At 65.5% G+C, this 57671-nt stretch carries 47 protein-coding genes and 1 pseudogene (1 of these 48 running past the window's edge); 21 read left to right on the top strand and 27 right to left on the bottom strand.

Annotated features, from left to right (window positions below):
- Both U5809_RS32310 and U5809_RS32305 read left to right on the top strand, forming a co-directional pair.
- Positions 1-646, top strand: partial view of a sigma-54 interaction domain-containing protein gene (locus U5809_RS32310; protein ID WP_322089521.1) — the 3' portion only. 509 nt of this gene lie to the left of the window's left edge; 646 of the gene's 1155 nt are visible here — the last part of the coding sequence; the start codon falls outside the window, past its left edge; the stop codon is at positions 644-646.
- A gap of 226 nt (positions 647-872) precedes the next feature.
- Positions 873-2573, top strand: coding sequence for a dihydroxyacetone kinase family protein (locus U5809_RS32305; protein WP_322089520.1), 1701 nt, complete (start codon positions 873-875; stop codon positions 2571-2573).
- A gap of 43 nt (positions 2574-2616) precedes the next feature.
- Here the strand turns inward: U5809_RS32305 and U5809_RS32300 are convergent, their stop codons facing one another.
- The 5 genes from U5809_RS32300 to U5809_RS32280 all read right to left on the bottom strand — a co-directional run bounded on the left by U5809_RS32300 (position 2617) and on the right by U5809_RS32280 (position 7775).
- The gene (locus U5809_RS32300; protein WP_322089519.1) at positions 2617-3078 is read right to left on the bottom strand and encodes a hypothetical protein; all 462 of its coding nucleotides are present in this window, start codon (positions 3076-3078) and stop codon (positions 2617-2619) included.
- 150 nt (positions 3079-3228) lie between these two features.
- Positions 3229-4557, bottom strand: coding sequence for an MFS transporter (locus U5809_RS32295; protein WP_322089518.1), 1329 nt, complete (start codon positions 4555-4557; stop codon positions 3229-3231).
- Positions 4558-4638: 81 nt separating this feature from the next.
- Positions 4639-5526 carry an oxaloacetate decarboxylase gene (locus U5809_RS32290; protein WP_322089517.1) on the bottom strand — a complete coding sequence of 296 codons (888 nt, stop codon included), beginning with the start codon at positions 5524-5526 and terminating at the stop codon, positions 4639-4641.
- Between the two features lie 8 nt (positions 5527-5534).
- Positions 5535-6425 carry an amidohydrolase family protein gene (locus U5809_RS32285; RefSeq protein ID WP_322089516.1) on the bottom strand — a complete coding sequence of 297 codons (891 nt, stop codon included), beginning with the start codon at positions 6423-6425 and terminating at the stop codon, positions 5535-5537.
- A gap of 60 nt (positions 6426-6485) precedes the next feature.
- Positions 6486-7775, bottom strand: coding sequence for an MFS transporter (locus tag U5809_RS32280; RefSeq protein WP_322089515.1), 1290 nt, complete (start codon positions 7773-7775; stop codon positions 6486-6488).
- A 124-nt stretch (positions 7776-7899) separates the two neighbouring features.
- Between U5809_RS32280 and U5809_RS32275 the strand changes: the two genes are divergently transcribed.
- Positions 7900-8796: a LysR family transcriptional regulator gene (locus U5809_RS32275; protein WP_322089514.1), complete on the top strand. Its 897-nt coding sequence runs from the start codon at positions 7900-7902 to the stop codon at positions 8794-8796.
- A gap of 149 nt (positions 8797-8945) precedes the next feature.
- Here the strand turns inward: U5809_RS32275 and U5809_RS32270 are convergent, their stop codons facing one another.
- From U5809_RS32270 to U5809_RS32255, 4 genes are all read right to left on the bottom strand, one after another.
- Positions 8946-9914: a WD40/YVTN/BNR-like repeat-containing protein gene (locus U5809_RS32270; RefSeq protein ID WP_322089513.1), complete on the bottom strand. Its 969-nt coding sequence runs from the start codon at positions 9912-9914 to the stop codon at positions 8946-8948.
- A gap of 14 nt (positions 9915-9928) precedes the next feature.
- On the bottom strand, positions 9929-12289 hold the full coding sequence (locus U5809_RS32265; RefSeq protein ID WP_322089512.1) for an efflux RND transporter permease subunit: 2361 nt from the start codon (positions 12287-12289) through the stop codon (positions 9929-9931).
- Between the two features lie 66 nt (positions 12290-12355).
- Positions 12356-14200 carry a DUF1302 domain-containing protein gene (locus U5809_RS32260; RefSeq protein ID WP_322089511.1) on the bottom strand — a complete coding sequence of 615 codons (1845 nt, stop codon included), beginning with the start codon at positions 14198-14200 and terminating at the stop codon, positions 12356-12358.
- A gap of 72 nt (positions 14201-14272) precedes the next feature.
- On the bottom strand, positions 14273-15637 hold the full coding sequence (locus tag U5809_RS32255) for a DUF1329 domain-containing protein (RefSeq protein WP_322089510.1): 1365 nt from the start codon (positions 15635-15637) through the stop codon (positions 14273-14275).
- A gap of 765 nt (positions 15638-16402) precedes the next feature.
- Here U5809_RS32255 and U5809_RS32250 point away from each other — a divergent pair.
- Positions 16403-17098: a TetR/AcrR family transcriptional regulator gene (locus tag U5809_RS32250; protein ID WP_322089509.1), complete on the top strand. Its 696-nt coding sequence runs from the start codon at positions 16403-16405 to the stop codon at positions 17096-17098.
- Between the two features lie 49 nt (positions 17099-17147).
- Here U5809_RS32250 and U5809_RS32245 read toward each other — a convergent pair.
- Positions 17148-17300: pseudogene (locus U5809_RS32245) on the bottom strand (MmgE/PrpD family protein); the annotation flags it as partial.
- Positions 17301-17418: 118 nt separating this feature from the next.
- Positions 17419-18279, bottom strand: a complete 861-nt coding sequence (locus tag U5809_RS32240; RefSeq protein WP_322089508.1) for an FAS1-like dehydratase domain-containing protein — start codon at positions 18277-18279, stop codon at positions 17419-17421.
- Positions 18280-18610: 331 nt separating this feature from the next.
- On the opposite strand from U5809_RS32240, the gene U5809_RS32235 reads away from it, so the two are divergent.
- The 5 genes from U5809_RS32235 to U5809_RS32215 are packed head-to-tail and all read left to right on the top strand — an operon-like array spanning position 18611 to position 23935.
- A complete protein-coding gene (locus U5809_RS32235) occupies positions 18611-19090 on the top strand; it encodes a MarR family winged helix-turn-helix transcriptional regulator (protein ID WP_322089507.1) in 480 nt (159 codons plus the stop codon).
- Positions 19087-21210 carry an FUSC family protein gene (locus U5809_RS32230; protein ID WP_322089506.1) on the top strand — a complete coding sequence of 708 codons (2124 nt, stop codon included), beginning with the start codon at positions 19087-19089 and terminating at the stop codon, positions 21208-21210. The genes U5809_RS32235 and U5809_RS32230 overlap by 4 nt, the downstream gene beginning before the upstream one ends.
- A gap of 34 nt (positions 21211-21244) precedes the next feature.
- Positions 21245-21457: a DUF1656 domain-containing protein gene (locus U5809_RS32225; protein WP_059241095.1), complete on the top strand. Its 213-nt coding sequence runs from the start codon at positions 21245-21247 to the stop codon at positions 21455-21457.
- 1 nt (position 21458) lies between these two features.
- On the top strand, positions 21459-22439 hold the full coding sequence (locus tag U5809_RS32220) for an HlyD family secretion protein (RefSeq protein ID WP_322089505.1): 981 nt from the start codon (positions 21459-21461) through the stop codon (positions 22437-22439).
- Entirely contained in the window at positions 22436-23935 is a 1500-nt protein-coding gene (locus U5809_RS32215; RefSeq protein WP_322089504.1) for an efflux transporter outer membrane subunit, read from the top strand. Before U5809_RS32220 ends, U5809_RS32215 begins: the two co-directional genes overlap by 4 nt.
- A 14-nt stretch (positions 23936-23949) precedes the next feature.
- Here the strand turns inward: U5809_RS32215 and U5809_RS32210 are convergent, their stop codons facing one another.
- From U5809_RS32210 to U5809_RS32180, 7 genes are all read right to left on the bottom strand, one after another.
- The gene (locus U5809_RS32210) at positions 23950-25059 is read right to left on the bottom strand and encodes a porin (RefSeq protein WP_322089503.1); all 1110 of its coding nucleotides are present in this window, start codon (positions 25057-25059) and stop codon (positions 23950-23952) included.
- 158 nt (positions 25060-25217) lie between these two features.
- On the bottom strand, positions 25218-26240 hold the full coding sequence (gene dmpG, locus U5809_RS32205; protein WP_322089502.1) for a 4-hydroxy-2-oxovalerate aldolase: 1023 nt from the start codon (positions 26238-26240) through the stop codon (positions 25218-25220).
- 13 nt (positions 26241-26253) lie between these two features.
- A complete protein-coding gene (locus tag U5809_RS32200) occupies positions 26254-27201 on the bottom strand; it encodes an acetaldehyde dehydrogenase (acetylating) (protein ID WP_322089501.1) in 948 nt (315 codons plus the stop codon).
- Between the two features lie 8 nt (positions 27202-27209).
- Positions 27210-27998 carry a fumarylacetoacetate hydrolase family protein gene (locus U5809_RS32195; RefSeq protein WP_322089500.1) on the bottom strand — a complete coding sequence of 263 codons (789 nt, stop codon included), beginning with the start codon at positions 27996-27998 and terminating at the stop codon, positions 27210-27212.
- A gap of 53 nt (positions 27999-28051) precedes the next feature.
- A complete protein-coding gene (locus U5809_RS32190; RefSeq protein WP_322089499.1) occupies positions 28052-28810 on the bottom strand; it encodes an alpha/beta hydrolase in 759 nt (252 codons plus the stop codon).
- Positions 28811-28968: 158 nt separating this feature from the next.
- On the bottom strand, positions 28969-29871 hold the full coding sequence (locus U5809_RS32185) for a VOC family protein (protein ID WP_322089498.1): 903 nt from the start codon (positions 29869-29871) through the stop codon (positions 28969-28971).
- Between the two features lie 11 nt (positions 29872-29882).
- Entirely contained in the window at positions 29883-31451 is a 1569-nt protein-coding gene (locus U5809_RS32180) for a bifunctional 3-(3-hydroxy-phenyl)propionate/3-hydroxycinnamic acid hydroxylase (RefSeq protein WP_322089536.1), read from the bottom strand.
- Positions 31452-31604: 153 nt separating this feature from the next.
- On the opposite strand from U5809_RS32180, the gene U5809_RS32175 reads away from it, so the two are divergent.
- The 3 genes from U5809_RS32175 to U5809_RS32165 all read left to right on the top strand — a co-directional run bounded on the left by U5809_RS32175 (position 31605) and on the right by U5809_RS32165 (position 33624).
- Positions 31605-32297 carry a TetR/AcrR family transcriptional regulator gene (locus U5809_RS32175; protein WP_322089497.1) on the top strand — a complete coding sequence of 231 codons (693 nt, stop codon included), beginning with the start codon at positions 31605-31607 and terminating at the stop codon, positions 32295-32297.
- A 235-nt stretch (positions 32298-32532) separates the two neighbouring features.
- Positions 32533-32958, top strand: coding sequence for a TOBE domain-containing protein (locus tag U5809_RS32170; RefSeq protein WP_322089496.1), 426 nt, complete (start codon positions 32533-32535; stop codon positions 32956-32958).
- Positions 32959-33033: 75 nt separating this feature from the next.
- The gene (locus U5809_RS32165; protein WP_322089495.1) at positions 33034-33624 is read left to right on the top strand and encodes a nitrogen fixation protein NifQ; all 591 of its coding nucleotides are present in this window, start codon (positions 33034-33036) and stop codon (positions 33622-33624) included.
- Positions 33625-33735: 111 nt separating this feature from the next.
- Here the strand turns inward: U5809_RS32165 and U5809_RS32160 are convergent, their stop codons facing one another.
- Positions 33736-34797 (bottom strand): DMT family transporter, encoded by a 1062-nt coding sequence (locus U5809_RS32160; RefSeq protein ID WP_322089494.1) that lies wholly within the window; start codon positions 34795-34797, stop codon positions 33736-33738.
- A gap of 463 nt (positions 34798-35260) precedes the next feature.
- Positions 35261-35941 carry a ProQ/FinO family protein gene (locus tag U5809_RS32155; protein WP_322089493.1) on the bottom strand — a complete coding sequence of 227 codons (681 nt, stop codon included), beginning with the start codon at positions 35939-35941 and terminating at the stop codon, positions 35261-35263.
- Between the two features lie 619 nt (positions 35942-36560).
- On the opposite strand from U5809_RS32155, the gene U5809_RS32150 reads away from it, so the two are divergent.
- The gene (locus U5809_RS32150; protein WP_322089492.1) at positions 36561-37145 is read left to right on the top strand and encodes a DUF2889 domain-containing protein; all 585 of its coding nucleotides are present in this window, start codon (positions 36561-36563) and stop codon (positions 37143-37145) included.
- A 91-nt stretch (positions 37146-37236) separates the two neighbouring features.
- Here U5809_RS32150 and U5809_RS32145 read toward each other — a convergent pair whose 3' ends face one another.
- On the bottom strand, positions 37237-37728 hold the full coding sequence (locus U5809_RS32145; RefSeq protein ID WP_322089491.1) for a flavodoxin family protein: 492 nt from the start codon (positions 37726-37728) through the stop codon (positions 37237-37239).
- Between the two features lie 108 nt (positions 37729-37836).
- Positions 37837-38490, bottom strand: coding sequence for a TetR/AcrR family transcriptional regulator (locus U5809_RS32140; RefSeq protein WP_322089490.1), 654 nt, complete (start codon positions 38488-38490; stop codon positions 37837-37839).
- 83 nt (positions 38491-38573) lie between these two features.
- Between U5809_RS32140 and U5809_RS32135 the strand changes: the two genes are divergently transcribed.
- The 4 genes from U5809_RS32135 to U5809_RS32120 all read left to right on the top strand — a co-directional run bounded on the left by U5809_RS32135 (position 38574) and on the right by U5809_RS32120 (position 44372).
- Entirely contained in the window at positions 38574-39698 is a 1125-nt protein-coding gene (locus tag U5809_RS32135; protein ID WP_322089489.1) for an MBL fold metallo-hydrolase, read from the top strand.
- A gap of 132 nt (positions 39699-39830) precedes the next feature.
- On the top strand, positions 39831-40847 hold the full coding sequence (locus U5809_RS32130; RefSeq protein ID WP_322089488.1) for an AraC family transcriptional regulator: 1017 nt from the start codon (positions 39831-39833) through the stop codon (positions 40845-40847).
- Positions 40848-42652: 1805 nt separating this feature from the next.
- On the top strand, positions 42653-43348 hold the full coding sequence (locus tag U5809_RS32125) for a ParA family protein (protein WP_011350423.1): 696 nt from the start codon (positions 42653-42655) through the stop codon (positions 43346-43348).
- Positions 43341-44372 carry a ParB/RepB/Spo0J family partition protein gene (locus U5809_RS32120; protein WP_322089487.1) on the top strand — a complete coding sequence of 344 codons (1032 nt, stop codon included), beginning with the start codon at positions 43341-43343 and terminating at the stop codon, positions 44370-44372. Before U5809_RS32125 ends, U5809_RS32120 begins: the two co-directional genes overlap by 8 nt.
- Positions 44373-44469: 97 nt before the next feature.
- Here U5809_RS32120 and U5809_RS32115 read toward each other — a convergent pair whose 3' ends face one another.
- Positions 44470-45786 (bottom strand): replication initiation protein, encoded by a 1317-nt coding sequence (locus tag U5809_RS32115; RefSeq protein ID WP_322089486.1) that lies wholly within the window; start codon positions 45784-45786, stop codon positions 44470-44472.
- Positions 45787-48269: 2483 nt separating this feature from the next.
- Between U5809_RS32115 and U5809_RS32110 the strand changes: the two genes are divergently transcribed.
- Positions 48270-48584, top strand: a complete 315-nt coding sequence (locus tag U5809_RS32110) for a DUF4148 domain-containing protein (RefSeq protein WP_175846856.1) — start codon at positions 48270-48272, stop codon at positions 48582-48584.
- A gap of 151 nt (positions 48585-48735) precedes the next feature.
- Here U5809_RS32110 and gcvA read toward each other — a convergent pair whose 3' ends face one another.
- Entirely contained in the window at positions 48736-49641 is a 906-nt protein-coding gene (gcvA, locus tag U5809_RS32105; protein ID WP_322089485.1) for a transcriptional regulator GcvA, read from the bottom strand.
- 140 nt (positions 49642-49781) lie between these two features.
- Here gcvA and U5809_RS32100 point away from each other — a divergent pair, with 140 nt between their 5' ends.
- The 3 genes from U5809_RS32100 (at position 49782) to U5809_RS32090 (ending at position 53559) form a co-directional block, all read left to right on the top strand.
- Complete coding sequence (locus U5809_RS32100; protein WP_322089484.1) at positions 49782-51080, top strand: adenylosuccinate synthase; 1299 nt, start codon at positions 49782-49784, stop codon at positions 51078-51080.
- A 302-nt stretch (positions 51081-51382) separates the two neighbouring features.
- Positions 51383-52333, top strand: coding sequence for a LysR family transcriptional regulator (locus tag U5809_RS32095; protein WP_282512419.1), 951 nt, complete (start codon positions 51383-51385; stop codon positions 52331-52333).
- A 254-nt stretch (positions 52334-52587) separates the two neighbouring features.
- Positions 52588-53559, top strand: coding sequence for a sulfonate ABC transporter substrate-binding protein (locus U5809_RS32090; RefSeq protein ID WP_322089483.1), 972 nt, complete (start codon positions 52588-52590; stop codon positions 53557-53559).
- Between the two features lie 27 nt (positions 53560-53586).
- Here U5809_RS32090 and U5809_RS32085 read toward each other — a convergent pair whose 3' ends face one another.
- The 3 genes from U5809_RS32085 to U5809_RS32075 form a co-directional block, all read right to left on the bottom strand.
- Positions 53587-55005: a M20 family metallopeptidase gene (locus tag U5809_RS32085; protein WP_322089482.1), complete on the bottom strand. Its 1419-nt coding sequence runs from the start codon at positions 55003-55005 to the stop codon at positions 53587-53589.
- A gap of 29 nt (positions 55006-55034) precedes the next feature.
- Complete coding sequence (locus tag U5809_RS32080; protein ID WP_322089481.1) at positions 55035-56090, bottom strand: porin; 1056 nt, start codon at positions 56088-56090, stop codon at positions 55035-55037.
- A 149-nt stretch (positions 56091-56239) separates the two neighbouring features.
- The gene (locus tag U5809_RS32075; RefSeq protein WP_322089480.1) at positions 56240-57556 is read right to left on the bottom strand and encodes an MFS transporter; all 1317 of its coding nucleotides are present in this window, start codon (positions 57554-57556) and stop codon (positions 56240-56242) included.
- Positions 57557-57671: the final 115 nt, after the last annotated feature.

Below are 57671 nucleotides of genomic sequence, written 5' to 3'. Positions count from 1 at the left end.
ACTGCAGGAGCGCGAGGTCGTGCGGCTCGGTTCACGCACGGGCATTCCGGTCGACGTGCGCGTGGTCGCGGCGACCAACGTCGATCTGCAACAGGCGGTGGCGGCCGGGCATTTCCGCGGCGACCTGTACTACCGGCTCAACGTCGTGCAGCTCGCGGTACCGCCGCTGCGCGAGCGGCCGGGCGACATCCTGCCGCTCGCGCGTCACTTCTTCGACGGCTATCGCGCGCGCCTCGAAAACGGGCCGCGCAGCATCGACCCGCGCGCCGAGCGCCGGCTCCTGTCGCATCACTGGTCCGGCAATATCCGCGAACTGGAGAACGTGATCCATCACGCACTGCTCGTGAGCCGCCACGATGTGCTGCGCGACACCGACCTGCACCTTGCGCCGCCATGCGCGCCACCGGCCGTCGTGGATGCGCCGGAGCCGTCCGCCCACACCCAGGCGGCGTTCGAACATGCGCTGCGCGACCTGTTCGACGACGGACACGGCAACCTCTTCGAACACATCGAGGACATGGTGATGCGCGTCGCGTTCGACTTCAGCCACCGCAACCAGATCCGGGCCGCGCAGTTGCTCGGCATCAGCCGCAACGTGCTGCGCGCGCGACTGATCCGCGCGAAGGTCATTGCGGCGCTGAAGTGAGCGCAGCCGAGGGCGCGATCGCGCCGCAATCCGTGCATTGACGTCCGAACCTGATGTATCGTGGCGCGAAGCAAGTGCTTCGTTGCCGCTTCCGCATCCGGTCGCCCGTCACGCAACCGTCCGCGCCCGGCGACCGGGCACCCGCACGATTCTCCCCAATACGAAAGCCGGCCGGCGCCCGTGCAGGCTCGGCCGCGCCCCGTTCACCCGTCCGGAATCCGTCGCCATGAAAAAGCTTGTGAACCGCCCGTCCGATGTCGTGCGAGAAATGCTGGAAGGCATCGCGCGGCAATCGCCGCATCTCGCGATCCTCGGCGACGAGCACGTGCTCGTCCGCCAGCCGCTGCCCGAACCGTCCCAGCGCCCCGTCGCGATCCTGTCCGGCGGCGGCAGCGGCCACGAGCCCGCACACGGCGGCTATGTCGGCGAAGGGATGCTGAGCGCGGCCGTCTGCGGCGAAGTGTTCACGTCGCCGTCCACCGACGCCGTGCTCGCCGCGATCCGCGCGAGCGCCGGCCCCAACGGCGCGCTACTGATCGTGAAGAACTACACGGGCGACCGGCTCAATTTCGGGCTCGCCGCCGAGCTTGCACGCGCCGAAGGCATTCCGGTCGAAACGGTCATCGTCGCCGACGACGTATCGCTGCGCGGCCGTGTCGACCGCGGCCAGCGGCGCGGGATCGCCGGCACCGTGCTGATCCACAAGCTCGCCGGCGCGGCCGCCGCGCGCGGGCTGCCGCTTGCCCGCGTCGCGGCCATCGCGCGCGACGCGGCGGCCGAGCTCGGCACGATGGGCGTCGCGCTCGACGGCTGCACGATCCCGGGCGCCGACAAATCGGGCTTCAGCCTCGGCGATCACGAGATCGAGCTCGGTCTCGGCATTCACGGCGAAAAAGGTGTCGAACGCCGTGCGCCGCTGCCGGCCGACGCGCTGGTCGACACGCTGCTGTCGAGCATCGCCGCCGATCTCGTGCTCGACCGCGGCGAACGCGTCGCGCTGTTCGTCAACGGTCTCGGCGCAACGCCGGACATGGAGCTCGCGATCGTGCTGCGCGCCGCGTACGACAACCTGGCCCGGCGCGGCATCGTCGTCGCGCGTGCGTGGGCCGGCACGTTCCTGTCCGCGCTGAACATGCCCGGCTGCTCGATCTCGGTGCTGCGGCTGAACGACGAACGCGCGTCGCTGCTCGACGCGCCGACCCAGGCGCGTGCGTGGCCGGGCGGCGGCGCAGTGAATGCGCAGATCCGCGTGGCCGCAGCCGCGTCGCAGGATGCACCGCTGCCGCCGCTCGATGCGGCCGGCCGCGCATGGGCCGCGCGTCTGCAGCCGGCGCTGCAGGCAGTTGCACAAACGCTGATCGACCACGAGCAGACGCTGACGGATCTCGATGCGGCGGCCGGCGACGGCGACCTCGGCGCAAGCATGCTGCGCGCCGCGCAAGCGATCCTCGCGTTGCCCGAGACCGCCTACGCCACGCCGGCCGGCGCACTCGCGGCGCTCGGCGCGGCGTTGCGCCGCGCGATCGCCGGCAGCTCCGGGCCGTTCTATGCAACCGCGCTGCTGCGCGCGGCGCGCAGGCTGGCGGATGTCGCCGAGCCGTCGGCGCGCGACTGGGCCGCGGCATTCCGCGCGGCCGTGGATTCGATCAGTGAACTGGGTGGCGCGCATGCCGGCGACCGGACGATGCTCGATGCGCTGATGCCGGCCGTCGACGCATTCAGTCGCGCGCTCGACAGCGATCGCGACACCGCAAGCGCATGGACGGCGGCCGTCGAAGCGGCAGTCGAAGGCGCGGAGGCCACCGCGCGCATGACACCGCGCGCGGGGCGTGCGAGCTATCTCGGCGAGCGCGCGATCGGCACGCCCGATGGCGGCGCGGTAGCCGTGTCTTATTGGTTGGGTGCGTTGCAGCCGCACGTGCGCTGAGCGGCGACTCGCGCGATGCGGGAAGGCGGCCACGCCGCCCGCATCAGCCTGCCTTCATCCGCCCAGGCAACAGCATCGCGCCGACCAGCGCCGCGCCGAAACTCGCGAGCCAGCACCAGTAGCCGATCGCATCGAGATGAACCGGTTCGACGGTGCCCGCTTCGTTCACGACGATCTGGTGCTGCGACAGGAAGCTCAGCCCGAACAGCAGCGCGAGCGCGGCCAGCACGGCCGACTGCACACGCAGGCGCTTCACGGTCAGCAACCACGCGCCGAACACGAGCGGGTTCGCGAGCCACGCAAAGATGCCGCCGAGCACGCCCATCCAGCCCGTCAACAGCACCTGCCAGCCATCGGCCCACGGGTGCGGGTCCGGCGCGCCGACGCGGAACGGCGCGGTGAACATCGCGACGAGATAGCACAGCATGCTGGCGGCGAGCAGCGCGGTGGCCGCGCGGCCCATCGGCTCACGGATGGGCCCGGAGGAAGGCGTCGTCGGGTTCATGGTGTCATCGCGTGCGGGAGATCGTCGCGATTCTGCCATACGCGGGCCGGCCGCCCTTCGGCTCGACGACTTCACCGGTACCGCGCCGCCGGCGCATCGGCCCGCGCCTGCCGGCGCCCGGCCGCGTGCCGCAGGCGGCTTCGCGCCCGCTCAGCGGGACACGGCGGCGGCGGCCGCCGCCCCATTCGCCCGCACGCGCTTCGCCGGATGGGTTTCCGGCATCCGCCAGTACACGAGCAGCGAAATCGCCGCGCAGGCCGCGACGTACCAAAAGAACATCGTCTCGCTGCCGCTCGCCTTCAGCCGCAGTGCGACGAACTCGGTCGTGCCGCCGAGGATCGCCGTCGTCAGCGCATACGGCAGCCCGACCGCCAGCGCACGGATCTGCGGCGGGAACAGCTCGGCCTTGACCAGCATGTGCACCGACGTGAACCCGCTCAGCACGACGAGCCCCGCGAACACCAGCGCGAACGCGGCGAGCGGATCGTGCACGTGTGCGAGCGTCGTGAAGATCGGCACGGACAGCAGCGTGCCGCCGATCCCGAACCACAGCAGCACGGGCCGCCGGCCGACGCGGTCCGACACGAGGCCGAACAGCGGCTGCAGCGGCATGTACAGCAGCAGCGCGGCCGAGCAGATCCAGGTCGCCGCTTCCTTGTGCAGCCCGACCGAGTTGACGAGGTATTTCTGCATGTAGACGGTGTACGTGTAGAACGCGACGGTGCCGCCGATCGTGATGCCGATCGCGAGCAGCAGTTCGCGCCAGTGGGCCGCGAGATCGGCCGACACGCACGTCTTCGCCGCACGCGCGCGGCTGGCCATGAACGCGTCGCTCTCGACGACGTTGCGGCGCATGTACAGCGCGAACAGCGCGAGCACGCCGCCGACGAAGAACGGGATCCGCCAGCCCCAGCGTTCGATGTCGTGCGTGCCGGCGAAGATCCGCTGCATCGCGAGCATCAGGCCGAGCGCGACGAGCTGGCCGGCCACCACGCTCACCTGCAGGAAGCCGACGTAGAAGCCGCGCCGGTTCGGCGGCGCGATCTCGCTCAGGTAGGTTGCGCTGGTGCCGTATTCGCCGCCCATGCTGAGCCCCTGCAGCAACCTTGCGGCAACGAGCAGCACCGGTGCGAGCACGCCGATCGTCGCGTAGCCGGGCGTGACGGCGATCAGCATCGATCCCGCGCACATCGCGAGCACCGACTTCGTCAGCGCGGCCTTGCGCCCGCGTCGGTCCGCATACAGGCCGACGAGCCAGCTTCCCGCCGGCCGTGCGATATACCCGACGGCCGCGATCGCCGCGGTGTTCATCAACTGCACGGTCGGCCGGTCGGCGGGAAAGAACGACGGCGCGAAGTAGATCGAGAAGATGCTGTAGGCGAGAAAGTCGTACCACTCGATCAGGTTGCCGGCCAGCCCGCCGACGATCGAACCGATGCGCGGCGGTTCGCCGGCGGCTTCGGGAGAAGAAGTTGCCACGGTTGTCTCCAGGTTTTTTTTCGTATGTGCCGGGCGGCTGCCGACGCCGCCCGTGCCGCCTGCCGATGCGCGTTATGCGCGTTATGCGCGGTCGGCCGCGTAGCGGGCGTCGAGCGCGTCGAAGCGCGCCTTGTCGACGAGCCGCTGCCGTTCGGCGAACGGCGCGACGAGCGCGGGATTCTCGTCGAGCCGGCCCGTGTCGCGCAGTTCCGTCAGCGCGGCCTGCATCCCGTGCACCGCGCCCTGCAGCGCCGCGTTCGCATACAGCACCACGCCGTAGCCGAGGCGCGCGAGCGCGTCGCGTGAACGCGTCGGCGTCTTGCCGCCGATCACGATGTTGATGAGCTGCGGCGTATCGAACAGCGCCGGCAGACGCTCAACGTCCTCCGGCGACTCCATCGCCTCGATGAACAGCACGTCGGCGCCCGCTTCCGCGTAACGATGGGCGCGCTCGATCGCGTCGTCGATGCCGTGGACCGCGGCCGCATCGGTGCGCGCGACGATCAGCAGGTTCGGATCCACGCGCGCGTCGACGGCCGCTCTCAGCTTGCCGACCATCTCGCCGGCCGCAATCACTTCCTTGCCCGCGAAATGGCCGCACTTCTTCGGCAGCACCTGGTCTTCCAGCTGGATCGCGTCGGCGCCGCTGCGCTCGAGCGTACGCACCGTGTGCAGCACGTTCAGCGCATTGCCGAAGCCGGTATCGGCGTCGACCATCAGCGGCAGCTCGACCGTATCGCGCGCGCGCGCGGTGTGTTCGGCCAGCTCGCCGAGCCCGACGAAGCCGAGATCGGGCAGGCCGAGCGACATGTTGGTGACGCCCGCGCCGCTCAAGTACAGTGCGCCGAAGCCGAGATCGGCTGCGATACGGGCGCTGAGCGCATTGAACGTGCCGGCGACGAGCAGCCCCTGGCGGGCGGCGATGCTGCGCCGGAACCCGGCGCGACGAATTGCGGTGTGATCGGACATGCGGGGCCTCATGAGTCGAAACGAAACAGGGTGCGCGGCGAATCGCGCAGCACGCGCAGGCGCTCGCCGGGATCGGGCAGCCAGCGCGCGAGCGCCGCATAGGTGGCGTCGAAATCGACACGTTCGCGGTGCTGCGTGTGCGGCCAGTCGCTGCCCCACACGAGCCGCTCGGCCGTGAACGCGGTGCGCAGCGCGCGCGCGGCACCGAACGCGTCGATCGCGCCGTCGCCCGCCACGCTGTTGCGATACGCGGCCGACAGCTTGACCCAGACGCGGCCGGTATCCGCCAGCAGCAGCAGGCGCCGGAAACTGGGTGCGCGCTCGGCGAGCGCGGGTGACGGGCGGCCGAAATGATCGATCACCAGCGTGCACGACTGCGCGAGCAGCGGCGCGGTGATGGTGTGCAGATCCTCGATGCCGCGATGGATCTCGACATGCCAGCCCAGCGCGTTGACGCGGGCGAACAGCGCGCGCCACGCCGACGCGCCGAAATCCGGAATCGGCAGCCCGACGAGGTTCAGCCGCATCCCGACCACCCCCGCACGGTCGAGCGCATCGAGATCGCGATCCGCAATCGTGGGGTCGACCACCGCGACACCCCGGAAGCGGCGCGGGTAACGCCGCAGCACGTCGACGAAGAACGTGTTGTCGGTGCCGAGAAAGCTCGGCTGCACCAGCACCGCATGCGTGATGCCGTGTTCGGCGAGATGCGCGACGTACGTGTCGAGCGACGCGTCGTAATCGGGCGCGTGCCGGACAATGGGCGCGAGCGGCAGGCCGCGCGCGAATACATGCGCATGCGCATCGACGGCGGCGACGGCCGGGTCAGCTGCACACCACGCGTCCATCGACCGCGCAGCCGGAATCTGTTCGACGAGGGGAGTCACGAGTCGATCCATGAAGTCTGCAAGAGGCGCCCGGCCGCAGTGCCGGGCGGTTCGGTGGCGACGCGGCGAACGCTACAGCGACACCTCGGCGCGCGGCCGGCTTTCCGCATCCGTGTCACCGCCGGGCGCGACGCCGGACAACCGGTGGCTGCGCGTTTCCGGCAGGAACCACACCGCGATCACGACGAGCCCGTAGGCAATGCCCGCGTCGATGCCGAGCGCCGTGCCGAGCGGCAGCGACTCGCCCATCCGCCCGACCAGCACCGGAAAACCGGCCGACACGATGCGGCCGAAGTTGTAGCAAAAGCCCACGCCGCGCCCGCGCACGTTGCGCGGGTAAAGCTCGTTGAACAGCGTGCCGAGCGTCGCCGGAATGCCGGCCGAAAACAGTCCGAGCGGGAACCCGAGCAGCAGCATCGCGACATCGTTCAGCGGCAGGAACACATACAGGTTCACCATCACCGCGCAGCACGCGGCGAACAGCATCACGTTGCGGCGGCGGCCGATCCGGTCCTGCAGGTACGCACTCAGGAAGCAGCCGCAGATGAACGCGACGATCACGACCGCGAGATACGCGCCGGTGCCGAGCACCGACAGGTGGCGCTCGGTCTTCAGGTAGGTCGGCAACCAGATCGTGATGGCGTGATAGCCGCCGTGTGCGCCGACGCCGATCAGCCCACCGACCACCGTCGCGCGCAGCACCGACCGGTCGAAGATGCCGACGGTCGGCCCTTCGTCGGCATTCGCTTGCGCCGATGCCTGCGCCGCCGTCGCGCGCGGCGGCTCCGGAATCGCACGACGGATATACAGCACCAGCAGCGCGGGCAACGCGCCGATCGCGAACAGCACGCGCCACGCCCACTCGGCCGGCACCCACGCAAACACCAGCATGTACAGCACCACGGCGCCGCCCCAGCCGAACCCCCACGCGCTCTGCACGACGCCCATCGCCTTGCCGCGGTGGCGCGCGCCGACCGTTTCGGCGAGCAGCACGGCGCCCGCGGTCCATTCGCCGCCGAAGCCGAGGCCCTGCAGCGCCTTCAGCACGAGCAACTGCTCGAAGTTCTGCGCGAACGCGCTCAGGAACGTGAAGAGCGAAAACCAGCACACGGTGATCTGCAGCGCGCGTACGCGGCCGTAGCGGTCGGCGATCATGCCGGCCAGCAACCCGCCGAGCGCACCGGACACGAGCGTCGCCCCGCCGATCAGCCCGGCCTGCCCCTTGCCGATGCCCCAGGTCGTGAGCAGCACGGGGATCACGAGGCTGAACATCTGCGTGTCGAGGCCGTCGAGTGCCCAGCCGGCAAAACAGCCGCGCAACGTGCGCCGTTCGGTCGTCGATAGCTCGCGGGTCCAGTTCAATGCGGGTCTCCTCGTGTCGTCATGCCGTCGCGGCGCACGGCGATGCCGTGGCCCGATGTGCATCCTATGAAGCGTGGAGATAATTCGCTACCATGTTTTGAATAATTATTCATAACGCAAGCTTATGGAAATCAGGCACGTCCGCTACTTCCTCGCGATCGTCGATACGGGCAGCTTCACGCGCGCGGCCAACGAGCTCGGCATCGCACAGCCGGCGCTCAGCCAGGCGCTGAACCGGATGGAGAAGGAGTTGGGCGTCCGGCTGTTCGACCGCTCGCGTCGCGGCGCGACGCTGACGCCGGCCGGCCTCGCGATGGTCGACGACCTGCGGCTGAGTCTCGCGCGGCTCGACGCGGCCGCGCACCGGGCCGGCGAGATCGGCGCGCAGCGCGCCGGGCGCCTGACGATCGGCTTCGTCAGCGCCGCGCTGTTCGACACGCTGCCGCGCGCGATCCGCGCGTTACGCGAAAGCGCACCCGACGTCGAGCTCGTGATGCGCGAGATGAGCAATGCCGAACAGGCGATCGCGCTCGAGCGCGGCGAGATCGACATCGGGCTGCTGCACACGCCGGTGGCGGTGAACGGCCGGATGCGCGAGAAGCTGATTCGGCGCGACCCGCTCGTCGCCGTGCTGCCGAAGGATTTCCGGCGCCAGCCCGACGGCACGGTTACGCTGCAGGATCTCTCCGCCGTCGGCCTCGTGTGGTTTCCGCACGATCAGCTGCCGCTGATCCGCGCGGGCATCCTCAGCGCGTTCCGTCAGGCCGGGCATCCGGTGGACATCGTGCTCGACGTGAACCGCACGCTGACCGTCGTCGCGTGCGTCGCTGCCGGATGCGGCGTGTCGCTGCTGCCACGCTCGATCCACGCGTTCGCGTTCGACGGCGTCACATACAGCCCGGTCCGCGACGGCGCCGCGCTGCCGAATTTCGAACTGAGCGCGATCTGGCCCGCGCGGTCGCGTCCGACGCTCGCGGACCGCTTCGCCGCGCTGCTGCCGTCGGACGATACGCGTGCCTGAGCATCCGGCCGGCCGGAGCGACCGCCTGTGTGCGCCGCGCGGAACATCGGCGACGTAAACATCGAGGCTGCGGATGCGCTTGTATCCGCAGCACGCGGCGTGCGGTCCTCGTTGACCACCGACACGCATGCTCTCGTGCGGAAAACGAGTTAAGGCGTGTCGAGCACGCCGGCCTGTGAAAAGAGCACCGGTTTTCCACGTGCATCGACCAGCGCGGCAGTCATCGTTGCGCGGTCCTCGCGCTGCGACACCGAAACCGGGCCGCCCGCCACGCGCTGCGTCAGCACGAGGCCATCGAGTCCGACACCGGTCAGCCCGCCACCCGTCGCGACGAGACCGGTGATCGAGCTGCGCGTGCCGGTGTGCTGCGCGGCCCACGTCGTGCCGCCGTCGCTGCTCTCGTACAGGCTGCCGAGCAGCCCGCCGACCACGATCCGCCCATCGGGCATCGCGACGCCCGACCACAACGTGCCCTTGCCGCCCGTCGGCAGATAAGTCCAGTTCGTGCCCCCATCGATCGACTTGAGCACCATCCCCTGCTCGGACACGATGTAGAGCGCGTGCGCGGGATCGGCAAACACGTGATAGAGATTGCGGTCGGCCTTGCCGCCGCCCGGCGGCTTCGGCAGCGTCGTACGCGCCCACGTCTTGCCGCCGTCATGCGTCTGCAGCATCAGCGACCACAGGCCGACCGCGATGCCGTCCTGCGTGTTCGTGAACAACACCGAGAACAGCGGCTGGTCGATCGACGTATCGAGCCGCTGGGTGACCCACGTGTCGCCACCGTCGTCGGTCGCGAGAATCGTGCCCCACTGGCCGACGGCCCAGCCGTGCTTCGCATCCGCGAACGTCACGGCCGACAGCGTCGCCGACACCGGCACGCGCCGCGCCTGCCGCCAGTGCTTCCCGTCATCGTCGGACAGCAACACGATGCCGTGCTCGCCGACCGCGACGATCCGCGCACCAGCGCGAGTGGCATCCATCAGCATCATGTGCGTCGGCGCGGCCCAAGCGTGAGCCGGACGGCTGGCCCACGCGGCGACCGTGCCGCTACCCTCCTGCGCGAACGCGGTGGCGGCGATGAAGAATCCGATACCTGCAACGAGTGTCTTGATCATGGCTGGAACTCCGGTCAGTGGCTGAACAGGCCCGGCGCACGGGCCGGCTTACGTCGCGGAAACCAGCGCTCGAGCAGCGACGCCAGTGCGGGCAATGCAGTCATCGCCATCACGAGGTTCACGATGAACATGAATGCGAGCAGCTTGCCCATGTCGGCCTGGAACTTCAGTGCCGAGAAGCTCCACGTCGCGACGCCGATCGCCAGCGTGATCGCCGTGAAGATCGTCGCGACACCCACTTCGAGCATCGCGTGCTGCACAGCCTTGACGATGTCCTGACCGCCCGCGAGATGCACCTGCAGCCGGTTGTAGATGTAGAACGCGTAATCGACGCCGATACCCACCGCCAGCACCATCACCGGCAGCGTCGCCACCGTCAGCCCGATCTGCAGCTCCTTCATGAACCAGTAACCGATGAAGGTCGCGACCGACAACGGCAGGCAGCACGCGAGCATCGCGCGCCAGTCGCGGTACGCGAGAAACACGAGGATCAGGATCGCCGCGTACACGTAGAGCATCATCGGCAACTCGCTCTTCTCGACTTCGTCGTTCGTCGCGGCGAGCACGCCCGCATTGCCGGCCGCGAGCCGCACCGTGATGCCGGGGAACGGATGCGCTGCGCGGTACTGCTTCACGTCGTCGAGAATCCGGTTGATCGTCGTCGCCTTGTGGTCCGTGAGGAACAGATGAACGGCCGTCATGCTGCAATCGGCGTTCATGAACCCTTTCGCGCGTCCAACGTCGACCGACACCGCGCCGTAGTTCTCCGCAGCGATCGGCACGACATTCATCTTCGGGTAGTCCTCGTTGTAGCCCTGGTTGTACGCGCGCAGCATCGAGGCATACGACTGCACCGACACGACGCCCGGTTCGGTGCGCATCGCGGCCGAGAAATCGTCCTCGTACAAGCCGACCGCCGCGTTGTCGCACCCCTTGCCGTTCGACTCGATCGCAACCGTCAGCCAGTCGAGCCCCATGTCGTAGTTGCCGGCGATCGACGTCGCGTCGCGATTGAAACGCGCGTCCGCGCGCAGTTCCGGTGCGCCCGGCTGCAGCGTGCCGATCACGCGGTCGCGGCTCTGCCACGCGGCGAGACCGAACACCATGGCTGTCAGCAACACGGTCGCACCCGCGTATTTCGGTTGTGCGACGCGCGCCAGTGGCCGTAGCCATGCCGCGCGGCGTTCGGCGCGCGTCAATGCGCGATCCGCATACGCCTTCGTGAAGTTGAAGCACGAAGCCGCGACGGGCAACAGGATCAGGTTCGTGACGATCTTGTACGCAACGCCGAGCGACGCGGTAATCGCCAGCTCGCGCACCATCGGAATCGGAATCAGCAGCAGCGTGATGAACGATACGAACGCGGTAATCAGCGCCAGCACGCCGGGGATCAGCAACCCGCGGAAACTGTGGCGCGCGGCATCGTAAGAACGCTGTCCGTGCGCGATCTCGCGGACGATGAAGTTCACCTGCTGCACACCGTGCGACACGCCGATCGCGAACACGAGGAACGGCACCAGCACCGCGAGCGGATCGAGCCCGAAGCCAAGCAGCTTCAGCGTGCCGAACTGCCACACGAGCGACGTCAGCGAGCACCCGATCAGCAGCACCGTGAAGCGCACCGAATGGCAGTACCAGTACACCGCGAGTGCCGTCAGCAGCAGCGCAATGCCGCAGAAGCCGAGCACGGCCGTCGCGCCGTGGGCGATATCGCCGATCTGCTTCGCGAAACCGATGATCTGGATCTCGTAGCCGGCATCCTCGAACGGCTTGCGGATCTTCTGTTCGAGCAGGCGATTGAACGCAACGTAGTCGAGCACCTTGCCGGCGCTGTCGCGCTCGTTCAGCTCGGCCGTGATCATCGCGCTGTCCTCGCCGTGCGACACGAGCGTGCCGACGTAACCGCCGAGCGTCGTCGAGCGGCGAATGCCCTGCACGCGCTCGGGTGTCAGCTGGTCGGGCGTAATCGTGCCGGGAATGATCGGCTCCGCGCGAAAGCCTTCATCGGTCACCTCGTTGACGAACGCGTTCGGCGTCCACAGCGAGCGCACGCCGATCCGGTCGACGTTCGGCAGGTACGTGACGGCCTGCGTGACGTCGTACAGCCGCGTGAGCCCCTCCCTCGACCAGATCGACCCGTGCTTCGCCCGTACGACCACGGTGATCCGGTTCGCGCCGAGCAGGTCGTTCCGGTATTGCTGGAACGTGCGGATGTATTCATGCCCGATCGGCATCTGCTTTTCGAAACCGGCATCCATGCGCAGCTGCACGGCGAACACGGCCATGACGACGGTGAACAGCGCGATCGCCGAGAGCACGAGCACGCGATGACCGAAGAAGAGCCTTTCCAGGCGACCGACCAAACGATTGAGCACGACCTTACCCCTTCATGTATTGCGACGGCGCACGGCAAACGATGCGCACCGCCTGCCCCGTCACCATCAGAAATTCCGCGTGACGAACATCCCGACGAAATTGCGGTCCGCATACGGCTGCCCGACCGTCTGGTGTCCGCCGAAGAACGCGGTGAAATTGATGCCGGCCTGCCAGGTCGGCGGGTTCTGGTTGAACAGCACGTAGACGTTCACCGACTTCGCGCCCTGCAGGTAATTCGCGGTGAAGGTCGGCGTATAGCCGTACAGGCCGTCCGAGAACGTCACGCCCGGCGTCACCTGCCAGCCATGGATCAGCGAACCGTCATAGGTCCAGTTGAAATCGATCGTCGCGCCCACCGAGCTCGCGGTGCCTTGCGCCATCGCGACCGGATAGCCGAGCCCCGAACCGTTGTTCAGCCACGGCGCATAGCCGGCCTGCGGCGCCTGCGTGACGGTCTGCCCGCCGACGGTGCGCGTCACGCCGCTCGCGCTCAGCCCCGGGTAGTAGATCCACGTCAGCTCCCACGTCAGCGCGGCCGAATCGGCGCCGAGCAGTTTCAGAAGCGGATACTCGCTGCGCGTCAGCGCCAGCAGCCCGTTGAGGTCGTACTGGAATTTCTTCTTGTCGACCCATTGCGGGCAGTCGAGGCCGGTCACACCGTTCGTGATCGCATCGAGCGGGCCGCCGGGCCCGTAGCAGCCCGTCAACGCAACGGCGTCGCGCGGCCGGTACGACAGCTCGGTGCCGATCGCCCACGGGCCGACGCCGAAGTTCGCGCTCGCGCCGAACAGCTGGCGGCTGCCGAGATAGGACGCCTGGATGCCGCCGTTCGCCAGCGCGGTCAGCACCGGCGACTTGTCCGTATAGTTTTCGTAGTAGAGCGCGAAGTTCGCATCGAACGAGCGCGGCGAGAAGTTGAACTTCACGCCGAACTGCGGCCGGTATTTCGCCGGCAACGTCGTCGTGAGCGGCAGCCCGATATCGTTGAACGGCGGCCCCGCATACGTGCCGTTCACAAGCCCATTCTTGATCGCGCTCAACGCGTCCTGGTTGCCCGCTGCGTTCGTCCCGCCGATCGCGTTCGCGATCGTGCCCGCGCTCGGACCCGCGACGTTCGGGTTGGCGGTATTCACCGTATAGGGTTCGGCGCCGCGTCCGACGATATTCGACGTCGACCAGTACGAGCCGACCGGCGGGTAACGGTTGCCGTTCCACTGGAACTGGTAATACGCCTCGGTGCTGAACCCGTGCGACAGGTCGGCCGCGAAGCTCGCCATCGGCGCCGGCAACAGCGCCTGCTTGAGCTGCGAGCCGGGAATCAGCAGCTTCTGCACGTCGATCGAGTTGGTCGCGTTGATGCCGCTCTGCGCGAACATGCTCTCGCCCCAGTTGATCACCTGGTTGCCGACGCGCACATGCGCATTACGGCCCGCGATCGTGAAATCCTTCTCGCCCCACAGGTCGAGCAACTGCGCGTTGTACACCACCTGCGCGGCAGCCGTGCTCGACAGCGGCGTGCGGTTCGTATTCCCGGCCATGAAGTCATACATGCCGGTGCCGCGCACCATGAACTTCAATCCTTCGCCCGGCATCTTCAGCAACAGCTCGCTGGTCGCGCTGACGTAGGTGCTGAACGGCTGGCCCTTCCGGTAGTTCAGGTTGCCGCTGTCGCCGAAGCCCCATTGATTCGTATTCGCGCTCGCACCGCAGCCGAACGCGTTCGGATCGCCGGTGAGCGAACAGCTCGGGCTCTTGGTCCGGATCCCGGCGCCGGCCGTCAGGTTGGTGACCCACGAACCCTGCAGGTCACCGGTCCCGGTCGCGAACTGGTAGCCGAATGCACTCGTGGCCGTCGCCCCCGTCACGGCGAGCGAAATCATAGTATGCCTAATCATTATTCTTGGTTTCATGTCCTGTCCCTCCCCTTCTCGGCGCCGGCACGCGTCGCACGCGCGCCGGGTCTTCACGCTAGGCGGTGTGCGTCATCGTTCGCTGACCGAGCGCAGCGATTCGGCCGTATAGAAATCCGGCTTGAAGCGCGGATCGTTCGCGCGTTCGTAGTAGCGGATGTCCTTGCCCTGCCCGATCGACGAACCGTCGAACACGTAGCGGCCGTTGTTCAGGTCGTACTGGACGAACGGCTGGTTGTCGCACGCGCCGCCCAGTTCGAACACCGGAATCGGGTAGCTCTCGCGCACCTTCCAGAGCTTGCCCTGCGCGTCGTAATCCTCGGCCGTCAGCGCGAGCCAGCTGTCCTCGTCGAGATAGAAGGTCTTCTTCGACGCGACGTGGCGCGCACTCGCCTTGAGCGTCGCCTCGACGACCCACACGCGATGCACTTCGTAGCGGCGGTGCTCGGCGGAAATGCCGTTCGGCGTCGCGACGTCATGCAGCTTGCTTTTGAACGTGTACAGCCCGAACGCGTTGTACGGCACGATCATTTCCTTCTTGCCGACCAGCTTCCAGTCGAACCGGTCGAGCGACCCGTTGAACATGTTCGAATCGTCGACCAGATACTGATTCTCGAAGCCGATCAGCGGCGCATCGTGCGTATAGGCCGGCATGCGCCGCACGCGGCGCTGGCCCGGGAAGTAGTAGTACGTCTCCGAGTCCTTGTCGTAATACTGGCGCTGCACGAACGACTGCCCGGCAAGCGCGGCCGGCGAATTGATCGAGAAGTAAACGGCCATGTTCATCTGGTCGACGTCCTGCGGCGACGTCTTGCCGAGCCTGCCGGCCGGCAGGTATTCGGCCTGCGGGCCGACTCCGTCGATCCAGTCGCTGCTGCCCGGGCGCGGTGAAATGACGGTCGCGATCGGCGACCATTCGATCCCTTCGCCGCGATAACGCGTCTCGTAGTTCAGCATCGCCTCGGCGCCGGTCTTCGGCTGCGGGAACGGGACCCCGGGCAGCGCGGCCGCCTGCAGCGACTGGCCGTTCGCGGCCAGCTTCGCCGCCGTCAGGTTCGCTTTCGAGTTCTGCTCGGCCACGTCGGGCAACTGGCATTCGCGGTGCGACGGATAAACGTCCATCCGATAGCCCTTCAGTTGCCTGATCAGCTGGATCTGGCCGGGCGACAGCTTGTCCGCGTATTTGTCGAGATTCGCCGCGTCGATCGAATACAGCGGCTGCTCGTTGCGGTGCTTCCAGAAATCGCCACGGACTTTCCCGTACTCCCATCCCGATTGCGGCGCCTGCCGGCCGGCAAAGGCCGGCACGAGGCCGTCCTTGCTCGGCCCGCGCTCCGCGCCGGTCGCCGTGAGGTCTTCGGCCACCGCGCTGCCGGCGGCCAGCCACAACGCCGCCGCGACGGCGGTCAACGTTCCGATTGCATGCTTCCTGTTCATGGTTCTCGCTCCCGATCCTGATCCTCGTTGCCGGCAGCCGCCGTGCAACGCCAAGCTGTCCCTGCCATCGGCTCGATGGCGCGTCCTTCGAGGGCCGGTGTCTCCGGCCCGGATGTCATGTGTCGGCACTCCTCCTTCAGCGCGCGGATCGCCGGCTTGCGATCGCCGAGCGGGCTTCGCGCAGGAAGATGCGGCGGGTCACGCCCGGGGCTGGCTCCTGCGTCATTCCACCACCTTCCTAAATATGTCATTTGACCTAATCAGCGTTATACGCACGGCAATTTGAACTCACAAGTCGGGTGAAACCCTCAACTGAGAGAGGTGTGTCTCGAGTCGTACGCTCAAGCCATTTCTTTTGATTTTTCGCGCATTTATTGAATATTTCGGCTGCCTTACGTCGCTCATCGACAAGTCGCCGGCCGTCATCGGCTCGTTCGGTGGGCCCGGCCGATTACTTCGCCGGCAGCCGCGGATAGGTCGAACTGACCTACTATTCGACGTCGCACAAAGGCAAGTTGCGCCGAAGATGCCGTCACGAGTGAAACAACCGACTTCATGCCATCCGGGTGACGCCGGAAACGCGCGTAGAATTTCGCGCAGCGCCGTTCGGGGCGAACGGGCACCGGCGAGTTTCGGCAGCGTGCGCGGCCACGGTCAACGCATGCCTGCAACCCGCACGGCTTGAGACACTAGGTCGGATAACCTACAATCAGCATCGCATCCGCAAGACCCGGGCAAGCGTTGCCCGCCGGAGGAGAAACTTCGATGGAACCGAAATCGACGAGCCCTGATGACATTCGCGCGGAACCTGCGTCGCCGCGTCGACCAGAGCCAGCGTCAGACGCGAAGTCGGCCGACGGCACGCGTGCGCCGACCCAGCGCGGCCGCAATACGGTCGGCCGCATTCTGGAGAGTGCGTTCGAGATCTTCGTCGTCGACGGCTATGGCGGCCTGACGATGCGCAAGGTCGCGACCGGCGCGGGGCTCGCGCTGTCGAACCTGCAGCACTACTTCCCGTCGCGCGAGGCGCTCTACGCGGCGATCATCAGCGAGACCATCTCCGAGTATTCGAGGAACTACGACAGCGTGCGGACCGACGAGACGCTGTCGCCCGAAGCGCGGCTGGAGAAAGTGGTCCGGATGCTGATCGAGGATGCGAAGCTGCCGCGAACCCAAAGCCTGTTCGTGAACTTCTGGGCGCTTGCGCATGCGCACGAGTTTGCGCGGCAGGCGATGGAAGACGCGTACCTGTTCCAGCGCCAGATGATTGCCGGCTTCGTCACGGCTGTGAATCCCGGCCTGACGCCGCAGCAACTCGCGCGCCGCTCAGCGCTTATCACCGCGCAGATCGAAGGGCTGAGCGTATTGATCCCGCAGCGCAATCGCTTCCCGTCCGATATCAAGGGCATGGAAGACGAAGCGGTAAAGGCCGTGCTCGCCGTGGCATCGCTGCCGGGCTGAAGGCGTGGCAACGGACTGTCGCCGCTGCAAACGGGAACGCTTACGACCATGCGCCCTTGCTGGCCAGCGGAGCGGAGCCGAGCCAGTCGACATAGAGGTCGACCGTGCGCGCGACGACACCCACCGGAATCGCGTCGAAGCGCAGTTGCGACGCGAATGTCGCGAGCGTGAGGCCGGGTGCGGGAATCGTGCTCGCCATCATGGCGCACGGCAGCGGAATCGGATCGTGCCGTTCGCGCAGCGTGTCGTCAGTCACCGCGAGCCGGCGCCGCGCTTGTGACGCGTCTTGCATCCCATCGCCGTCAGCGCCCCGATGCGCGTCAGGCAAGCGTCGCGGTCGCCTGCATCGTCAGCCAGCCATCGCGATCCTTCGCCCACAGCTCGATCGTGCGGCCGTCGTCCGACGGCTTGCCGCACAACGTGAACGGCTCCCCATCGAAGGTCGGGCGCACCGCGCGGAATGCGAAGCTCGCGAGCGTCGCGTCCGGCCGTTCGCGATGCACGAGATCGACGAGCAGCGTCGCGATCAGCGGGCCGTGCACGACGAGCCCCGGATAGCCTTCTTCCTGCGTCACGTAGCTGCGGTCGTAGTGGATACGGTGGCCGTTGAAGGTCAGTGCCGAATAGCGGAACAGCATCACGGCGTCGGCCGTGACGGTGCGCGCCCACGTTTCGCCCGTGGGCGCCGCGACCGGCTTCTGCGCCGGCGCGCCCGGCCGCGGCGCGTCGCGATAGACGATGTCGTGCTCTTCCTCGACGCACAGTGCGTCATCGGATTCGATCCGATGCTGGACCGTCACGAACACGAGCCGCCCGCTGCGGCCCGTCTTGTCCTCGATGTTCGCGATCGTCGATTCGCGCGTCGCGCGCCGCCCCGCACGCAGCGGCGCATGAAACGTCAGCCGGCCGCCGGCCCACATGCGGCGCGGCAGCGGCACGGGCGGCAGGAAGCCGCCGCGCTTCGGGTGGCCGTCTGGGCCAACCTCGGCCAGCGGCGCGACGGGCAGGAAGTAGAGCCAGTGCCACATCGGCGGCACGACGTCGCCAGGCGACGGGCGGTCGAGCGTGGCGGCCAGCGCGTTCAGCGGGAACGCGGTGATGTCGTCGCCGAGTGTTTCGGTCTTGCCGACCCATGCGTCGAGTGACACGGGTGCGGCGGGCTGCTTGGATGAGTTCGACACTGATGGAGTCTCCGGTACGCTGGCAATGGCCCTAATATGCACGCCGCACGCCGTTTCGCGAAGTCGGCTTTCCCGAACCGGGGCTTCGAATTTGCTTAACCCATGCGGCCCCGTCCGCCCGGCCGGACGATTTTCGTCTGACCATTCAAACCATCCAATCTAGTCGCCACGCGCGCCGCGTGCGATTCCTGGCGCCAAGCTTACAGCTTGACCACCGCCGGCACGCCGCCTAAATTGCATCTGACGGACCGGCCGCGCCACGAGCGACATGTCATCCGGGTGAAAAAACGATAGTTTGCTATCGAATATTTTTACCCCTATCATCTCGGCCATGACCAATCTGCACGACCTCCGCCTCGCCGTCAGCAGCCTGCTCGTGCTGTCCGCGCGCAAGTGGCGCCGCACCAGTGACGGCGTGCTGACCGCGTACAACGTGTCCGAGGCCTGCGCGACGCCGCTCCTGATCGCCGGCCGGCTCGGCGAAGGCGTCCGGCAGGGCGCGCTCGCCGAACACGTCGGCATCGAAGGGCCGTCACTCGTGCGCCTGCTCGATCAGCTGTGCGCGGCCGGCCTCGCGCGTCGCGACGAGGATCCTCACGACCGCCGCGCGAAAACGATCTCGCTGACGGCCGCCGGCCGCGCGGTCACCGCGAAGATGGAAGAAGACCTGCGCGTGCTGCGCGCCCAGGTGCTCAAGGGCGTGTCGCGCGCCGATCTCGAAACGACGCTGCGCGTGCTCGAAGCGTTCAACGCATCCGAGTCGCACTCGCCCGCCACGCGTCTCCCGCACGCCGACGACACCACGTCATGACCTATCCGAGCCTTCGCGACTGGCTGTTCTCGGGCAAGACGTTCGCCGCGTCGATGCTGGCGCTGTACCTCGGCCTGTATTTCCAGCTGCCGCGTCCGTACTGGGCGATGGCGAGCGTCTACATCGTGTCGAATCCGTTCGTCGGCGCGACGCGCTCGAAGGCGCTGTACCGCGCGCTCGGCACCGCGCTCGGCGCGGCCGCCGCGATCTTCTTCGTGCCGCCGTTCGTCGAGACGCCGCTCCTCTTCAGCATCATCGTCGCGACCTGGTGCGGCACGCTGCTCTACCTCGCGATCTCCGACCGCACGGCGCGCAGCTACGTGTTCATGCTGGCCGGCTATACGATGCCGCTGATCGCGCTGCCGACCGTGACCGATCCGTCCACCGTGTTCGACGTCGCGATCGCGCGGACCGAGGAAATCGTGCTCGGCATCGTGTGCGCCAGCGTGGTCGGCAGCGCCGTGTTCCCGAACCGCCTCGCGCCGACGCTGATCGAGCGCACCGACGCATGGTTCAAGGACGCCGCGTTCTACGGCCGCGAGACGCTCTCCGGGCACATCGCCGGCAAGGCGTTGTCGGCATGCCGGCAACGGCTCGCAGCGACGATCACCGGCCTCGAATTCCTGCTGAGCCAGCTGAGCTACGACCATGCGCACCCGCGCATCCTTGCGCGCGCGCAGGCGCTCGCGGGCCGCATGCAGCTGTTCCTGCCGCTGATGTCATCGCTCGCCGATCCCTTGATCGCGCTGATGCGCGACCTGCACGTGCGCCCGCCCGCCCTCGACGCGCTGCTGGCCGATGCCGCGAAGTGGTTCGACGCACCGCTGCCGGCCGTGAAGGCCGGCACCGACGGCGACATGGCCCACGATCCGGTCGCGGACAACCTGCGCGAGCGCATCGCCGCGCTGCAGCCCGCCGACAGCGCACTCGCGAGCTGGGACGGCGCACTGCTGTCGAACGCGCTGTGGCGGCTGCGCCAGGTTATCGATATCTGGCAGGACTGCCGCTCGCTGCGCGCGCTGATCGCGAACGAATCGGGCGTGTGGCAGCCGCGCTACCGGCACTGGCGGCTCGGCGGCACCGAGCGCTTCTTCGATCGCGGGATGATGCTGTTCTCGACGCTGACCGTCGTGCTCGCGATCGTGTTCGCGTGCTGGCTGTGGATCTCGTCCGGCTGGCACGACGGCGCGGCGGCCGTCACGCTCGTGGCCGTGTCGTGCAGCTTCTTCGCCGCGCTCGACGAACCGGCGCCGCTGGTGTTCAAGTTCTTCCTGTCGACCGCCGCGAGCGTCGTATTCGCGGGTCTGTACCTGTTCGTCGTGCTGCCGCACGTGCATGACTTCGCGATGCTCGTGCTGATGTTCGCGGGCCCGTTCATCCTGATCGGCACGCTGCTGCCGCGCCCGCAGTTCAACATGGTGACAATGCTCGTCGCGGTGAACACGGCCACCTTCATCAGCATCCAGAGCGCGTACGAGGCCGACTTCTTCGTGTTCCTGAACAGCAACCTCGCGGGTGTCGCCGGGTTGCTGTTCGCGTATGTGTGGACGCGGGCGACACGGCCGTTCGGCGCGGAGCTCGCGGTGCGGCGCCTGCTGCGCTCCGGCTGGGAAGACGTCGCGCGCTCCGCGTCGACACAGCCGCTCGACGACCAGCGCAACCACGCATCGCGGATGCTCGACCGCGTGACGCAGCTGCTGCCGCGCCTCGGTGCATCCGACGACCACCGCCACCCGTCGATCGAAAGCTTCCGCGACCTGCGCATCGCGCTGAACGCGCTCGACCTGCGCCGCTCGCGCCGCCGACTGTCGGGCGACGTGCCTGACGCAATCGATCGCGTCCTCGCCGGCGTCACCGATCACTACGCGCGCTGCGCGGCCGCGAACGCGCGCCAGCCGGCCCCGCCGGCGCTGCTCGCGACGATCGACGACGCGCTGCACCGCGTGGCCGGCCGCAGCCAGCCGGGCGCAGCGCCGGTCGACGGCAGCACCGCGCCTGCAGCTCCGGCCACGCACCGCCGGCTGCGCGACACGCTGCACGCGCTCGTCGGGCTGCGCCTGTCGCTGTACCCGGCCGCTGCCGGCCAGGCGCCGCAGGCTCCGGACGGAGCACGCGCATGATCCGGCTTTCCAACCCGTCCTTCCGACCGCGACCATGATCGGCGAAATCGACATCTTCGGCGTATTCGTGCCGGCTCCGCTCGTGCTGATGCTGATCGCCTACCTGATCAACATCGTCGTGCGCGCCGTGCTCGAGCGCGTCGGCTTCTACCGCCTCGTCTGGCACCGTTCGATCTTCGACCTCGGCATCTACGTGTTCGTGCTTGCCGCCGTCGTCATCGCTTCCCACCACCTCGTGGCTACCTAACGTGAAAAAATCCTGGCTCTCGGCAGGGCAAATCCTGCTCACCCTGATCGTCGTCGTCGTGGCCGGCCTCGTGCTGTGGCGGATCATCAACTACTACATGTTCTCGCCGTGGACCCGCGACGGGCACGTGCGCGCCGACGTGATCCAGGTTGCGCCGGACGTATCGGGCCTCATCACGTCGGTGCAGGTCGCCGACAACCAGGAGGTCAAGCGCGGTCAGGTGCTGTTCGTGATCGACCAGGCGCGCTACACGCTTGCGGAACGGCTCGCCGAAGCGACGCTCGCGCAGCGCCGCGCGACGCTGGCCCAGGCGAAGCGCGAATACGCGCGCAACCTGCAGCTTGGCAACCTGGTCGCGAGCGAACAGGTCGAGGAAAGCCGCACGCGCGTCGAGCAAGGCGAAGCCAGCGTCGCCGACGCACAGGTGTCGCTCGACACCGCGAAGCTGAACCTGCAGCGCACGACGATCGTGAGTCCCGTAGACGGCTACCTGAACGACCGCGCGCCGCGCGTCGGCGAATACGTGCCGGCCGGCCGCGCGGTACTGTCGGTCGTCGACAGCAATTCGTTCCGCGTCGACGGCTACTTCGAGGAAACCAAGCTGCGCGGCATCCATATCGGCCAGCCGGTCGACATCATCGTGATGGGCGAGCCGCATGCGCTTCGCGGCCACGTGCAGAGCATCGTCGCCGCGATCGAGGATCGCGACCGCACGCAGGGCGCGAACCTGCTGCCGAACGTGAACCCGGCGTTCAGCTGGGTGCGGCTCGCACAGCGCGTGCCGGTGCGCGTCGTGCTCGACGAGGTGCCCGACGATTTCCGGATGATCGCCGGCCGCACCGCGACCGTCTCGATGCGCGATGCCGACACGCGCCGCAACGACAACGCGAAGCCGGCAGCCGGCGCCAGCGCGGCCTCGACCGCGGCGCCGGTCTCCGCGGCATCCGGGGCAGCCGCCAACGCAGCGGGAGCATCGCAATGAACCGGCACAGTCTGCGCCTCGCGGCTGCATTCGCGCCGCTTGCGCTCGCACTCGGCGCGTGCAAATCCGTCGGCCCCGACTACAAGCTGCCGCAGCAGGCGTACGTGAATGCGCCGCTCGCGAACCATGCGCTCGACGATGCGAACGGTACGCTCGTGTCGCGCGACGCGGTACCCGGCAACTGGTGGCAGCTGTACGACGATCCCGTGCTCGACACGCTCGTGCGCGATGCGCTGAAGTCGAACACCGACCTGCGGGTCGCCGCGGCCAACCTCGCGCGTTCGCGCGCGGCGCTGGAAGTCGCGAGCCAGCAGGGCGGGTTCTCGGGCGGGGCCGAAGCCGCCGTTCAGCGCGCACAGGAATCGGCCGAGCAATACCTGCTCGAGAACAAGCTGCCGGTCGTCAACGAAGGCGCGGTCGGCATCAACGTATCGTATGAAATCGACCTGTTCGGCAAGCTGCGGCGCGGCGTCGAAGCCGCGCGCGCGGACAGCGACGCCGTCAAGGCGGCCGGCGACCTGGCGCGCATCACCGTCGTCGCCGACGTCGTGCGCGCGTACGTCGAATCGTGCTCGGCCGGTGACGAACTCGCGATCGCGAAGCAGTCGCTCGCGCTGCAGAAGCAGCGCGTCGCGCTGTCGCAGCGGCTGCGCGATGCCGGGCGCGGCAACCAGACCGACGTGACGCGCGGCGTGACGCAGGTGCGCACGCTTGCCGCCGACATCCCGCGCTTCGAAGGTCGCCGCAAGGTCGCGCAGTACCAGCTTGCCGCGCTGCTCGCACGTTCGCCGGCCGACCTGCCGAAAGCCGTCGCCGAATGCGAACGGCTGCCGAAGCTGCGACAGCCGATCCCGATCGGCGACGGCGCCGCGCTGCTGCGCCGCCGCCCCGACGTACGCGAAGCCGAACGGCAACTCGCCGCCTCGACCGCACGGATCGGCGTGGCGACCGCTGCGCTGTATCCGTCGGTCAGCATCGGTGCGTCGGCCGGCTCGGTCGGCGTCGCCGCCGACCTGTTCTCGTCCAACACTAATCGCTGGTCGTTCGGCCCGCTGATCAGCTGGTCGTTCCCTGTCAACGGCCAGCGCGCACGCGTGCGCGAAGCCGAGGCCGCGACGGGCGGCGCGCTCGCACATTTCGACGGCGTCGTACTGAACGCGCTGCGCGAAACGCAGTCGAGCCTCGCGACCTATGCGGCCGACGTGCAACGCACCGATGCGCTGCGCACGGCGTACGAATCGGCACGCAATTCCGCCGACGAAACGCATCGACTCTATGCGGCCGGCCGCGAATCGTTCGTCTCCGATCTCGATGCGACGCGCACGCTGACGAGCGTGCAGGCACAGGTTGCGGCGGCCGAAGGCCAGGTCGCGGCCGACCAGGTGCGGCTCTTCCTCGCGCTGGGCGGCGGGTGGGATGGCGACGCGGTGCCCGACACGTCGAAGCAGACTTCGGCGGCGGGTGTGCCGGCTGCCGTACCCGCCGCAGCCAAGTAACTTCCGGCGATGGCCTAGAACCGTGTCTGCACGCCCACGCGCGCCAGAAACTGGTTCGGGCCGCTGGACGTGCCGTCCGAATCGAGGATACCGCTGATCAGCGCCTGCGCGTCGGCGTTCGCACGCTGATATACGGCAGTTGCGTACACCGTGGTCCGCTTGGACAGGAAGTAGTCGACCGACGCACTCAGCTGGTGGGCGTGATTGTTGTCGAGCCAGGCGTTGCCCTTCATGTACATATAGCTTGCGCCGAGCTGCAGCGCAGGCGTGACAAGATACGTGGCCCCCAGCTCCCCCTCGGCAATTGCACCACCGTTCGCGCCGTTCCGCATGGTAGTGACGAGGGCGCTCGTCGAGAGGTGGCCGAAATCGTAGCGCGCGCCGACACCCCAGTTTCGAATGCCGACTTGCGGCCCGCCAGGCTGCAGGTACTTGACCTCTGTGAACGCGGCAGCGGCGCCAAACGCGCCGTGGTCGAAATTCAAGCCCGCGCTGACGCTGTTGCCGCTGCCGATCGATCCCGGTACGCCGCCGAACCCGTACATCGCGCCCATCCGGAAACCGAACACGGAAGGTGACTGATACTTGATCGAGTTCGCGATCGTCTGGCCGGACATCCGGTCCCAGTCGAACTGCCCCGCGTACGGCGGATTGTAGGGAAGCGCGACTTTCCCGAACGGGCCGGCGCGAAAGTCGTACAGGCCGCCCACCGCAAACGCCGCATCGGTACGGCCGAAGAACAGCGCATCGATCATGAAGTCGTACTGGTTCCCGAACTTGACCGATCCGCACCGGTCGTTGGTCAGGCCGACCCACGCGTTGCGTCCGAAGATGCCTTTGCCGGGCGGCTGGATAGCCCCGGTCCCCATCGATATCTGGCTCACGAGATCGAATACCGCATGCGTGCCGCCGCCCAGATCCTCCTCGCCGCGGATGCCCAGCAAATTGGGCGCCGAGATGCCGTCGTCGAACTTCAGGTTGCCGTGTCCACCCGAATTGCTGACGTAGGTGACGCCTGCATCCAGAAAGCCATACAGCGTGACGCTGCTACCCGGTCCTGCCTGCGCGCTGGTCGCACACGCCGAAACGCTCATCGCAATTCCCCACCAGACCGCACTTTTCATTGCTCGTCTCCATTGACCTGATTTCCAATTTATTTAGTTCTATTAATCGCTATGCTTATGCGACGTATCGAAACGTCGTGTGCCGGCACGCCCGGAACAATCTCGTCAGCGCCGGCGGCTTACCGCCTGTCGTACGCGGCCGCGTCGCGGCCGAACCGCTATCGCACCGCCAAGCGCGTGTTGAGAATATCCAGTGCGACGTCGACGATCATGTCCTCCTGCCCACCGACCATCCGACGCTTGCCGAGCTCGACGAGAATGTCGACCGTCTTCAGGCCGTACTTCCGCGCGGCCGCCTCCGAGTGGCGCAGGAAGCTCGAATACACACCCGCGTACCCGAGCGCGAGCGTCTCGCGATCGACGCGCACCGGACGATCCTGCAACGGACGCACGATGTCGTCGGCCGCATCCATCAACGTGTAGAGATCCGTGCCGTGATACCAGCCCAGACGCTCGGCTGCCGCGATGAACACTTCAAGCGGTGTGTTGCCGGCGCCCGCCCCCATGCCGGCGAGACTCGCATCGATCCGATCGCAGCCCTCCTCGACGGCCACGATCGAATTCGCGACGCCGAGGCTCAGGTTGTGGTGCGCATGCATGCCTGTCTGCGTATCGGGTTTCAGCACGGCCTTGAGTGCACGAAAGCGCTCGCGTACGTCGTTCATGCTCAACGCGCCGCCCGAATCGACTACGTAGATGCAGCTCGCGCCGTAGCTTTCCATCTTCTTCGCCTCGAGGGCCAGCCGGTCCGGCGTCGTCATATGACTCATCATCAGGAAGCCGACCGTGTCCATCCCGAGGGCCCGCGCATGCTCGATGTGCTGCTTCGAGATGTCGGCCTCGGTACAGTGCGTCGCCACGCGTACGACGCGCGCGCCCGCGTCGTACGCAGCCTTCAGGTCGTGAATTGTGCCGATGCCGGGCAGTAGCAGCGTCGCGATCTTGGCGTGCGTGACGACGTCCGCCACCGCTTCGATCCATTCGAGGTCGCCGTGCGCGCCGAACCCGTAGTTGAAGCTCGATCCTTGCAGGCCGTCGCCGTGCGCGACCTCGATACTGTCGACCTTCGCGACGTCGAGTGCGCGGGCGATCGCTTGTACGTTAGCGATCGAATACTGATGGCGGATGGCGTGGCTGCCGTCGCGCAACGTGACGTCGGAGATGTAGAGTTTCTTGCTCATGGTGAAAGTCCCGTTACGCGTTCGCGCGTTGCAGCGACCGCGCCATGTGCTCGGCGGTCGCGAGCGCTGCGGACGTCATGATGTCGAGGTTGCCCGCATACGCAGGCAGGTAATGCGCCGCGCCTTCGACCTCAATGAAGATCGACGTCTTCAGCCCGCTCACGCGGCCGAGGCCCGGAATATTCAGTGGTGCGGACGCGGGAATCGTGTCGAACTGCACCGTCTGCTTCAACCGGTAGCCTGACACGTACGCCTGTACCGCGCGCGCCATCTCGTCGACCGATGCAGCGATCTTCGCCTCGTCGGCCGGCTCGGACAGCACATACACGGTGTCGCGCATCATCACCGGCGGCTCGGCCGGGTTCAGGATGATGATCGCCTTGCCGTGCGCCGCACCGCCCACCGCCTCGATCGCCTTCGACGTCGTCTCGGTGAATTCGTCGATGTTCGCGCGCGTGCCCGGACCGGCCGACTTGCTGCTGATCGATGCGACGATCTCAGCGTAGTGCGCTTTCGCAACGCGTGACACGGCCGCAACCATCGGAATCGTCGCCTGGCCGCCGCAGGTCACCATGTTCACGTTCGGCGCATCGAGATGCGCGTCGAGATTGACGACCGGCACACAGTACGGGCCGATTGCCGCGGGCGTCAGGTCGATGCAGCGGATGCCGGGCTTCCGTGCACGCAGGAACGCGTCGTTGGTCACGTGCGCGCCGGCCGACGTCGCATCGAATACGAAATCGATGTCGTCGAAAACCGGTAGCCGCGCGAGCCCTTCGACACCTTCGTGCGTCGTCGCGACGCCGAGGCGCGCCGCGCGCGCGAGGCCGTCGGACGCCGGATCGATGCCGACCATCGCTGCCACATCGAGATACCGCGCGTGCCGCATGATCTTGATCATCAGGTCGGTGCCGATATTGCCGGAGCCGATGATCGCGGCCTTTAATTTCGGAATGTTCATGAATATCCTTAATCGATGAAAGTCGCGCGCACGCTGCCGAGGCCGGCGATGTCCGCGGTGAACGTGCCGGGCGACCGGACGGCGACCATCGGTCCGAGCGCGCCGGTCAGGAGCACGTCGCCCGCGCGCAGCGGTGTGCCGAGCCGCACCATCCGGTCGGCGAGCCACGCGGCGGCGTTCAGCGGATTGCCAAGGCACGCGGCGCCGGTGCCGTGCGACAGCGCGTTACCGTCCGACGACAGCGTCATCTCGCAGCCGACGAGATCGACGTCCTGCAACGGCACCGGCCGGCTGCCGAGTACGAACAGCGCGCTCGACGCGTTATCCGCGACGGTGTCGACGAAGCGGATATCCCAATCGGTGATCCGGCTGTCGACGACCTCGATCGCGGCGAGCGCATACGCGGTCGCGCGCTGCAGGTCGGCGAACGTGTGTTTCTCGTGCACGAGATCGTGCTCGAGGACGAGCGCGATCTCCGCTTCGATCTTCGGCTGGATCAGCCGCGACAGGCGCATCGGCTCGGCATCGCCGTAAGCCATCGACGCGAACAGCGTGCCGAAATCGGGCTGGTCGACGCCGAGCTGCCGCTGCACCGCAAGCGAGGTCAGTCCGATCTTTCGGCCGACGATGCGCTCGCCGTGACGGAGCCGCAGATCGACGTTGGTTTGCTGCACCGCATAGGCGGCGGCGATATCGTCCGCCGCGATCTTGCCGCGTACGGGCGCGGTGGCCACGCATTGCGCCTCCGCCTGACGGAGACGGGCCGCAAGCGTATTGACGACTTCGGAATCACGCATGTTAAGTGTTCCTCTTCATTCGACCATCGATGGCATGGAATCGCTCGGATCCATTACGCATTCGAGATGAAATCGCCCACCAGACGGTTGAACTCGTCCGGATGTTCGATCATCGCCCAGTGTCCGCAGCGGTTAAGCAGCACGAGACGCGAATCCGGGATGTTCGCGAGGAGATACAGCGACGTTTCGAACGACACGACGCGATCGTCGCGGCCGTGGATCAGCAGCGTCGGCGTCTTGATCGCTGGCAGCAACTCGGGCCTCACCCACTTCGGCAGCGGCGCGCCGGCCGGCAGGCCCGCGACGTAGTTATGCAGATGCTCCGGGCGCATCTGCGCGGCTTCCGCCCGAGCCTGGCACAGCTCGGGAGTAGCGAACCGCGCCTTGTCGTACACCATGATCTCGACCAGCCGGCGCATATGCTCCGGCGATGGATCGCGATACGCGTGGATTAGCACCTTGAGCCCTTCGGACGGACCGTCGCCCGCGCCGAACAGCGTCGGCATGCGTCCTACCGGCGGACCCATCGTCACGAGATGCGTGATGCGATCGGGGTGCTCGGTCGCGAGCCGCAGCGACGTCTGGCCGCCCATCGAGTTACCGACGAACGCGGCGCGCTCGATACCCAGCGCATCCATGAACTGGATCGCGGCGTCGACATGATCGAGCTGCTCGACGGTCGCCGGGTCCGACTGACCCCAGCCCGGCATGTCGACCGCGTACACGTGGAACTGCTTGGCGAGCGCTTCGATATTGCCGCTGAAGTTGCTCCATCCGGTTGCGCCGGGGCCGCTGCCGTGGAGCAGGATCACGGGATGACCCCTGCCGGCCTCGTGGTAATGAAGTTGCCAGTCTCGCGTTCTGATGGTGCGGCTGGTCTGAGCCTGAGTAAGCGCCATGGTGTGTCCCTTCCCGAAAATGGATTGAGGTGTGTCGCTGCGACGCCGCCACCCTGCGCGGGCGCGTGGCGTCAGCCCTGGAGCAGGCTCGCGACGACGTGCGGAGGCCGGTGCCCCCAGGTACTGAGTCGGTCCAGGTGCTGAACCTCCCAGCTGGACGCGTCGATCACAAGCCCGCCCCAGCCGAACTCGACGTTGAAGCCCGACGGCGTTCGGACGTAGAAACTGAACATCCGGTCATTGGGATGCATGCCGAGGCTCATTTCGAGCGGCTGCTTTGCGGCCAGGCAGCGGTCGTGCGCGAGCCCCACGTCACTGATGTCCGCGGCCTCGATCATGAAGTGATGCATGCGCTTGCCGAACGGCATGTTCGCGAACGCGACCGTGTGATGGCGCGGGTTGCAGTGCAGGAAAATCACGCTGGCGACGACGCCCGGCATCACTTCCTCGTCGATCACGTCCGTCGTACGGAAGCCGAGCAACGCATACCAGTCGACCAGCATGCGGCGATCCGCGCCGTTCTCGATCAGCACCTGGTGACCCGCGCCGATGCCGTCGGTCACGAAGCGGGACACGCGTTGCGGCGATCGGAACGGCGCGTCGGCCGCCGCCAGCCCAACATAGAGTTCTACGCGGTTTCCAAGCGGATCGGCCGTGACTACAACGCGTTTCACGCATCGTTGCGTACACAACATTTTTTCACCTTCGGCGACTTCGCTGCCTGCCGTGCGCAACCTGGCGACGATCGCGTCGAGATCTTCGTCCGTCGCGCAACCGAACCCGGTGAAGGCAAGGTCGTCTGCACTGCCCGCGACGACGATCCAGCGATGGACCGCGCCGTCCATCCGCAAGGTCAGCATGTCGTCGGTACGGGATCCAGTCTGCATGCCGAGCAGACCGGTCGCGAAACGTTCCCACGCATCAAGGTCGCTTGCCTCGATGCCGACGTAGCCAAGTTCCGTCACTGTACTCATCCTGCTCTCCTTCATTGCTTCATCCCGCTGCGTACGCCGGCGCAATCAGGCACGGCGAGGCCGCTCACGTCGGCGGCCGCGACGAACCGGTCCGGCCTCAGCGCGACCGCGCGCGCGCCGAACTTGCGCAGCCACGGCTGCAGCACGCCGTCGAGGTCGACGAATTCGTCGGGCCCCTGCGTATGCTGATGTTGCTGGCGAATGGCGATATACCGGGCGCCCAGCCGATCCCATTCGGCCTTTTCGTCGGTGCTGAGCAGGCTGGCCGGATCGACGTTGTCGCCGAGGAGGACGAAGCCGTCACCCAGTAGGTCGTCGAGGCGCGCCATCGCGCCGCGGTTGTCGCCGACCACCGGTTGCGGCACCATCCGGCCGACGATGCTCTCGTCGGCAAGCGGACCGCGCAGCCAGCCGGCCGCCAGCACGGGTGGTGCGATCAACGGCGGTTCCGGTGCATCCGCGCCGCGTGATGCATCGAGTGCGGCCTGCTCTTCGGGCAACAGTTCCTGCTTGATGATGCGGCCAAGCTGAACGGCGAGCTGCGTATAGAACGTCGCGTTCGGTCGGCGCTCCGTCTCGTAGGTGTCGAGGAATGATTCGGGTAATGAACCGTTCAGCACACCTGCGAGCTTCCAACCGAGATCGAACGCATCGCGCATGCCGGTCTGCATGCCGGCCCCGGCCCACGGCGGCATCAGGTGCGCGGCATCGCCGGCCAGGAACGCGCGATCGACACGCCACGTTTCGGCCATGCGTGTGTGGTGCCGGTAAAACGCGTACTGATGGATTTCGACATCGTCCTCGCTGACACCCAGCGCTTTCAGCAGCGGCCATACCTGCTCATGCGTCGCGAAATCGGCTTCGGTTTCACCGGGCTTGAGCGGCAGTTCCCAGCGATGATTGCCGCCGGACAGCGCGATATCGACCACGGGCCGCTCCTTGTCGGACCAGAACGTAAGCAGATTCCGATCCGGCCACCAGCGCTTGACGCGACAGTCGATCACGATCCACTGCACGTCCAGCGTGTCGCCGAGCAGTTTCACGCCCAGCATGCCGCGCGTCGCGCTGCTCCCGCCGTCGCTCCCGATCACGTAGCGCACACGTGTGTCGGTCGTCACACCGCTGGCCGCGTCTCTCGTAGACACGGTGACACCTGCTTCGTCCTGATTCAGCGACACCACCTCGGCGCCATAGCGCACGTCGATCTCGTGCTCGTACTGCGCCGCGCACTCGCGCAATGCCGATTCCATCGTGGGCTGATAGATGTTGAAGAAGCGCGGCTTGATGCCGAGCGTCGACGGCGGATGTTCGATGCGCATGATCTCGGTGCCGTCATAGCGCATCCAGCGCAGCGCGCGCTGCGGATCGATGTGCTTGAGCACCGCCTCGTCGACGCCGAGGTTCTGGAAAATCCGCATCGTCCAGTCATTGACCGTCACCGCCCGAGCCCGCGGATAGATCTCGCGGTGCCGTTCGAATGCCACGCAGGAAATTCCGTGCCTGGCGAGCGTGAGCGCGGCGATGACGCCGGTCGGACCATAGCCGACGATGGCAACGTCGGCGTCGTACTCGTGAGTCATGAGATGTCTCCTTCTCGTGTCGTTCGTGCGCCGCGTGGTGTGACGGCCCACGCCTGCGATGACACGATTGTACCGATAGGTCCAAAACTGGAAATCTAGGGAAAACGAGTATTGGACCGATTGGTCCAATTTTCGAGAGCGTATACTTTCGGAATGGACAATCCACAACAAATCGGCAACCGGCGCGGTCAGAAGTCACGCCAGGAAATCCTCGACGCGGCAGCGCGCGTCATGTCGGCGTATGGCTATGCGGGCACGTCGATGTCGGCGCTGGTCGAAGCGACCGGCATCCCGAAGAGCGCGATCTATCACCACTTCGGCTCCAAGGCGGGACTGCTCGCCGAGGTGATGGCGCAGGGCGCGCACGGCTTCTTCGACGCAATGCGCAACGCGCACGAGAACCCGCCCGAGGGTACGCCGCGCGAACGCCTCGGCTGGTATCTGCAGAAAACCGGCGAAGTGTTCCTGCATCGGGAAAATTTCTTGCGCCTGTTGTTCGTGATGGTCATGAGCAACGAGGCGGCCGAGCCGGAGGCAATCCAGACCGTCGTCGACGTGCGCACCGAAGGCCGCGACTACATGCGGGAGATGATTCGCAACGCGTTCAGCACGGACGGCGCGGGCATCACCGCTGCCGCGGCGGACGATCTCGCGTACTTCGGCATGATGGGTTTCGATGGCGCCTTCGTGTCGCTGCAATCGGGCGACCCGAGATCGATGGAAAAACACATGACGCAACTGACCGACGCGCTCGTGGCACTGGGCGAAGCGCATGCTGCACCTGCCAGGGAAACGGCCTCGCTTCGACGATCCGCGACGCCCCGCGGATCGTCGAAGCGAGGCTAGGCGGGCGCCCGGTCCACAGCGCAGTACCGCAGCGGCAAAGCCGTGCAGGCGACCGCCGCCCGTCTGACAAATGCGCGTGGCGGGGGCCTGCCGGATCGCCCCGAATTCGTTCACAGCCGGAATGCCGGACATCGCAAACCCGGGCCGCATTTCGCCGGCGTTGACGGTAAACTCGTCTACTGTTCCCGTCTTTTACTCGCCGCCCGCCGGGCAGCTCATTTTCCGGAGATCCATCATGCGAACCAGCGCCCGCAACCATTTCGCCGGCCAGGTCAGCGCCGTCAAGCCCGGTGCCGTCAACGACGAAATCACGCTCCGCACGCAGGACGGTCTCGACATCGTCGCCGTGATCACCCACGGCAGCGCGGCTTCGCTGGGCCTCGCGGCCGGCACGAAGGCGTTCGCACTCGTCAAGGCGTCGTCGGTGATCGTGATGGTCGACGTCGACAGCAGCAAGGTATCGGCGCGCAACTGCGTCGCAGGGACCGTCGCGGCGGTCACGAAGGGCGCGGTCAACTCGGAAGTCGTGATCAAGGCTGCGGGTGGCGCCGAGATCGTCGCGATCGTCACCAACGACAGCGTCGATCGTCTCGGCCTCGCGAGCGGCTCGGCCGCGTCCGCGATCTTCAAGGCATCGAGCGTGATCGTCGGCGTCGAGTGATCGCGTGACGGTCGCAATGGCGAACCGTCCTACGCCGCGCATCCACGCGGCCCGGCTGTCATCCGGAGGTATCCGATGACAGCCGCTTTCGATCACGCGCGGGAACAGGCGTTGCAAACGCTGCAATCAGCGTCGGCCCGCGCCGACGCACCTGACGCACCGCTGTTCGGCACACTCATCGCCGCACGCGCGTGTCGCAACGAGCATTCGCTGCTGGGCCTCTCTCCAGCACAGTTCGCCGGCTTGCTGGCCCGGCAGTTTCCGCACCTGACTCCCGCCCATACCACCGCACTCATGCCGACGGTCGCGTTGGCACTATTGCCAGCGGCCCATGCCGAATTCGTCGCGACGCTGCACACGCGGCTGATGGACGACGCGAATCCCGCCGTCGCCCGCGACGATGCCGACTGCCTCGCATCGATCATCGCGCATGCGTGCCTGCGCCCTGACCATCTGTGGCGCGATCTCGGGCTCGACGGGCGTGACGCGGTATCCGCGATGCTCGAGCGCTATTTCCCCGCGCTCGCCGCGCGCAACGTCACCCACCTGCGCTGGAAGAAATTCCTCGCACAGGAAGTGGCGGCCTCACTCGGCGTACCGCCGGGCCCGGCACCCGGATGCCCGGGCTGCGAGGATTTCGGTTTCTGCTTTCCGCACGCGCGATAGCCATCGCGGCGACTCGAGTTCCTGTGCCATCGCCCTCATGAACGAGTGCGCGGCGCATATCCCATAAATGGTCACCTTGAGGCGCGCGCCGCCTACCGTTGATGACTGCGGTCAATGCCGATGCCGGTGATGAATGTCCGGAAAGTGCGCGTGACTGTGCGTGATCGGCAGATGCACGTGCGGATGCGAGTGCGGTTCGTCGCCGTCGTACTCGAAATCATGCGTGTGCTGGTGATGTTCGTCGTGCCGATGCCGGTGCGTATGCTCGAGCCGCTCGTGCTCATGCGTGTGTTCATGCCGCTCGCGCACGTGCAGCCAGATACCGAGCGCCATCAACGCGGCGGCGACCCAGAAAGTTGCCGGCGGCAGCGCAGGCCAGATCAGTAGCGACAGCACGACGCCGAACAGCGGTGCGATCGAGAAATATGCACCGGTGCGCGCGCTACCGAGATGGCGGAGCGCAACGACGAACAGCACCAGGCTGATCCCGTAGCCGCCGAGCCCCGTCAGCATCGCGGCAGCCGTGACCGATGCAGCGGGCAGCGTCGCGCCGGTCGCGAGCGCAATACCGATGTTTACCGGCCCGGCGATCAGCCCCTTCGCGCACGCGATGACCATCGCGTCGTTCGCGGCGACCTTGCGGGTCAGGTTGTTGTCGATCGCCCAGCACAGACATGCACCGACGATCAGCAACGCGCCGACCGGCACGCCGGCCCGAGCCGGCCCCCACGACAGCAGCGTGCCGCCTACGACGATCGCGACCATGCCGAGAAACACCTGCGTATCCACGTTCTCGCGAAACACGACCCATGCGATGACGGCCGTCAGCACGCCCTCGAGATTGAGCAGCAGCGCACTGGTTGCCGCCGGCGTGCTCGACAGCCCGAGCATCAGCAACGCCGGGCCGGCCACGCCACCCGCCACGACCGCGCCGGCCAGCCACGGCAGGTCGGCGCGCTGCAGCGGCGCGGCCTCCGTCACCGGTGCGCGACGATTGTGCAGCCCGCGCAGCAGGATCCCGATGCCGAGCCCGACGCCGCTGCCGAGATAGAACAGGCCGGCGACCATGAACGGCGACATCGCGCCGATCAACGCCTTGGCGAGCGGTGTCGCGGCGCCGAACAGCGCGGCGGCGGTGAGTGCGACAAGAATCGCGGAATGTCTCGGGTTCATGATCCGGCTAGGATTGACGTTGAAAATCGGTGGACGTGACTTCGGATCATGCCGGCACATGCCTTTCACACCTTTCGAAATGCAAGCTGCATCGTGCAGTGCGACGATCCGGTCGGGATTATCGCGCGTCATCGTGTCGCGGCGCCCCCCCGACCGAAACGTCCTCATCCCGGCCGGCGATTCCGCCGTTCATATATTAGGAAACCGAATTATTAGACGAAGGCACAATAGCATTCAGGTGTACAAATCATTAACCTGAATATAACGAGCGCCTGCAGCGCCGATTGACAAACGTCTTTCGTCCGGTTGCGTTGCCTGTCTTGCTCGGGATAAGTGTGTGCTGACCGGCAAGCGCCGGGGAGGCAGTCCTGACCTGCCTCTGTCGAGGCAGGTCAGTCCGTTGCGTGATGCGCCGCATACGACGTGCATGCGGGTACGCGCCGTGCAGTAGACGGCAGTGGTATTACTCGTTGCCGGCCACTTGCTGCTCGACCTGTGGCGCGGTGTCGGCCTGAACTTCTGCTGCTTCCGCCGCTTGCGGGGCGGCAGCGGCCTCAGCCTGCTGCTCGGCCTTCGGCGGCTGCGGTGCGCCCTTGGCCGCTTGCGCAGCGCCCTTGCCGGGACGCCGCGACTTCAGCCGGCGCGCCCGTGCTGCGTCGTCATGCGTGACGCGCCCTGCTTCATTGCCCTGCAGGTCGACGCGCACAGCGTCTTCCACGAGGCACGACCAGTAGCGGTTGCCGCGGCACCATGTCGACATGGCTTCGCGCAGTTCGGCTTCCGTGAGGCCGACGGCCTGTGCTTCGCGCGCCAGGTCGTCCCAGATGCCGACCTTGAGCGGCACTTTGGGGGCCGGATTCTTCGGGAACGCGCTCGGAAACTTCCGCTGCAGTTTGCCGATCGCGACGATAACCGGATCGACCGGCGCCGACGGCTTGGCCGAAGCGGGCTTCGCGCGATGCGGTGCCTTCGCGCCGGCACCCGCCTTGGCGCCAGCACCCGGCTTGGCACCGCGGGACGGCTGGTCGCCGGACTTCGGCTTCGCACCGGTGTCCGCCGGCGCTGCCGGCCGCTTTGCGTTGCGCTCCTGCTTGGCCTTCGCTGCGAGCTGCGCCCGCAATTCGGCAAGTTGTTCAAAACCCATAAATTCAATCCACCAGGAATATAAGGTGTGGTTCGTGCGGCCATGCCGCGCGGCTCGAAAGCTTCGCCGCCGTGCTGGCGGCCCGTCTGCCGCCGATGCGGAACACTACGGGGCCGCATCGCGCACGCCACTCTGTTTTCAGGCACCCGGCCACGATGCCGGACAAGGCAGGAGTGGAAGTATACCGGTACGCGCGGTGGCCGGTTGACTCGCCGGTCTGCATTTGCCCGACCCCGGAGGCCGAAAAGGCGTCCGCGCGGTCATGTTGCGCATTATATGGATACGTTTCCGGATGTCACGCCATTCGAGGCCGTCGCGGAAATCGGGCCGGGCCCGGCTTCGGCACAGGCGCGCATCCGGCGTGCTCCATTCCGCGTGGCGGACGTCGGACGCCGTCGCGCGACACGTCACCTGAACACCCCCGGTTGTACCGGGCGCGCCTTCGACTCGTTGCGCCCGCATCGATCGTGCCGCGGACGAACATGCCGGAAAATGCGTAGTATGGCCGCATCGACGTCGTCGGCAGCGCGCCTCGGCATGTTTTGCTGCACGCCCGGCCAGCCGGCGATGTTCGCCTTTGCCTGCGAAAAGAACCGGTTGTACGAAACGGAGCGGATACATGGTTCCCCGACACGACATCGCGCACGACGACATCACGCGCGAGGAAATTCACCATCGACACATCGACATGCGCGGCTATCGGCGCAGCGACGGCCTGTTCGAAGTGACAGCCTGCCTCGCGGACCGCAAGACCAGCGATTTCACACCGCCGGGCGGCACGCGGACGGTCGCGGCGCTGTCGCCGATCCACGACCTCGGTGTGACGCTGGTCTTCGACGCGGACATGGTCGTTCGCGCGGTATCGACGTTCATTCGCGCGCATCCGTATGCGCAGTGCCCGGGCGGCGGCGACTCGCTGCAGGCACTCGTCGGACTGAACATCGGCGCCGGCTGGAACAGCGAGGTTCGCAAGCGCCTGCCGTCCTGCGATACGTGCACGCACCTGAAGGAATTGCTCGCCCCGATCGCCACCACGGCCTATCAGACGATGGTCGGCGTGCGGCGATCGTCGCTGGACCAACGCGACAGCGAAGGAAAGCCGCTCAAGATCGACAGTTGCCACGCGTACGGCGCATCGCGCGATCTCGTGAAACGTCTTTGGCCCGAATACCACCGGCCTTCGTCAGCGGCAAAAAGCAGCTAGGGCTTGGGGATTCGGCCGGTTTCGTGTCCTCACGGCAGCGTGAGCTGTCCTCACGAAGCGCGCCGGCAAGTCGTCGCAGCCACAACCGGCATCAGAAGACGCCCAGCGCGAGTCCCGCGGCAAGACCTGCGCCGAGCTCCGCGCAGCGCTCGAGATCATCGCCGTCGATCGTCTTCGCCGCGAGGATACGCTCCGGTGTCTGCGCGTGAGTACAGACGATCAGGCCCGGCGCCACGTTCTTCAGCCGCCATCCGGTCGCGATCCGGTCGATCTGGCGCAACGCGTTCTGCCCGTCGCTGCCCGCGCAAATCATTGCCGCATACGGGCGGCCGTTCACGCGATCGAGCGCCGCGTAGTAGCAGCGATCGAAGAAGTCCTTCATCAGCCCGGACATCGCCGCGAGATTCTCCGGCGTCGCAAACAGGTATGCGTCGGCGGCCAACACGTCGTCTGGACTCGTCACATCCGCGCGCTGCAGCCTGACGTCGATGCCGGGCTGCTCGCGCGCCGCACCGGCAGCGGCTTCGGCCATCTGCTGCGTGCCCCCGGTCATCGTGTGATAGACGATCAACAGCGTCTTCATGCGTAATCGCTCGCGTTCGGCTTCAGGTGCGACGGTTCATCGGTGCTGCGCGCACCGCTCGTGCGCATCGCGCCGGCTTCGCTTCGCGCAGGGCGTCCCCATGCATGGTCAGTCCTGCGTCGTGCGCATTGCATCGCCGTCGTCCAGCCGCGCGTAGTACGCGAGAAACATGTCGGCCGCGGATTCCGCGACTTTCCGTTGCTCCTGCACCGTGAGCGGCGGCTGGCCCATCGTGATCTGCGGCCAGAACGCAAAAGCCTTCACGACGCCATGCAATTGATGCGCGGCGAACACCGGATCGATGACCGACAGGCGGCCGGCCGCGGCGGCCGCGCGCACCCAGACCGTCATGTCTTCCTCGCGCTCGCCGAGACGCTCGACCATGTCGCGCGCGCGCTCCGGCGAATGGATCGCCGCGCCGATCGCCACGCGCGCAAGTGCGAGAAACGCCTCGTCGTTCAGCAAGCGCAGTTTGCGATCCAGCAACGCGAGCAGTTGCTCGCGCAGCGGCACGTCGGCGCGATAGGTCGGCGAACCGCCGGTCTGCGTCGCATCCCACAGCTTGTGCAGGATCGCGGCAAACAGCGTTTCCTTACCGGGGAAGTGGTTATAGACCGTGCGCTTCGACACGTCCGCGCGCGCAGCGATACGATCCATGCTGGTCGCATCGTAGCCCGCCGCGAGAAATTCCTCGATCGCCGCATCGACGATGGCCGCGCGCTTTCGATCGGTCAGGCGCAGAGGGGGAGTGCTGGTATCCATACGAAAATTTTACACCGGACAGTTTACTTATCCAAAAAATAAACTACACTGTTTAGTGTACTTTATCTTCCGGACGAACCGACATGGCATCGCCTCTCGTTTTGATTCACCGCATTCTGGGTTTTGCAGCCGCCCGGCGCGGCCGCGCGCTGTCCGGCGGCTCGCCGCAGCACAACGGCGAACGCTTCGCCAATGTCGCGCCGCGTCCCGTCGAAGGCCTTGGCAAGACGCTCGGGATCGTGTGGAACATGCTGGTCAACAAGCCGCGCAACACCGTGCCGACCGGTGCGTTGCCCATCGATTCGCTGACTCGCGCGGCGCTCGACGCGGCGCCCGATCGCAGCCTGTACCGGCTTGGCCATTCGACGCTGCTGCTCAAACTGCGCGGCGAATTCTGGCTGACCGACCCCGTATTCGCCGAGCGTGCGTCGCCGTTCCGGCACGTCGGCCCCAAGCGCTTCCATGCGCCGCCGATCGCCCTTGAAGATCTCCCGCCGCTGCGCGGTGTGATCCTGTCGCACGATCACTACGATCACCTCGACCGCGACACGGTGCTGGCGCTTGCTGCAACCACCGACGTGTTCGTGACCACGCTGGGCGTCGGCGACCGCCTGATCGAATGGGGCATCGACGCAACCAAGGTTCGGCAGCTCGACTGGTGGCAGAGTGTCGACGTGGCCGGCCTGACGCTGACGGCCACGCCCGCGCAGCACTTTTCCGGGCGCAGCCTGTTCGACGGCAACAGCACGCTGTGGGCGTCGTGGGTCATCGTCGACGACGACCTTCGCGTGTTCTTCAGCGGCGACACCGGCTACTTCGACGGGTTCCGGACGATCGGCGAGCGCCTCGGACCGTTCGACGTGACGCTGATCGAAACAGGCGCTTATGATGCGCAATGGCCGTACGTGCACATGCAGCCGGAAGAAACCGTGCAGGCTCACATCGATTTGCGCGGACGCTGGCTGGTTCCAATCCATAACGGCACGTTCGATCTTGCAATGCATCGCTGGCAGGAACCGTTCGAGCGTGTCACGGCAATGGCTCTCGTGCGCGGAATCGAACTGTCGACGCCCAGGATCGGCGAGCGCCTCGATCTCGGCACGCCGCACCGCGGTGAGCGGTGGTGGCGCACGGTCGACGAGCGCGCAACGGCGCCGACAACGAAATCGCGCCGCTGGCAGTTTTGCGCATCGCAGGCGACCAAGTAGGTCCGTCGGTCGTTGCGCCTTTCATCCGGGAGCGCGCCCATGGCGCGATTTCCGAAGAATGGCGCATGCGTTGCCGGGACACCCGCACGCCGACGGCCGGCCTGACCACCCGATTACCTGAATAGAGAAGTCATGCATCCGGCACCCGTCCGATACACACCCGGCGAACGAAACGACGACGTCGCCATCGCTGCATTCAACCAGGCAGACCAACAGTCGAGCAATCGCGGCCGCATATGCGTTCTGCGGCATTCGCTCGCAGCGCGCGTCGCGAGATGGACCGAAGGCGCCGACCACGTCACCACGGCCATTCCGAACCTGAGCTTCCATCGCAGGGAAGCGCCGACTCAGCCAATGGAGTGCATGGTCGAGCCGAGCTTCGGTCTCGTCGTTCAGGGCGCGAAACGGGTCATTCAGAGCGGCGACGCTTATATCTACGACGCCAACCGTTTTCTGATCACGTCGCTCGATTTGCCAGGCTCGACGCAAGTCATTGAGGCCAGCCACGAGGAGCCGTTTCTCGGGATCGGGCTCAAGCTCGATTTTCACGTCCTGGCGGAACTGATGATGCAGGTCGCACCGGATCACGATGATGCCCCCGTGGGCCGCGGTCTCGTCGTCGGCGACATGACCGAGCCGCTGTTCGACGCATTGAACCGGTTGCTGGCGTTGCTGGACGACCCGAACGCCATTGCCGTTCTCGCCCCGTACGTCGAGCGGGAAATCTACTATCGGCTGCTGACGAGCGACCAGGGCGCTCGCCTGCGTCAGATCGCGTCCGCCGGCAGCCAGGGCAACCGTGTGTCACGCGCGATCCGGTGGTTGCGGGCCCACTATGACGAGTCGTTGCGGGTCGACGATCTCGCGGCGCAGGTTCAGATGAGCAGTTCAACCTTCCACCACCACTTCCGTCAGCTCACGGGCATGAGTCCGCTGCAATACCAGAAGTGGATTCGGCTCAACGAGGCACGTCGACTGATGCTGTCCGAGCGACTCGATGCTGCGTCGGCGTCGTTCAGGGTCGGATATGCGAGCCCGACCCAGTTCAATCGGGAATACAGCCGATTGTTCGGCAATTCACCGCGGCGAGATATCGATAGTCTGCGGAGCGGGACGGATGTCGTTCTGTCGATCGCGGCAAGTTATTGATCGCAGGCAACGATCTCGAAAATGCAGGGTGCCCTGCTTTGGCGGCATCCACGGCATTGCAGGATCGGCGCCACGCTTGAGTGATCGGGCCGGTTGAATCGAGTGCGCGAAAAGATTTGCGTGTCTTACCCACTCACGATCAATTGCTAGATATCTGCCCAGTGAATCCCCTTTGAATACCTGGAGCACGGTGATGACCACGTTCAAGGGCGCGCGCATCCAGACCCAAACGCCGATTCATTGCCGACACGCAGTTACTCCTCCCTGAACGGATGTGAGCTTCCCCCTCCCGACGATCACGGCCCTGCTCCAGGATTCAGGTCCTCGGCCGCAGATTTCTTATCGATCGATTTCACCTGAGACACACCGCTTCACCGGATCGTGCGACTGACGCGATGCGTTGTCACGTGACAACTCGGGTTGAATATCAGCACGACGTGTCGAGTCCGGGCGCCGGCATCGTCCCATGATGGCCCCGACCGGCAACCAATCTGCCTTCCTCAGGCCCAGGCAACCTTGAAACGTATTATTAACCACGAAACACGTATCATTAAATACAAATCAGCGTATGCATGATCGTGCCAATGGCAACGACGAGCGGAAATATCATGCGCCCCTATTTCCGCGGGGAATTTCGCTCAGTTCGCGTGAAACAACATGAAGAATGTGGCGCAAGCCATTGCCAGACAAGGATTTCCGAGAATGGTCCATTTCTCACAAATGTTTCACGATTCGATCCGTATTCATTGCCGCAGGTCCTTCGACGCCTGAATTTCCGCCGATTCGTCCGCTCCTAAGCGCTGCGATCGCAGATCGACGTCAGGACACATTGATAGCAACGCTGGTGTACTACGAGGCTCCCCTCCCCTACTGACTGTTGGATGAGACAAAACGACGGTAGCTCATTGTTTAAATGGGGCCATATCATTCACATCCGCAGTTCACTTCGGTGGATCCGTCTATCCAGGCTACCGGGGAGCTCATGCGAGGACGAATGCGCGCTTTGGCAGGTAGCCGGTAACGCCGCATCCAGATCGACAGGTCACTCGTCGATTCACCATCTTCAGCCGCAGACCTAAAGCACCACTAGAGACTTCCTATCAATCAAACGATCAAGTGACCACGTCCGGACTTTCTGTTGTCACGTGACAACTCGTCAGCGAACCGCGCGGCGAGCCACGGTTAACGGTGAATCGCCACTGGCGACGCTACTCCTTAAAGGATCGCGTCTACGCGCGACATGCAGTTCAATCCCACAATCTTCGAAGAATTTGCGAAGCCAACTCCGGTGCGCACCACGAGGATTTGTCACGTGACAACTCACCCTAGCGACAAGCAACGATGCAAGGCTCCATCCGGAAAATCGAATCTAGAAGCAGCATTGCGAGGGCCTGCATCACGTTCTGATCAAACGCCGCTTGGCGATTGAAAGCGACAACACGAATCGATTTCTAGCGACTTGTCACGTGACAACTACCGAGCTCGTCGACGTTCAAGATCCCAGCCAATCGGAATCGCGATGCGTTGCGATAGAAATGGAAAGTTCGTGATGGTCCGCTTTGGTACTTCACCTTCGCTATCGACATAAAAACAAGCGAATTTCTCAGACTCTGTTGAATGCATCGATAGTGTGATCGGCAATTTTATTTTTACTCGATCTCTTATTTCTGATAGCAACTAGGCCATTTGGCTCACTTGTCACGTGACAACCACATCGACCATCAAGATATGCATTGCATCCAATGCTTTTCTGGACATTTCGACAATAACTGCATATATTACGCAAAACTCCTTGGAGGGATTTAATGGCTTTCAAGATCGCCGTCAGTAATCAAAAAGGTGGGACCGGGAAGACGACCATCTCCGTCAACATCGCGGCTGCGTTCGAAGCCGGCGGCAACAAGGTCGCCCTGATCGATGCCGACCCTCAAGGCACTTCTGTCCGCTGGGTAACGAGCGGCGAGAACACGTTGCCGATGACCGTCCTTTCGCTGGCGCCCGCCGGCCGTGGCATCGGTGGCGAGATCAAGAAGCAGGACGCGAACTTCGACGTGATCGTCGTCGACTGTCCCGGTAACCTCGAAGATCCGCGCATCGCATCCGTCCTTGAAGTCGCCGACTTTTGCCTGGTGCCGCTGTCGCCGTCGCCGGCCGACCTGTACAGCACCGTCGCGATGATCCGCATGATCGAGTCGATGCGTTCCGTTCGAAACCCTAATCTTTCTTCCGCATTGATGCTGAATAGTGTCAATGGAAAAACTAAAATGCGTGAAGAAATTTTAAAAATTCTAAGAGCTGAAGAAATAGGGGAGCATCTGCTCGACAGCCAGATCGCGCAACGCGAGGTCTACCGTCAGACATTCGCGCTCGGCACCACGATCCATCATCACAATCGATACCTGAAGGGCCTGAAAGAAGCCCGGGCGGAAATCGAAAAGCTGGTCACGGAAATGGCCCAATACATCGCGTCGACGCGCGCTACCGGAGCCGCCCATGGCTAAGGACACATCGAAAGACAAGAAGCCGACCGGCAACCTGCACCTCGCTGCCGGCCTGTTGCGCGGACTCGCGCAGGAAAATGCGGCCCTCGAAACGCGGCTGCCCGAGCCGGCCGCCGCTGCGAATGTTGCCGTCGAGGCGGTGCCTGCCGACGTGCCGGCCGCGGTCACGCCCACCGGTACGACGGATCTCGGCGCGCCGCAGAAGGTGCTGGTCAAGGACTGCATCCCCAACCCGTTCAACCCGCGCGTGTTCTACTCCGAATCGAGCCTGCACGAGCTCGCGCTGACGCTGAAACGGGAAGGGCAGATCGAGCCGATCAAGGTCACGCGGCTCCCGGAATTTCCCGGCAAGCTCGTCGTGATCGACGGGCAACGTCGGCTGCGCGCGACGAGCATCAACGGCGACGAGACCATCAACGCCACGTTCCGCACGGACCACACGCCCGAGCAGCTCTACACGATCGCGTATCGCGCGAACCACGACCACGAGCGCCAGACGATCTTCGACGATGCGGTTGCGTGGAAGCGCCTCCTCGACGAGAAGGTCTTTTCCGACCAGAACACGCTGGCGGAAAAAATCGGCAAGGACAAGGCATCGATCAGCAAGACGCTGTCGCTCAACGCATTGCCCAACACGCTGCTGGAACGGATGGCCAGCGCGAACGACGTGGTTGGTCTGCAGGCGGCGTATTTCCTGAAGCTGATCTTCGAACGCCTGGGCGAGCCGACGGCCGACCGGCTGCTGACGGCCGTGATCGACCGGAAAAAATCGGTCCGCGATCTCGAGAATTTCCTGCGGGCGCAGAGCGACGGCAACAAGAAAACGGGCCGCACGCGTTACAGCGTTCGTCACGACTTCGCGCTCGAATCGCGCGCGATCGGCCAGTTGAAGACCTACCCGGATGGTCGTCTGGATCTGCAGCTCAAGGGGGTCGACGCGTCCCATCAGGAAGCGCTTGCCGACCAGCTCAAGACCGTCATTGATGCTTACGTCGCCGAGCTGGCGACGGCCGCGCAAAAGTAACGCGCCAAAAGCAGAAGGCCTCGCATCCGCCTTGCATCGCGATACCGGACGACCACATAGTCCGGCGCACGATGCACCCTCGGCTGCGAGGCCTTGATCAGTTGCCTGCGAGGCTGCTTTTGAGCAGGAATTCCAGCAGGTCGTCCGAGGTCGGTTCGCCCCAGGTATCCAGTGCCAGCCATCGGAAGAAGCTGGTCTGCGCGAGCTTGCTCGCCTTCTTCTTCGGCGACAGCGTCAGGTCCTTCGAGCCCACTACCGTCTCGTTGTAGCGTTCGAGCAGCTTGGTCTGGTCGTCGATCTCCAGCTCGCGGAAATACGCGCCGGCTTCCTCGACCTTCGCCGCCAGATACTTGTCGCGAATCTGCTCCTGCTTGCTTTGCGCGGATTCCTTCGCCGGTGCGGCCGCCTCGGTTCCCTGCCCGTCGGCCAGCGTGTAGCCGTGCGTCAGCGCCTTGCGGAAATACGCGGCGACGTTGTCGACCGGCGCCGCATTCTTCTTCGTTGTCCGATTGAGCGTATAGGCGATCGCCGCCTTGATGCGCTGTATGCCGTATTGCGTGATCAGCCGGCGCGCCTCCGAACGCGGAATGCCGAACTTGGCGACTTCCTCGACCAGCGCTTCGTTCTTGACGTCGCCGTCCTCCACCGTATCGGCGCTCTGCTTGCGCGTCACCTTGAACTGCACGGCTTCCACGCTGCGGCCGGACTTGTGTTCGATCAGCTCGAGCGTGTGATCCGATACTTCGTTCACCTCCTGAATGCACGGCACCAGGACCTTGCTCTTGAACAGCTTGTATTCCTTGTACGACTGCGACGCCTTGTCCTGGCCGAGAATGAGGTCACGGAATTTCGGCAGCGGGATCTTTGCGGTGATGCCGATCCCTTCATAGCGCACCGTGTTTTCCCACAGCGCGAGCGAGTGCGACCGCCGGAACTCGCGAGCGATCCGCATATCGATCAGCGCATAGATTTCGGGGTTCAGCAACTCGCTGCGAATCTGGTCGGAGAAGCTGTACTTCAGCACCGATTGCTCGAGCTCCGCACCAGCCAGCAGACCCGACGCTTTCCAGACCGTCGAACGGTCCGCGGCCAGGTAGTCCCAGTTGACGACGGTACTGATCAACGAGTTGACCGTGTCCTTCACGTACTTCGTGTTGTTGCTGTTCAGCCCGCTCTCGTGCGAAAGCGACGCGATCGAAATCGAGAAGCTGGTCCGGCCAGGCTCGAACGCCTCCTGCCGAAGTGCGTTCTTGATCAACGAGCTGAACATCTTGCGCTGCTGCAGCCCGATCTTTCCCGACTTGGGCGCGATATGAATCGCCTGGACCGCCTTGCGCAGCAAGTCGGGAGGCTCGGGGGTCTGAAACAGTGAAACCTGTTTGTCTGAGCCTTTGCTTGCGGGCTTGCGCGGCATCGTGATGTCCGGATAAGGTGACCTTGTTGATAGCGGACTTTATACCTTTTCTTGTCCGGGAGCAACGTCCTTGCTCCAGCATCACTTTCACTACCACGCATAACTATCAGATATAAAAGGGAAATTGATGATTGCGTGACTGTTGATGAACCCCATATCCATCTACCTTTGGAAAAAAAAGCTTCCCAAAAGTCGCTACCTTTGGTGTCTGGACACCGAAACCCGGCACGAGAATTGCCCTCGGGAAGGTAACCATCCATGGGAGGCAAACGAACGGAATCGAGATCGTCGACCGAATTCGTGGTGCCCTGCAGCACAGCTGCGTTTTTCTCCCATAACTTGCTACCTTCATCGTTTCCCATAGGAGGTTACCTGTCGGCTTCATCGATTGCGTTGTTTTCGATCCTCACGGTGGAAATCGTTCCCATAAATGGCAACCATCTACTTTCCCCATAGCAGGTAACCTATCCGCAGCAACGATCCAGTCCATGGGAAGGGGTTCCGGAGCACAGTGATGAAATGCAGCCGATCGGCCCAGAGTTCACCCCATAAACAGGTACCTTTGAGATTCCCCATAACCGGTTACCCGAAGAAAATCGCTGTGCATCAAGGCATCCGAGGATCGGGAAAACTGCCCCATAAAAGGCTACCTTCATGCGTTCCCATAGACGACTACCCTGTGCGATTTATGACCGCTTTCCCATAACCGGGTACGCTCGTCCCATATCCACAACCCCGATTCCCCACAACGCGGTACCCCATTCCCCAAATCCACAGACCTGAAACCCCAGACCCTTCCACCTGTGCTCCCATAAATGGGTACCGAACACCGCTCAAACCCTTGTCGCACAAGGCTGTGAGCCGTCTAAAAGTAGTTAAAGAAGTAAACGTGGTTTACAAAAGATGTAAACACACGTGTGCTGCCACAGAAAGACGAACCCTATAAACCGCTACCAATAGGGAGCCGTCTGTGGTGGGGAAGGCCCGTTAGTCCTTCGATCCGGGCCTGCCGAACATGGGATTGGCCCATGTTTCACCGGGCCTTCAGGCCTGACAAGGCTTTCCGGAGAGGTAAGTACCCACTCACAACCCCCAAAAGTAGAAACCTATGGGAGGAAATCAGGAAGAAATCCCCCGATTCCGCGCACAGGTTCCTGTTTATGGGATCGAAGAGTCCACGTCATCATCACCTGCGCACCTGAGATCGGCCGGCAAAGCCGATTCGCAACCGGGCCCGCCAACCTCTTCGGATCCTCCGGCAGCAGTTCGAAATCATCGTGGATTGCACACGAGTGGTTTTTTGTACTCGCGCTCGCGCGTCCCTGGACAAGTTTTTACCGATCGGCGGTCGGCGAGTCTCGACAAATTTAGCCTGTGGCCTGTGCGCAAGGTAGATCGCCACAGGCTGCTTCGCCACGCGTCAGCCTTCCGATTTTCTACCTTTGCATCAACCGAAGCGTCACGCTGTGACCCTGACCAGTTGCAAGAGACCCGCACAATCGGCCTGAAACGAACGTCATCCGCACAGGTCGTCGGCTCCTGGGCCGATCTGGAGATCGTTGCAAGCCGACGTGAAGATTCGATTGACGACGAAGCTCACCGTAGCCGAATCGTGAGTGGTTCCCGAATTTGCCCACCCTCCGGAATGTCCCGATCCCGTAAAATCTCACCGATCGCCATCGCAACAGGGATCAGCAAGCTTGTGACGATCGCAGCACCGCCCGGCTGGCGGACTACCGAAGCGATCAAATGAAAAGCCTGTGACAAACGTGCGCTGCGTGAGGTATCCGCATGCACAGCCACGCGAACCGACAAGCCTTTTCGCGACTTCGACGCTCAAACAACGTCTGCCAGACAAGCACCGCGCCTTCGCGCAGTTCCTCGACACATACGTGAAGCGATGCGGGCTGACGTATTCACCGAATACACAGCGTTCGGTTTTTTGTCATACGTTTCTGTCGGTGACGACCTTCACGTCTACAGGTAACCAAAGCCACAGGTAGCCATCGACATCACAGCATGGCGACTCGACGCGATCGTCTCGATCGCCGGGTGAATCGAATCGTGACCGTTTATGGGAAGAATCGTCGTTCGAGCCGCGTCGAATGACAACATGACGAGCAGGTCGACGGCTGCTGCGGTGATCGTCAGTGCGCGAGGAGGCTCACGTCACGCATGAGCGTGTCGACATCACCACCAGTGAAACAGGCGCCAATGTCTCGCATCGCACTGTGCGGGCACAACCCATTGCCGTCACCGAAGCGTGCGATACAGCGTCCCTGTCTCTACTACGCGAAGGCCACGCGGAGTCCCCGTCTTCTCCCATAGGTGTATCCCGATTCTGTCATCACGTTCACGCCACATTTTTCGCGACGCGGTTATGATGCACAGGTCCCGATCGCGACATGACGACCGATCAGGACTGGGGCGGTATCTCGATGGTTTTTCAATCCGTGATAGTCATCAAAAAAGAGAGTTCAGCGATGCAAATCCAGATCAGAAAACTCGCGCTGGCTGCTACTGCAGCCGCTTTCCTGTTCGGCTCGGCAGTTCCCGCGTTTGCACAGACCGATGCCGCCAGCGCACCTGCTGCACAGGATGCCAAGGCTGCGAAGAGTGAGGCACGCAAGGCGGCCCGGGCCAAACGCAAGGCCGAGCACAAGGCAGCACGTGCGAAGAACACCGCCGAACTGAAGAAACTCGAAGACGCTGGTTACAAGCCGGCGGCCAATGATCCGAACTATCCGCAGAACCTGCAGAACGCAGAGAAGAAAGCCGGCGCTGCAGCAAGCCAGTAAGCGTCGACCGGCGGCAAGCCGCGGCTCGCACCGCGGCTTGCCGCGTGCATCATGATCACAGATGCACACCGAAAATCACGTTCCGTGATTTTTCGTTATTTGATTCGGAATCCTTCTATTCTCGTCGCGCACGACCGGTACCTCGACACAGTCAGTGGCGCGCGTCCGGCGCAGTCGCGTTCCCCGTCATTTTCAGCCAGTCCTTGAATGCACGCACGGCATCGTCGTTTGCTCGCGCCGATGCCACGTACGTGAAGTAGCGCCACGGCGGCAGTGCCGGTTCGCTGAACGGCTGCACCAGTCGGCCTTCGGCGATGTCGTCCGCGACGAGCGCGATCGGTCCCATCGCGACACCGAGCCCGTCGAGCGCGCCTTGCAACGTCAGATAGAAATGCTCGAGCGTGAGCGAGTGCCGCGGCACGAGATTCGGATGTCCGGCCGCCGCGAGCCACTCGGGCCACATGCCGGGATAGGTTGCCGCGTGCAGCAGCGTAAAACCCGCGAGATCGGCTGGCGTGTCCAGCGGCCGGCCCTCCAGCAGCTTCGGCGCACACACGGGCAGCCGCACTTCGGACAGGAATTCCTCGGCGACGTACCCGTCGATGGCTTGCGGGCCACCGCGAACGATCAGGTCGACCTTGTCGCGCAATTTCTCGATCGGCTCGTTCGACGTCGACAGCCGCACCTCGATGGCCGGATGGGCGACCTGGAACGATGACAGCTTCGGCACGAGCCAGCGCAGCGAAAACGTCGCGGGCGCGCTGACGCGCAGCACGCGCTGCTGTGCGTGTCCGAAGTGCTGCGCGGTCGCGAGCGCGATCCGGTCGAACGACGCGCCGACTTCGGCGAGATATGCACGGCCGGCGTCGGTCAGCTCGACGCGCCGGTTGTGGCGTTCGAACAGTGGCCGCCCGAGCCACGCTTCGAGTTGTTGCACGTGCCGGCTGATCGCGCCGTGCGTCACGCACAACTCGTCGGCAGCCAGCGTGAAGCTGCCGAGCCGCGCGGCGGCTTCGAACGCGCGCAGTGAATTCAACGGAGGGAGGCGTCGGGCCATTGCATCGTTTCGCGTGAAATTTACTCACACGAAGGTTCAGGTTTAATCGTTTGATCGGGCGACTCAGCTCCGCCAATATGGCACACAAACGGCCGGCTCGGCCGAACGAGTGTCTGAATTTCTCACATGGAGTGCGGAGTATGCCGAACGTGGTGGTAGTGGGCGCCCAATGGGGCGACGAGGGCAAGGGGCGCGTCGTGGACTGGCTGGCGGCCCAGGCCGATCTCGTCGCGCGCTACAACGGCGGCCACAATGCGGGCCATACGCTGGTCGTCGGCGGCAAGACGTACAAGCTCGCGCTGCTGCCGAGCGGCGTCGTGCGCGGCAAGCGCGGCGTGATCGGCAACGGCGTGGCGCTCGATCCGGAAGCGCTGCTCGCGGAAATCGGGCGAATGGCCGAGTTCGGGCTGTCGGTGACGCCGGACAATCTGTCGATCGCCGAGAACGCAACGCTGGTGCTGCCGATTCACCGCGCAATCGACCAGGCGCAGGAGCGCCTGCGCCGCGAACCGATCGGCACCACGCTGCGCGGGATCGGGCCGGCCTACGAGGACAAGGTCGGGCGCCGCGGGCTGCGCGTCGGCGATCTCGCGGAGCCTGGCCGGCTTGCCGCCAAGCTCGACGTGCTCGTCGACCATCACAACGCGTGGTTCCGCGGCCTGGGGCTCGACGAACATGACCGCGACACGATGCTGGCGACGCTGGTCGACCTCGCGCCGAAGATCCTGCCGTTCGTGCGCCCCGTCTGGGCCGACCTCAACGACGCGACCGATCGCGGCGAGCGCATCCTGTTCGAGGGTTCGCAGGCCGTGATGCTGGATATCGACTGGGGCACGTACCCGTTCGTGACGTCGTCGGGCACCGTGGCGTCGGCCGCGGCGGCCGGCACCGGGCTGGGCGCATCGAAGCTCGGCCATGTGCTGGGTGTGACCAAGGCGTACGCGACGCGTGTCGGCGGCGGTCCGTTCCTCACGGAGCTGAACGACGTCACCGGCGAAACGCTGCGCGCGCGCGGGCAGGAATTCGGCGTCAATACAGGCCGGCCGCGACGCTGCGGCTGGCTCGATGCCGCACAACTGCGCCAGGCCGTCAGGATCTCGGGCATCGATTCGCTCGTGCTCACGAAGCTCGACGTGCTCGACGGCTTCGCGTCCATCGAGCTGTGCGTCGGTTACGAGCTCGACGGTGCGCGCGTCGACCACCTGCCGGCGAGCCTCGAGGCGCAGTCGCGCGCGACGCCTGTATACGAACGATTCGAAGGCTGGCACGGCACCGTGAAGGGCGTGCGCGAGCGTGCGGCGCTACCGCGCGCGGCGCAGGATTTCATCGCGCGCATCGAAGCGGTCGCGGGCGTGCCGGTATCGATGATCACGACCGGTGCGGAGCGTGACGACACGATCGTGTTGCGCAATCCTTTCGAAGCGGCCGCTGCTGCGTGACGCGCGAGCCAGGAAGGACGTAAATTGCGCTGCGGCATCGGGCCGGCGAGTAGTTTTTGCCGGCCCGATGCCGTTTGCCCGTGGGCGTGTTCGGGCGCGCGCATGGCCGGCCCGGATACCGCGAGACGAGCGGTTGCGCGGCATGATTCCGCAGCCGGATCACGCCGCGTACGGCGAACTGGACACGCCTGCAGCGCTGCTGTACTGTTCCGCACAATTCGCGCCAGACCGGCCTGTGCCGGAGCCGCCGGCACCCAGGCCGCACGGTGGCGCGACGTGATCTCAATCCCGGGGACAGGTCGATGGACACGTTACAGATGATGCGCATTTTCGTCCGGGTCGCGGAGGAGGGCAGCTTCACGAGCGCGGCCCATCGCCTGGACATCACGACGGCCTATGCATCGCGCTCGGTCGCGCAACTCGAAACGCATCTGCGCACGCGCCTGCTCAACCGCAGCACGCGCCGCATTGCGCTGACCGACGCCGGGCAGCGCTATCTCGACCGCTGCCAGCGCATCCTCGGCTATATCGACGAAGCGGAAGCCGAAGCGGCCGACGCACAGGCGAAACCGTCGGGACGGCTGCATGTTCACGCGACGACGAGTTTCGGCCAGTCCTACGTGGTGCCCGCGGTCGTGCGCTACCGCGAGCGCTATCCGTCGGTCGCGGTCGAACTGACGCTGTCGCAGCACGTGCCCGACATCATCGACGAAGGCTACGACGTATCGCTGCAGTTGAGCACGACCGAGCTGCCCGATTCCGGGCTCGTGTCGCAACGGCTCGGCGACGTGGGCAGCGTGCTGTGCGCGTCACCGGCGTACCTGAAGGCGCGCGGCACGCCGCACACGGTGAGCGACCTCGAAGGGCATGCGTGCCTGCAGATCGTCACGCCGCTCTTTCCGCGCGACCGCTGGCATCTCGACGGCCCCAACGGACGCGAAACGTTCGAACTGCCGCTGCCGGATTTCCAGGTGAACATCGCCGATGCGCTCGGTGCCGCGCTGCGTGCCGGCCTCGGGATCGGCTCGCTGCCGATGTCAGCCGCATTGCCTGGGCTCGCGAGCGGTGCGCTGGTGCGCGTGCTGCCCGAATACCGGTTGCAGAAGCTGACGGTCTACACGCTTTACGCGTCGCGTCAGTATCTCGACGCGAAGATCCGCACGTTCGTCGATTTCCTGCGCGAATGCGTACCCGAGTTGCTGGCTGCCGACGAGGCTGCGCTGACCGCATCCTGCGCGTCACGCCATTCCTGATTCAGCCATGGTCGGCGCGTGTACATCATGCATTGCCTGATCGGCGAAAATAATATGGAGTCCTGTATTTAAGGCAGATGCCGTCGCGCTAGCGCACACCCGTTCCGGGAAACGGAACCCGTGCAACCGGCGCGCCCTTATGAAAACGCTAGCTTTCGATATCGAACATCGTTGGTTCGATGCACGGCGCCAACCTCCTAGAATCGGTTCGACCTGCGCGCCATCCGCGCCCTCTTCATCGAATCCGAAACGACATGGCAGATCGACACTCAAGAACCCGCCGCCGGCTCCTTCAAGCCGGCCTGGCGATTGCGGCCGGTGCCGCCGCGCACCCGGGCTTTGCGCTGGCGAGCGCGGCCGGCGCGCGTACGTTACGCATCGGTTATCAGAAAGGGCCGCTCAGCCTGTTGAAGGCGCGCGGCACGCTGCAAGGCAAACTCGCGCCGCTCGGCGTGAACGTCACGTGGACCGAGTTCCCGTCGGGGCCGCCGCAACTCGAGGCGCTGAACGCGGGATCGATCGACTTCGGCGATGTTGGCGAAGCGCCGCCGATCTTCGCGCTCGCGGCCGGCGCGCCACTCGTCTATTACGCACAAACGCCGTCGGGCCCCGCAGCCGAGGCGCTGATCGTCCCGAAGGAGTCGCCGGTCAAGACTTTTGCGGACCTGCGCGGCAAGCGCATCGCGCTGGTGAAGGGATCGAATACGCACTTCCTGCTGGTCCGGCTGCTGCAGGCCGCGAAGCTAAACTATGCGGACGTCACGCCCGTCTGGCTGTCGCCGTCCGACGCGCGCGCCGCATTCGAGAACCGCTCGGTGGACGCGTGGATCATCTGGGATCCGTTTCTCGCGGTGGTCCAGCAGGCGTTCGGTGCGCGTATCGTCGCGGACGGCACGGGGCTCGTCGAGAATCGCGGCTACTACTTCGCGTCGCGCACGTATGCGCAGCACAATGCCGACGTGCTCGACGTCGCCGTGGCGGAATTGACGACCGTTCAGCGCTGGCTCGATGCGAACCGCGCGCAGGGCGCGGCCGAATTTTCGAAACTCTGGGGGATTCCGGAGCCGGCCGTCGCGCTCGCGTTTCGTCGCGCACGGTTCGGTGTCGAGCCCGTCACGCGCGACACGCTTGCGTATCAGCAGCGCATCGCGGACGTGTTCTACCAGGCCGGCATCCTGCCGAAACGCGTCGACGTCAGCCAGGCTGCGCCGCCCACGCTCGCGTGACGACGCAACCGGCGCGGCACGACATGCTCAGCGGCGGAACGGCAGCGCGACGTCGTCCGGAATCGGGCACACGTACGGCCGGCCGCCGCGCCGCTCGAGCAGTTCCGCCTTCGCGCTGGCGAGCGTGTCGGGTGCGCCGAGCAGGTCGATCGCGGTTGCGGCCATCGTCTTCGCCGCGAGCATCATCCCCTTGTGCGCGAGCGCCGTCTTGCCTTGCGCGACCCACTGCCACGAGTGCGGCGGCGTGCCGAACGCATAGCAGCTCGTGTGGCATTGTGCGGTCGGCGTGACCCAGCTCACGTCGCCGACGTCGGTCGAGCCGCAGATCGGGCGGCCCTTGCCCGGCTCGTACGGGTCGATCCCGTCGAACAGTGCCTTCGGATCGCGCCACGCCTGGTTCAGCGAACGCGACGACGTTTCGATGTCCTGTGCAGTCAGCGTCTGGCGCTGGTATGCATCGGCGAGCGCCGCGTCGTCGGCGTCGAAGCCGGCCGTGCCGATCGCCTGCAGATGACCGTACATGACCTGATTCAGTACCGCGTTTTCAAGCAGGTTCGAACACGCCTTGTCGAACACGATCTCGAGCTGGCAGTCGGTCATCAGCGCCGCACCGCGCGCGACGTTCTTCACGCGCTCGAACAGTTCGGCTGCCTGGTCGTTGCGGGCCGCGCGCACGAGGTACAGCACTTCCGCATTCGCCTGCACGACGTTCGGCGACAACCCGCCGGTGTTCGTCACCGCGTAGTGCACGCGCGCTTCGGGCAGCATGTGTTCGCGCAGATAGTTGACTCCCACGTTCATCAGTTCGACTGCGTCCAGCGCGCTGCGGCCGAGATGCGGCGACGCGGCTGCGTGCGACGCCTTGCCGGTGAAGCGGAAGTACGCCTGGATGTTCGCGAGCGAACCAGCCGGAAAGATGCCCGTGTACACGTGCGGATGCCACGACAGCGCGGCGTCGAGATCGTCGAACACGCCCGCGCGCGCCATGAAGGTCTTGCCGGAGCCGCCTTCCTCGGCCGGGCAGCCGTAGAAGCGCACGGTGCCGGGTTGGCCCGTGCGTTCGAGATGCGTCTTCACCGCGGCCGCGGCGAGATGCGCAGCCGTGCCGAGCAGGTGGTGGCCGCAGCCGTGACCGTTGCCGTTCGAGATTTCGCCCGACGGCCGGCACGTGAGTGCACCGGCTTCCTGGCTGAGCCCGGACAGCGCATCGTATTCGCCGAGGATGCCGATCACGGGGCCGCCGTGGCCGGCTTCGGCGACGAATGCGGTCGGGATGTCGGCTACTCCGCGCGTCACGCGAAAGCCGGCTTCTTCGAGCATCCGGATGTGCAGGTTGGTCGACGCGAATTCCTCGTAGCGCAGTTCGGCGAGATTCCAGATCCGGTCGGACAGCTCGGTGAATTGCGTACGCTGGCTGTCGATGAAATCGAGGGCGAGTGAAGTCATGAATTGCTCCTGTGAAGAGACTGGCGCGGTCAGAATTTCTGCCGGAGGCCAAGGGCGAAGACGGTGCTGCTCATGCCGGGGGCGGATATCGGCGCGGAGCCGAACGACAGCGCCGACTGTCCGGTGTTCCTGAAGCCGCCGATCCGCACATACACGCCGGTGAGTTTCGAGAACTGGTAGTCGTAGCCAAGCAGCGCGCCGAGTGCGTGGCTCGCCTGGCCGGCAATGGTGCGATAGGCGAGATCGGCGCGGAGGGCGTGCGGGCCGCGCTGCCAGATCGCGCCCAGCGAATAGACCTGCGCGACGAGCGTGCCAGGCGCGGTGGGACGCATCAGCGTGTACGCAAACGACGCGAGCGTCGGGCCGAACGCATACGACGCACTGGCCATGACCGAGTCGGTGCGCGGGCCGTCGGGCGTGCCGCCGGGTGTCGACGACGTGCCGGCCCACATCGCGTTGTACGCGCCGCTCAGCATCACCGGGCCGCGCGCAAAGTTGGCGACGGCGCCTGCATTGCTCGCGATCGGGCTCGCGCCCGCCGCGTTGCGAAAGGCATAGAGCACGGTGACGTCGAGCCCGCCGTAGGTCGGCGTCTTGTAGCTGATCGCGTTCTCGATGCGCCCCGGCAGCGACGCGGCGCCGCGCCCGAGGTCGCTGCCGATCAGTGCGGTGCTCGCGAACGGCGACAACTGGCCGACGAGGTAGAACGGATCGGCCGCTTCCGGCACGATTGCCGGATACTGCTTGCCGAGCTTGATCGTCCCCCAGTCGTCCGAACCGATCGCGACGTTGGCTTCGCGGTTGTAGAACGACGCCGCGCTTTGCTGACGGCCGGACATCAGGTCGAAGCCGCTTTCGAGGCGGAAGCTCGCGCGCAGGCCGCCGCCGAGATCCTCGCTGCCGATGAAGCCGAAGCGCGACGTCGATGCGCCACCGCTCATCAGGCCGATGCTCGTCTGGCTGCCGACGCGCGCGTATTGCAGGAAGCTGTCGAGTGCGCCGTAGATCTGGACGTTCGCGCGGGCCGGCGCGGCCCACATGCAGGTTGCCGCGCAGCACGCGGCCATCAGGGTTGAATTGCGCACGTTTGTCTCGTCGTGTCGCGATCGTCGGCGCGCGAATCGCAGGCGTGCAACGGCCCGCCCGCGCACGCGTCGACGTCGCGGATTCTGTTGTCGGGTAGAAAGAGGCGGAGCCGGTGCCCGGCGTCGCCGTGAATGAAGCGGTGCGCCGGTCAGCGGCCGTCGTCGAGCGAATCTGCCGGGCGCTCGCGGAAGCGCCACAGCGCGATCATGCTGACGGTGCCGCACGCGAGCACGTACCACGCGGGCGACATCGGATCGCCGGTGCGATGCAGCAGCCACGTGACGTTGAACTGCGCGAAGCCGCCGAAGATCGTCACGCCGAAGCTGTAGATCGTCGCGAGCGCGGTGGCGCGCACGCGAGGCGGGAACGCTTCCATGATCAGCAGCAGGAAGGCGGAACTGCCGGCGGTCGCGAACGCCATCACGACGGTGACGATCGCGACCATCAGCCCGACCGACGGCGCGGCGATCAGCAGCCGGAATGCCGGATACACGCATGCGAGCGACAGCAGCCACGTGACGGCGATCATCGGCTTGCGGCGCGGCAGGCGGTCGATGATCCACAGTCCCGATACGAGCGCGGCAACGATCATCGCGAGCCCCGACGCGCAGCCGGCGAGCAGCGACGTCGCCATCGGCAGGTGGAGCGTGCGTACCGCATAGGCCGGCATGTAGAACACGAAGATGTACAACGTCGACGTGCCGCCGATGATCATCAGCGTGCCGAGCACGACGCGGCCGAGGTAGCGCGTGAATACTTCGCGTACCGCGCTGCCGCCGGCGTCGTGCGTCGGCACATGCGTTTCGTCGAGATGGCGGCGGATATAGAAGCCGACCGGGCCGAGCAGCAGGCCGAGCAGGAACGGCACGCGCCAGCCCCAGCTTTCGAGCGCGTCGGTCGACAGCACGGCCGACAGCAGCGCGCCGCTGAGCGCGCCGAGCAGCGCGGCGACGCCCTGGCTGATCATTTGCCAGCTCACCATGAAGCCGCGGCCGGACAGCGGGCCCGATTCCATCAGGAAGGTCGTCGATGCGCCGATCTCGCCGCCGGCCGACAGGCCCTGCAGCAGCCGGCCGATCACGACAAGCACGGGTGCGACGACGCCGATGCGCGCATAGGACGGCGTCAGTGCGATCAGCGCGGTGCCCGCGATCATCAGCTGGATCGTCAGCGTCAACGCCGCGCGCCGGCCGGCGCGATCGGCGTAGTTGCCGATCAGCACGCCACCGAGCGGGCGCATCACGAAGCCGACGCCGAACGTCGCCATCGCGAGCAGCAGCGGGCCGGCACCCGAATCGACCGGGAAAAACGTCTTGCCGATCAGCGCGGCGAAGTAGCTGAACACGGTGAAGTCGAACATCTCGAGCGCGTTGCCGGCCGAGGTGGCGATGATCGTCCGGGTCTGCGCCGAGCGGCGGCGCGCGGCGGGCGGCGCGTCGACGAGCGGCGTGGCGGCGTCTTGCATCGGGGGTGTCTCCATGGGTATCGGTATCGTGAGCGCCGCATGGATCGTCAGGCATCCTGCGAGAGCTGGCCGCATGTTAAGACCGGGGAAAACATCGCGATACGCGCAAATTTTT

The organism is Burkholderia sp. BCC1999, from assembly GCF_905339975.1.
Lineage (GTDB): Bacteria > Pseudomonadota > Gammaproteobacteria > Burkholderiales > Burkholderiaceae > Burkholderia.
The sequence above is the reverse complement of the archived record's forward strand: the minus strand, read 5'-3'. Positions and strand labels throughout refer to the sequence as shown.

Bases quoted from the DNA above. Each gene is read 5' to 3' on its own strand.
- U5809_RS32305 (WP_322089520.1), top strand. From the start codon at position 873: ATGAAAAAGCTTGTGAACCGCCCGTCCGATGTCGTGCGAGAAATGCTG.
- U5809_RS32300 (WP_322089519.1), bottom strand. From the start codon at position 3,078: ATGAACCCGACGACGCCTTCCTCCGGGCCCATCCGTGAGCCGATGGGC.
- U5809_RS32290 (WP_322089517.1), bottom strand. From the start codon at position 5,526: ATGTCCGATCACACCGCAATTCGTCGCGCCGGGTTCCGGCGCAGCATC.
- U5809_RS32285 (WP_322089516.1), bottom strand. From the start codon at position 6,425: ATGGATCGACTCGTGACTCCCCTCGTCGAACAGATTCCGGCTGCGCGG.
- U5809_RS32275 (WP_322089514.1), top strand. From the start codon at position 7,900: ATGGAAATCAGGCACGTCCGCTACTTCCTCGCGATCGTCGATACGGGC.
- U5809_RS32270 (WP_322089513.1), bottom strand. From the start codon at position 9,914: ATGATCAAGACACTCGTTGCAGGTATCGGATTCTTCATCGCCGCCACC.
- U5809_RS32260 (WP_322089511.1), bottom strand. From the start codon at position 14,200: ATGAAACCAAGAATAATGATTAGGCATACTATGATTTCGCTCGCCGTG.
- U5809_RS32255 (WP_322089510.1), bottom strand. From the start codon at position 15,637: ATGAACAGGAAGCATGCAATCGGAACGTTGACCGCCGTCGCGGCGGCG.
- U5809_RS32250 (WP_322089509.1), top strand. From the start codon at position 16,403: ATGGAACCGAAATCGACGAGCCCTGATGACATTCGCGCGGAACCTGCG.
- U5809_RS32235 (WP_322089507.1), top strand. From the start codon at position 18,611: ATGACCAATCTGCACGACCTCCGCCTCGCCGTCAGCAGCCTGCTCGTG.
- U5809_RS32230 (WP_322089506.1), top strand. From the start codon at position 19,087: ATGACCTATCCGAGCCTTCGCGACTGGCTGTTCTCGGGCAAGACGTTC.
- U5809_RS32225 (WP_059241095.1), top strand. From the start codon at position 21,245: ATGATCGGCGAAATCGACATCTTCGGCGTATTCGTGCCGGCTCCGCTC.
- U5809_RS32215 (WP_322089504.1), top strand. From the start codon at position 22,436: ATGAACCGGCACAGTCTGCGCCTCGCGGCTGCATTCGCGCCGCTTGCG.
- U5809_RS32210 (WP_322089503.1), bottom strand. From the start codon at position 25,059: ATGAAAAGTGCGGTCTGGTGGGGAATTGCGATGAGCGTTTCGGCGTGT.
- dmpG (WP_322089502.1), bottom strand. From the start codon at position 26,240: ATGAGCAAGAAACTCTACATCTCCGACGTCACGTTGCGCGACGGCAGC.
- U5809_RS32200 (WP_322089501.1), bottom strand. From the start codon at position 27,201: ATGAACATTCCGAAATTAAAGGCCGCGATCATCGGCTCCGGCAATATC.
- U5809_RS32195 (WP_322089500.1), bottom strand. From the start codon at position 27,998: ATGCGTGATTCCGAAGTCGTCAATACGCTTGCGGCCCGTCTCCGTCAG.
- U5809_RS32185 (WP_322089498.1), bottom strand. From the start codon at position 29,871: ATGAGTACAGTGACGGAACTTGGCTACGTCGGCATCGAGGCAAGCGAC.
- U5809_RS32180 (WP_322089536.1), bottom strand. From the start codon at position 31,451: ATGACTCACGAGTACGACGCCGACGTTGCCATCGTCGGCTATGGTCCG.
- U5809_RS32175 (WP_322089497.1), top strand. From the start codon at position 31,605: ATGGACAATCCACAACAAATCGGCAACCGGCGCGGTCAGAAGTCACGC.
- U5809_RS32170 (WP_322089496.1), top strand. From the start codon at position 32,533: ATGCGAACCAGCGCCCGCAACCATTTCGCCGGCCAGGTCAGCGCCGTC.
- U5809_RS32165 (WP_322089495.1), top strand. From the start codon at position 33,034: ATGACAGCCGCTTTCGATCACGCGCGGGAACAGGCGTTGCAAACGCTG.
- U5809_RS32160 (WP_322089494.1), bottom strand. From the start codon at position 34,797: ATGAACCCGAGACATTCCGCGATTCTTGTCGCACTCACCGCCGCCGCG.
- U5809_RS32155 (WP_322089493.1), bottom strand. From the start codon at position 35,941: ATGGGTTTTGAACAACTTGCCGAATTGCGGGCGCAGCTCGCAGCGAAG.
- U5809_RS32150 (WP_322089492.1), top strand. From the start codon at position 36,561: ATGGTTCCCCGACACGACATCGCGCACGACGACATCACGCGCGAGGAA.
- U5809_RS32145 (WP_322089491.1), bottom strand. From the start codon at position 37,728: ATGAAGACGCTGTTGATCGTCTATCACACGATGACCGGGGGCACGCAG.
- U5809_RS32140 (WP_322089490.1), bottom strand. From the start codon at position 38,490: ATGGATACCAGCACTCCCCCTCTGCGCCTGACCGATCGAAAGCGCGCG.
- U5809_RS32135 (WP_322089489.1), top strand. From the start codon at position 38,574: ATGGCATCGCCTCTCGTTTTGATTCACCGCATTCTGGGTTTTGCAGCC.
- U5809_RS32130 (WP_322089488.1), top strand. From the start codon at position 39,831: ATGCATCCGGCACCCGTCCGATACACACCCGGCGAACGAAACGACGAC.
- U5809_RS32125 (WP_011350423.1), top strand. From the start codon at position 42,653: ATGGCTTTCAAGATCGCCGTCAGTAATCAAAAAGGTGGGACCGGGAAG.
- U5809_RS32120 (WP_322089487.1), top strand. From the start codon at position 43,341: ATGGCTAAGGACACATCGAAAGACAAGAAGCCGACCGGCAACCTGCAC.
- U5809_RS32115 (WP_322089486.1), bottom strand. From the start codon at position 45,786: ATGCCGCGCAAGCCCGCAAGCAAAGGCTCAGACAAACAGGTTTCACTG.
- U5809_RS32110 (WP_175846856.1), top strand. From the start codon at position 48,270: ATGCAAATCCAGATCAGAAAACTCGCGCTGGCTGCTACTGCAGCCGCT.
- gcvA (WP_322089485.1), bottom strand. From the start codon at position 49,641: ATGGCCCGACGCCTCCCTCCGTTGAATTCACTGCGCGCGTTCGAAGCC.
- U5809_RS32100 (WP_322089484.1), top strand. From the start codon at position 49,782: ATGCCGAACGTGGTGGTAGTGGGCGCCCAATGGGGCGACGAGGGCAAG.
- U5809_RS32095 (WP_282512419.1), top strand. From the start codon at position 51,383: ATGGACACGTTACAGATGATGCGCATTTTCGTCCGGGTCGCGGAGGAG.
- U5809_RS32090 (WP_322089483.1), top strand. From the start codon at position 52,588: ATGGCAGATCGACACTCAAGAACCCGCCGCCGGCTCCTTCAAGCCGGC.
- U5809_RS32085 (WP_322089482.1), bottom strand. From the start codon at position 55,005: ATGACTTCACTCGCCCTCGATTTCATCGACAGCCAGCGTACGCAATTC.
- U5809_RS32075 (WP_322089480.1), bottom strand. From the start codon at position 57,556: ATGCAAGACGCCGCCACGCCGCTCGTCGACGCGCCGCCCGCCGCGCGC.